General features: G+C 67.4%; 51 protein-coding genes and 2 pseudogenes (2 of these 53 cut by a window edge). 21 read left to right on the top strand and 32 right to left on the bottom strand.

All coding sequences use genetic code 11. From position 1 onward, the window contains the following. A pseudogene (locus ABIC66_RS17210) lies at window positions 1–294 on the bottom strand (methyl-accepting chemotaxis protein); it reaches 1,727 nt to the left of the window's first position. A 305-nt stretch (window positions 295–599) separates the two neighbouring features. Here ABIC66_RS17210 and ABIC66_RS17205 point away from each other — a divergent pair. After that, window positions 600–911: a hypothetical protein gene (locus tag ABIC66_RS17205; protein ID WP_354071523.1), complete on the top strand. Its 312-nt coding sequence runs from the start codon at window positions 600–602 to the stop codon at window positions 909–911. Window positions 912–1,029: 118 nt separating this feature from the next. Here ABIC66_RS17205 and ABIC66_RS17200 read toward each other — a convergent pair whose 3' ends face one another. The 4 genes from ABIC66_RS17200 to ABIC66_RS17185 all read right to left on the bottom strand — a co-directional run bounded on the left by ABIC66_RS17200 (window position 1,030) and on the right by ABIC66_RS17185 (window position 5,016). Then, window positions 1,030–2,178, bottom strand: a complete 1,149-nt coding sequence (locus ABIC66_RS17200; protein WP_354071521.1) for an acyl-CoA dehydrogenase family protein — start codon at window positions 2,176–2,178, stop codon at window positions 1,030–1,032. 75 nt (window positions 2,179–2,253) lie between these two features. Beyond that, window positions 2,254–3,678, bottom strand: coding sequence for an amino acid permease (locus ABIC66_RS17195; protein WP_354071519.1), 1,425 nt, complete (start codon window positions 3,676–3,678; stop codon window positions 2,254–2,256). Window positions 3,679–3,745: 67 nt separating this feature from the next. Next, window positions 3,746–4,750, bottom strand: a complete 1,005-nt coding sequence (locus tag ABIC66_RS17190; RefSeq protein WP_354071518.1) for a putative sulfate exporter family transporter — start codon at window positions 4,748–4,750, stop codon at window positions 3,746–3,748. Next, entirely contained in the window at window positions 4,747–5,016 is a 270-nt protein-coding gene (locus ABIC66_RS17185) for a DUF6356 family protein (protein WP_354071516.1), read from the bottom strand. Before ABIC66_RS17185 ends, ABIC66_RS17190 begins: the two co-directional genes overlap by 4 nt. Window positions 5,017–5,138: 122 nt before the next feature. On the opposite strand from ABIC66_RS17185, the gene ABIC66_RS17180 reads away from it, so the two are divergent. From ABIC66_RS17180 to ABIC66_RS17170, 3 genes are all read left to right on the top strand, one after another. Beyond that, complete coding sequence (locus tag ABIC66_RS17180; protein ID WP_502910365.1) at window positions 5,139–5,606, top strand: Lrp/AsnC family transcriptional regulator; 468 nt, start codon at window positions 5,139–5,141, stop codon at window positions 5,604–5,606. A 123-nt stretch (window positions 5,607–5,729) separates the two neighbouring features. Beyond that, complete coding sequence (locus ABIC66_RS17175) at window positions 5,730–6,386, top strand: exopolysaccharide biosynthesis polyprenyl glycosylphosphotransferase (RefSeq protein WP_502910364.1); 657 nt, start codon at window positions 5,730–5,732, stop codon at window positions 6,384–6,386. A gap of 70 nt (window positions 6,387–6,456) precedes the next feature. Then, on the top strand, window positions 6,457–7,455 hold the full coding sequence (locus ABIC66_RS17170; RefSeq protein WP_354071511.1) for a cupin-like domain-containing protein: 999 nt from the start codon (window positions 6,457–6,459) through the stop codon (window positions 7,453–7,455). Between the two features lie 2 nt (window positions 7,456–7,457). Here the strand turns inward: ABIC66_RS17170 and ABIC66_RS17165 are convergent, their stop codons facing one another. Next, the gene (locus ABIC66_RS17165) at window positions 7,458–8,087 is read right to left on the bottom strand and encodes a TetR/AcrR family transcriptional regulator (protein WP_354071510.1); all 630 of its coding nucleotides are present in this window, start codon (window positions 8,085–8,087) and stop codon (window positions 7,458–7,460) included. Between the two features lie 297 nt (window positions 8,088–8,384). Between ABIC66_RS17165 and ABIC66_RS17160 the strand changes: the two genes are divergently transcribed. Beyond that, window positions 8,385–9,215 (top strand): UDP-2,3-diacylglucosamine diphosphatase, encoded by an 831-nt coding sequence (locus tag ABIC66_RS17160; RefSeq protein WP_354071508.1) that lies wholly within the window; start codon window positions 8,385–8,387, stop codon window positions 9,213–9,215. After that, a complete protein-coding gene (locus tag ABIC66_RS17155; RefSeq protein WP_354071507.1) occupies window positions 9,215–10,306 on the top strand; it encodes a glycosyltransferase family 4 protein in 1,092 nt (363 codons plus the stop codon). Before ABIC66_RS17160 ends, ABIC66_RS17155 begins: the two co-directional genes overlap by 1 nt. 32 nt (window positions 10,307–10,338) lie before the next feature. On the opposite strand, the pseudogene ABIC66_RS24255 reads toward ABIC66_RS17155, so the two are convergent. The 8 genes and pseudogenes from ABIC66_RS24255 to phnC all read right to left on the bottom strand — a co-directional run. Beyond that, a pseudogene (locus ABIC66_RS24255) lies at window positions 10,339–10,452 on the bottom strand (hypothetical protein); the annotation flags it as partial. A gap of 809 nt (window positions 10,453–11,261) precedes the next feature. Further along, entirely contained in the window at window positions 11,262–12,569 is a 1,308-nt protein-coding gene (locus tag ABIC66_RS17150; protein ID WP_354071506.1) for a hemolysin family protein, read from the bottom strand. 153 nt (window positions 12,570–12,722) lie between these two features. Beyond that, window positions 12,723–13,766, bottom strand: a complete 1,044-nt coding sequence (locus ABIC66_RS17145) for a substrate-binding domain-containing protein (protein WP_354071504.1) — start codon at window positions 13,764–13,766, stop codon at window positions 12,723–12,725. 73 nt (window positions 13,767–13,839) lie between these two features. After that, entirely contained in the window at window positions 13,840–15,099 is a 1,260-nt protein-coding gene (locus ABIC66_RS17140) for an OprO/OprP family phosphate-selective porin (RefSeq protein WP_354071502.1), read from the bottom strand. Between the two features lie 293 nt (window positions 15,100–15,392). After that, the gene (locus ABIC66_RS17135) at window positions 15,393–17,807 is read right to left on the bottom strand and encodes a TonB-dependent receptor (RefSeq protein WP_354071500.1); all 2,415 of its coding nucleotides are present in this window, start codon (window positions 17,805–17,807) and stop codon (window positions 15,393–15,395) included. Between the two features lie 392 nt (window positions 17,808–18,199). Next, the gene (phnE, locus tag ABIC66_RS17130) at window positions 18,200–19,015 is read right to left on the bottom strand and encodes a phosphonate ABC transporter, permease protein PhnE (RefSeq protein WP_354071498.1); all 816 of its coding nucleotides are present in this window, start codon (window positions 19,013–19,015) and stop codon (window positions 18,200–18,202) included. Between the two features lie 8 nt (window positions 19,016–19,023). After that, complete coding sequence (phnD, locus tag ABIC66_RS17125; RefSeq protein WP_354071496.1) at window positions 19,024–20,055, bottom strand: phosphate/phosphite/phosphonate ABC transporter substrate-binding protein; 1,032 nt, start codon at window positions 20,053–20,055, stop codon at window positions 19,024–19,026. After that, window positions 20,052–20,861 carry a phosphonate ABC transporter ATP-binding protein gene (gene phnC / locus ABIC66_RS17120; protein ID WP_354071494.1) on the bottom strand — a complete coding sequence of 270 codons (810 nt, stop codon included), beginning with the start codon at window positions 20,859–20,861 and terminating at the stop codon, window positions 20,052–20,054. The genes phnD and phnC overlap by 4 nt, the downstream gene beginning before the upstream one ends. A gap of 352 nt (window positions 20,862–21,213) precedes the next feature. Between phnC and ABIC66_RS17115 the strand changes: the two genes are divergently transcribed. From ABIC66_RS17115 to ABIC66_RS17090, 6 genes are all read left to right on the top strand, one after another. Continuing rightward, window positions 21,214–22,473: a type III PLP-dependent enzyme gene (locus ABIC66_RS17115; protein WP_354071493.1), complete on the top strand. Its 1,260-nt coding sequence runs from the start codon at window positions 21,214–21,216 to the stop codon at window positions 22,471–22,473. Window positions 22,474–22,732: 259 nt separating this feature from the next. Beyond that, window positions 22,733–23,785 carry a 1,9-bis(guanidino)-5-aza-nonane synthase gene (locus ABIC66_RS17110; RefSeq protein ID WP_354071492.1) on the top strand — a complete coding sequence of 351 codons (1,053 nt, stop codon included), beginning with the start codon at window positions 22,733–22,735 and terminating at the stop codon, window positions 23,783–23,785. 60 nt (window positions 23,786–23,845) lie between these two features. Next, a complete protein-coding gene (locus ABIC66_RS17105) occupies window positions 23,846–24,622 on the top strand; it encodes an acid phosphatase (protein WP_354071490.1) in 777 nt (258 codons plus the stop codon). Window positions 24,623–24,675: 53 nt separating this feature from the next. Next, window positions 24,676–25,164, top strand: a complete 489-nt coding sequence (locus tag ABIC66_RS17100) for a transcriptional repressor (protein ID WP_354071996.1) — start codon at window positions 24,676–24,678, stop codon at window positions 25,162–25,164. A 45-nt stretch (window positions 25,165–25,209) separates the two neighbouring features. Then, complete coding sequence (locus ABIC66_RS17095; RefSeq protein WP_354071489.1) at window positions 25,210–25,395, top strand: hypothetical protein; 186 nt, start codon at window positions 25,210–25,212, stop codon at window positions 25,393–25,395. A 141-nt stretch (window positions 25,396–25,536) separates the two neighbouring features. Then, on the top strand, window positions 25,537–26,484 hold the full coding sequence (locus tag ABIC66_RS17090) for a thioesterase family protein (RefSeq protein WP_354071487.1): 948 nt from the start codon (window positions 25,537–25,539) through the stop codon (window positions 26,482–26,484). Here ABIC66_RS17090 and ABIC66_RS17085 read toward each other — a convergent pair. Beyond that, entirely contained in the window at window positions 26,481–27,371 is an 891-nt protein-coding gene (locus ABIC66_RS17085; RefSeq protein ID WP_354071485.1) for an alpha/beta fold hydrolase, read from the bottom strand. The genes ABIC66_RS17090 and ABIC66_RS17085 overlap by 4 nt on opposite strands. Window positions 27,372–27,456: 85 nt before the next feature. Here ABIC66_RS17085 and ABIC66_RS17080 point away from each other — a divergent pair, with 85 nt between their 5' ends. Further along, window positions 27,457–27,891, top strand: a complete 435-nt coding sequence (locus tag ABIC66_RS17080; protein WP_354071483.1) for a DUF488 domain-containing protein — start codon at window positions 27,457–27,459, stop codon at window positions 27,889–27,891. 104 nt (window positions 27,892–27,995) lie between these two features. Here ABIC66_RS17080 and ABIC66_RS17075 read toward each other — a convergent pair whose 3' ends face one another. Continuing rightward, window positions 27,996–28,310, bottom strand: coding sequence for an antibiotic biosynthesis monooxygenase (locus ABIC66_RS17075; protein ID WP_354071481.1), 315 nt, complete (start codon window positions 28,308–28,310; stop codon window positions 27,996–27,998). A 53-nt stretch (window positions 28,311–28,363) separates the two neighbouring features. Beyond that, window positions 28,364–29,170, bottom strand: coding sequence for a glycine zipper domain-containing protein (locus tag ABIC66_RS17070; RefSeq protein WP_354071480.1), 807 nt, complete (start codon window positions 29,168–29,170; stop codon window positions 28,364–28,366). A gap of 85 nt (window positions 29,171–29,255) precedes the next feature. On the opposite strand from ABIC66_RS17070, the gene ABIC66_RS17065 reads away from it, so the two are divergent. Next, entirely contained in the window at window positions 29,256–30,116 is an 861-nt protein-coding gene (locus ABIC66_RS17065; RefSeq protein WP_354071478.1) for a crotonase/enoyl-CoA hydratase family protein, read from the top strand. A gap of 33 nt (window positions 30,117–30,149) precedes the next feature. Here the strand turns inward: ABIC66_RS17065 and ABIC66_RS17060 are convergent, their stop codons facing one another. The 6 genes from ABIC66_RS17060 to ABIC66_RS17035 form a co-directional block, all read right to left on the bottom strand. Further along, window positions 30,150–30,758 (bottom strand): HEPN domain-containing protein, encoded by a 609-nt coding sequence (locus ABIC66_RS17060; RefSeq protein WP_354071477.1) that lies wholly within the window; start codon window positions 30,756–30,758, stop codon window positions 30,150–30,152. Between the two features lie 10 nt (window positions 30,759–30,768). Further along, window positions 30,769–32,196, bottom strand: coding sequence for an alpha/beta hydrolase (locus ABIC66_RS17055; protein WP_354071475.1), 1,428 nt, complete (start codon window positions 32,194–32,196; stop codon window positions 30,769–30,771). 77 nt (window positions 32,197–32,273) lie between these two features. Further along, window positions 32,274–33,509 (bottom strand): pentapeptide repeat-containing protein, encoded by a 1,236-nt coding sequence (locus ABIC66_RS17050; protein WP_354071474.1) that lies wholly within the window; start codon window positions 33,507–33,509, stop codon window positions 32,274–32,276. A gap of 101 nt (window positions 33,510–33,610) precedes the next feature. Continuing rightward, a complete protein-coding gene (locus ABIC66_RS17045) occupies window positions 33,611–34,570 on the bottom strand; it encodes a magnesium transporter CorA family protein (RefSeq protein WP_354071473.1) in 960 nt (319 codons plus the stop codon). Window positions 34,571–34,631: 61 nt separating this feature from the next. Next, window positions 34,632–35,330 carry a CHAP domain-containing protein gene (locus ABIC66_RS17040; RefSeq protein ID WP_354071472.1) on the bottom strand — a complete coding sequence of 233 codons (699 nt, stop codon included), beginning with the start codon at window positions 35,328–35,330 and terminating at the stop codon, window positions 34,632–34,634. Window positions 35,331–35,397: 67 nt separating this feature from the next. Continuing rightward, entirely contained in the window at window positions 35,398–36,495 is a 1,098-nt protein-coding gene (locus tag ABIC66_RS17035) for an acyltransferase family protein (protein ID WP_354071471.1), read from the bottom strand. 130 nt (window positions 36,496–36,625) lie between these two features. Between ABIC66_RS17035 and ABIC66_RS17030 the strand changes: the two genes are divergently transcribed. Both ABIC66_RS17030 and ABIC66_RS17025 read left to right on the top strand, forming a co-directional pair. Then, on the top strand, window positions 36,626–37,414 hold the full coding sequence (locus tag ABIC66_RS17030) for a TerC family protein (protein WP_354071470.1): 789 nt from the start codon (window positions 36,626–36,628) through the stop codon (window positions 37,412–37,414). A 173-nt stretch (window positions 37,415–37,587) separates the two neighbouring features. Continuing rightward, window positions 37,588–39,171 carry an MDR family MFS transporter gene (locus ABIC66_RS17025; RefSeq protein WP_354071469.1) on the top strand — a complete coding sequence of 528 codons (1,584 nt, stop codon included), beginning with the start codon at window positions 37,588–37,590 and terminating at the stop codon, window positions 39,169–39,171. 197 nt (window positions 39,172–39,368) lie between these two features. Here ABIC66_RS17025 and pstS read toward each other — a convergent pair whose 3' ends face one another. Further along, complete coding sequence (gene pstS, locus ABIC66_RS17020; protein ID WP_354071468.1) at window positions 39,369–40,409, bottom strand: phosphate ABC transporter substrate-binding protein PstS; 1,041 nt, start codon at window positions 40,407–40,409, stop codon at window positions 39,369–39,371. Window positions 40,410–40,543: 134 nt separating this feature from the next. Beyond that, complete coding sequence (locus ABIC66_RS17015) at window positions 40,544–42,706, bottom strand: primosomal protein N' (protein WP_502910363.1); 2,163 nt, start codon at window positions 42,704–42,706, stop codon at window positions 40,544–40,546. A gap of 127 nt (window positions 42,707–42,833) precedes the next feature. Between ABIC66_RS17015 and ABIC66_RS17010 the strand changes: the two genes are divergently transcribed. The 4 genes from ABIC66_RS17010 to ABIC66_RS16995 all read left to right on the top strand — a co-directional run bounded on the left by ABIC66_RS17010 (window position 42,834) and on the right by ABIC66_RS16995 (window position 47,310). Continuing rightward, on the top strand, window positions 42,834–43,511 hold the full coding sequence (locus ABIC66_RS17010; RefSeq protein ID WP_354071466.1) for a DUF484 family protein: 678 nt from the start codon (window positions 42,834–42,836) through the stop codon (window positions 43,509–43,511). Beyond that, window positions 43,508–44,449, top strand: a complete 942-nt coding sequence (locus ABIC66_RS17005; protein WP_354071465.1) for a tyrosine recombinase XerC — start codon at window positions 43,508–43,510, stop codon at window positions 44,447–44,449. The genes ABIC66_RS17010 and ABIC66_RS17005 overlap by 4 nt, the downstream gene beginning before the upstream one ends. A 132-nt stretch (window positions 44,450–44,581) precedes the next feature. Next, window positions 44,582–46,573 (top strand): methyl-accepting chemotaxis protein, encoded by a 1,992-nt coding sequence (locus tag ABIC66_RS17000; RefSeq protein WP_354071464.1) that lies wholly within the window; start codon window positions 44,582–44,584, stop codon window positions 46,571–46,573. Window positions 46,574–46,737: 164 nt separating this feature from the next. After that, entirely contained in the window at window positions 46,738–47,310 is a 573-nt protein-coding gene (locus ABIC66_RS16995; protein ID WP_354071463.1) for an alpha-ketoglutarate-dependent dioxygenase AlkB, read from the top strand. 10 nt (window positions 47,311–47,320) lie between these two features. On the opposite strand, the gene ABIC66_RS16990 is transcribed toward ABIC66_RS16995, so the two are convergent. The 3 genes from ABIC66_RS16990 to lpdA form a co-directional block, all read right to left on the bottom strand. Then, complete coding sequence (locus ABIC66_RS16990; protein WP_354071462.1) at window positions 47,321–47,686, bottom strand: hypothetical protein; 366 nt, start codon at window positions 47,684–47,686, stop codon at window positions 47,321–47,323. 104 nt (window positions 47,687–47,790) lie between these two features. After that, window positions 47,791–48,069: a hypothetical protein gene (locus ABIC66_RS16985; RefSeq protein WP_354071461.1), complete on the bottom strand. Its 279-nt coding sequence runs from the start codon at window positions 48,067–48,069 to the stop codon at window positions 47,791–47,793. A 92-nt stretch (window positions 48,070–48,161) separates the two neighbouring features. After that, entirely contained in the window at window positions 48,162–49,562 is a 1,401-nt protein-coding gene (lpdA, locus tag ABIC66_RS16980) for a dihydrolipoyl dehydrogenase (RefSeq protein ID WP_354071460.1), read from the bottom strand. A gap of 263 nt (window positions 49,563–49,825) precedes the next feature. On the opposite strand from lpdA, the gene ABIC66_RS16975 reads away from it, so the two are divergent. Beyond that, complete coding sequence (locus ABIC66_RS16975) at window positions 49,826–50,506, top strand: AcvB/VirJ family lysyl-phosphatidylglycerol hydrolase (protein ID WP_354071459.1); 681 nt, start codon at window positions 49,826–49,828, stop codon at window positions 50,504–50,506. A gap of 51 nt (window positions 50,507–50,557) precedes the next feature. Here the strand turns inward: ABIC66_RS16975 and ABIC66_RS16970 are convergent, their stop codons facing one another. The 4 genes from ABIC66_RS16970 to sucD all read right to left on the bottom strand — a co-directional run. Beyond that, window positions 50,558–50,902, bottom strand: coding sequence for a DUF3088 family protein (locus ABIC66_RS16970; RefSeq protein ID WP_354071458.1), 345 nt, complete (start codon window positions 50,900–50,902; stop codon window positions 50,558–50,560). A 70-nt stretch (window positions 50,903–50,972) separates the two neighbouring features. Next, complete coding sequence (odhB, locus tag ABIC66_RS16965) at window positions 50,973–52,199, bottom strand: 2-oxoglutarate dehydrogenase complex dihydrolipoyllysine-residue succinyltransferase (RefSeq protein ID WP_354071457.1); 1,227 nt, start codon at window positions 52,197–52,199, stop codon at window positions 50,973–50,975. Window positions 52,200–52,258: 59 nt separating this feature from the next. Then, the gene (locus tag ABIC66_RS16960) at window positions 52,259–55,222 is read right to left on the bottom strand and encodes a 2-oxoglutarate dehydrogenase E1 component (protein ID WP_354071456.1); all 2,964 of its coding nucleotides are present in this window, start codon (window positions 55,220–55,222) and stop codon (window positions 52,259–52,261) included. 171 nt (window positions 55,223–55,393) lie between these two features. Next, a protein-coding gene (sucD, locus tag ABIC66_RS16955; protein ID WP_354071455.1) for a succinate--CoA ligase subunit alpha crosses the window boundary here: on the bottom strand, window positions 55,394–56,201 show its 3' portion. It continues 77 nt past the right edge of the window; the window shows 808 of its 885 coding nt (coding positions 78–885); its start codon lies off the right edge, out of view; it ends in the stop codon at window positions 55,394–55,396.

Raw genomic sequence — 56,201 nt, 5'->3', positions numbered from 1 at the left:
TGTTGCCCGCCTTGTGGGTCAGCACCGTGTAAAGTTCGCCGTTGATGTTCGAGATGCGCTTGGAGACCTTCTGGATCTCCATGTTCTGGCGCATGTCGGTTTCCACCACCTGCTTCAGGGCGGCCGACTGGCTTTTCTGAACGACGATGGCTCCGCCGGCCATCAGGGCCAGCATGAGCAGCGCGAACGCCGGCGCGAAGCCGATTTTGATGATCAACGGTAAATCGACGAGACGAATTCGTTTCATCGCGAGGTCCCCTCCAACCAGCGCTCCGAGTCACGGATCGCCAACATGAAGTGGGATAATCGCGATAGAGTCCTAACAGACTCTGACTTGGTTAAAGGGAATTCGACATAATAGTCCCGGGCTGGGCCAGTGTGGTCGTTTGGTCGCAGGCGCCAGCCGCTGAATCCCAGCGGAGTCTATAAAGCGGGCCTCGAAGAACGAGAGTCTCCGAGAGAGCCGCCCATGGTTACCTGGAAGTAAACCCCGAATATTCTGGCCCGACTCAGAATATCTTAACTTACACCTGCGATTTTGCTCCTGTCCGGTTGGCGCGTCGTCCATTGGACGTGGATTCATTACTAGGAGCAGCGGGATGAAATATCCGATCGCTATTGCCGCGGGAATCGCTGGCAGCTTTTTCGTCGCTCAGGCCGCTTCGGCCGCCGGCGGTTTCGAAGACCAAATGGGCCGTTGCCTGCAGCAGTACGCGAACACCCGCGACGCTGCTCAGGTGATGCTGGAGTGCAGCGCCGCCGACGGCAAGCTCTCGGACTGCAAGGTCGTCGACAACAGCGCCGCTGGTAAGGGCTTCGACAAGGCCGCCATGTGCATCGCCGAAAAGCTCCCGATGGGCGCCAAGACCGGCACCGTGAAGGTTCCCTTCCGCTTCCCGGGCGGCGCGTAAGTCTTACGCGCTATACCGTCTAGGGGGAAACAAGACGCCCTCGCCGGGCTCACCGGCGAGGGCGTCTGCTTATCTGGAGCGCCGCAAGTCTTCGCGCTCCATACTTGAGGGCGCCCCGTCAGCCGCCGCGCTTGAGGGTCTCGCGGGCGATAACCAGTTGCTGGATCTGGCTGGTGCCCTCGTAGATGCGGAAGATCCGCACGTCGCGGTACAGGCGCTCGATCCCGTAGTCGGCGACATAGCCCGCCCCGCCGAAGATCTGCACGGCCCGATCGGCCACCCGGCCCACCATCTCCGACGCGAACAATTTCGAGGCCGCCGCCTCCAGGGTGACGTTGACGCCGGCGTCGCGCTTCCTGGCCGTGTCCAGCACCAGGGCCCTGGCGGCAAGGGCCTCGGTCTTGCTGTCGGCGATCATCGCCTGGATCAGCTGAAAGCTGGCGATCGGCTGACCGAACTGCTTGCGTTCGGACGCATAGGCCACGCAGTCGGCGATCAGGCGCTCGGCCACGCCCACGCAGACGGCGGCGATGTGCAGGCGGCCGCGGTCCAGCACCTGCATCGCCACCTTGAAGCCCTCGCCTTCCGCGCCCAGCCGGTTCTCGACCGGCACCCGGACGTTGTCGAAGGTGACGTCGTGGATGTGGGCGCCCTGCTGGCCCATCTTCTTCTCGGGCTTGCTGACCGAGAGGCCGGGCAGGTCACGCGGCACGAGGAAGGCCGAGACCCCGCCCCCGCCCTTCACGTCGGGATTGGTGCGAGCCATTACCGTGAACAGCGACGCCTTGCCGGCGTTGGTGATGAAGCGCTTGCCGCCGTTCAGAACGTAGTGGTCGCCGTCCAGCGTGGCGCGAGTCTGCACGGCGGCGCTGTCGGAGCCCGCCTCGGGCTCGGTCAGGGCGAACGAGGTGACGATCTCGCCGGACGCGATGCCTTCCAGCCACTTGGCCTTCTGGGCGTCGTCGCCGAACATCACCAGGCCCTGGCTGCCGATGCCGACATTGGTGCCGAACACCGAGCGGAAGGCCGGCGAGGCGCGGCCCAGCTCGATGGCCACCAGCGCCTCTTCCTCCATGTTCAGGCCAAGACCGCCGAACTCTTCCGGGATCGACAGGCCGAACAGTCCTAGCGCCTTCATCTCTTCGATGACGTCAGCCGGGACGGCGTCGTCCTCGGCCACCTTGGCCTCGATCGGACGCAGGCGCTCGGCCACGAAGCGGGCGACGGTGTCGATCAGCTGCTCGCGGGTTTCCAGATCGAGGGCCATGCGCTTTGCTTCTCCCGGCTTCAAACGCTTGTTTTGACGCCGACTGTAGCGATGACCCTCGAGAATGGAAGACCCCTAGCTGGCGGCCTTTTCAGCCTGGGCCAGCACGCTCTTGCGCATGCCGTAGGCGAGATAGATCGCCGCCCCGATGCAATGTGCGATCAGGAAGTACTTCTGGGTCTTCAGCGGCAGGCTGTAGAACAGATAGAGACAACCCAGGATGCCGGCGGGCGCGACCACCTGCCAGATCGGCGTCGAGAACACCCGCAGACGGTTCGGCTCGCGCCGACGCAGCACGATCACCGACAGGCCCACGGCGATGAAGGCCGCCAGGGTGCCGGCATTGGCCAGCTCGGCGATGTCCTTCAGCGACAGGAAGCCCGACAGCACCGCCGACAGGGCGCCGGTCAGCAGGGTCATGACCACCGGCGTGCCGGTCTTGGCGTTCACCCGCGACAGGGCGCGCGGCAGCAGGCCGTCGCGGGCCATGACGAAGAAGATCCGGCTCTGGCCGTACATGAAGGCCAGGATCACGGTCGGCAGGGCCACGACGGCGGCCAGGGCCACCAGCTGGGCGATCTTCGGATGGCTGAGGCTCTCGAGGATGAAGACCAGCGGCGCCTCGCTCTTGGAGAACACCTCAGCGCGCGAGGCGCCGATCGCGACGGCGGCGACGATCATGTAGATGGCCGTGCAGGCCGCCATCGAGCCGACGATGCCGATGGTCAGGTCGCGCTTGGGGTTCTTGGTCTCCTCGGCCGCGGTCGACACCGCGTCGAAGCCGTAGAAGGCGAAGAAGATCAGGCTGGCGGCAGCCATGACCCCGACTTTGACGCCGTCAGGACCCGGCGTGGCCGCGAAGCCGTTCGGCATGAACGGCGTGAAATGGCCAGCGTCGAACGACGGCAGGCACAGGATCACGAAGATGATCAGGGCGACGATCTTCACGAACACCAGGACCATGTTGACCGTGGCGCTCTCCTTGGTGCCCAGGGCCAGAAGGCCCGCCACCGCCATCGAGATGATCACCGCCGGCAGGTTGACGATGCCGCCGGCGTGCGGTCCGGCCAGCAGGGCGTCCGGGAAGCCCGCCATCTTGAACAGGCCGTGGGCGTGGGCCGACCAGCCGACGGCGACCGCCGCGCAGACCAGGGTGTATTCGAGGATCAAGCTCCACCCGACGAACCAGGCCACTGGCTCGCCCATGGCGGCGTAGCTGTAGGTATAGGCGCTGCCCGCCGCCGGGATCATGGTCGACAGCTCGGCGTAGCAGAGCGCCGCGCAGGCGCAGACCGCGCCGGCGATCAGAAACGACAGAATGACCCCGGGGCCCGCGAGACCCGCGCCCACGCCGGTCAGCGTATAGATGCCGGTGCCGACGATGGCCCCGACGCCCAGCGCCACCAGATGCGGCCAACTCAGGGTCTTCTTCAGCTGATGGCTGTCCGCGTGCCCCGCGGTGATGGTGTCAATGGCCTTGCGGCGCGTCCAGATACTCAAAACCGGGTCCCTCCCAACGCTTGGAGGGGAACATGGAGTGGGTTTCGCCCCCCGCCAAGCTTGTTCGTTAGAAGAAAATTCTCGTCAGGGCGTAGGCGAGGATGGCGACGGCCACTGTGACCGTTCCCAGCATGATCGCGAGGCGCGGCTTGACCTCCAGCAGGGCCTTGGGCCCCAGCTTGGCCGAGATGGCGCCGACCCCGGCCAGCAGCAGGAAGCTGGAGCAGGTCGCCAGGGTCGTGACCAGCATCGGCGGGATCAATCCCAGTCCGCGTGCTGCGGCGAGAGCCGCGAAGCCCAAGACAAAGAGCGGCGGGGCTTTCAGACCCGAGACGACGCCGCCGCCTTCCTTGCTGCGGGTCAGCATCAAGCCGATCAGGATCACCGCCGGGCCCAGCCAGACGATGCGCGCCAGCTTGGCCAGGGCCGCCGTGCTGGCGGTCTCCGGCGAGACCGACGCCCCCGCGCCGGCCACCTGGGCGACGTCGTGGATCGAGAGGCCGAAGAAGACGCCAGCCTGGTGGGAGGTCAGGCCCAGGGCGTGGGCCAGAGGCGGATAGGCCAGCATGGCCACGGTCGACAGCAGGTTCACCCCGACGATGACCAGGGCGGTCGTGCGTTGGTTGGCCGGACTGGCCGGCGCGGCCTGCGACGCCGCCAGCGCCGCGGAGGCCCCGCAGATCGAGCAGGCGGCGGCGGCGATCAGGGCCTCGGCGACCGGCAAGCCTAGAGCCGTGCCCGCGGCCGCGCCGATAGCCAGGCCGCCCAGCACGACGACGCCGCTGGCCAGGATGGCCGGACCGCCCAGGGCGGCGAACTCGGCCCAGCTGATCTGGGCGCCCATCATGGCCACGCCTAAGCGCAGGCCGGGCTTGGCGAATATGTCGAGGCCGGCGCCCAGCTGGGCCTGCAGGCCCAGCGCGCCCAGCATCATGCCCAGCACCACCGCGATCAGCGGCGCGGGCGCGTGCAGGCTCTGCGCCAGAAGTTTGGTCAGGACGACCAGCAGCACGCCGGCCGCCAGGCCCGGACCCAGGCGGCTCGCGCCAAGCCGAAGCGCGGCGGCGGTCATCCGTGGACCGTCTCGCCGGAGACCGGGGATTTCATAGTTCCTTGGGCGAAGTGCGCATCGGCCTTGGCGCAGCGGTTGGACAGCCGCTCGTTGAGGCGACGAACGGTCTGGCTGCCGGTGCGCTCGAAGGCGAAGGGCAGGATGCCGTGGACGATGCAGGCCAAGCCGGCGCCCAGCAGGGTGAAGCCGAAGCTCCAGGCCACGCCCATGTGCTCGCCATAGGTCTCGCCGACGGACTTCGGGTGACGGGTGAACGACGCGAACATTGGCAGGCCCCTGCATTGCCGAGGCTATCCATGATGGCGACGATTCGAAGAAAGACATTACTGGATTGCGCGCCGATCCGGGCGTAGGGAGAATCCCATTCTTCGATATGTGGGTCCTGGAGATGATTGATCTCGATCAAACCGATCGGCGCATCCTGGCCATTCTCCAGGACGACGCCACGGTCGCCATCGCCGACATGGCCGAGCGGGTCGGCCTGACCCAGACGCCCTGCTGGAAACGGGTGAAGCGCCTGCAAGACGCTGGCGTGATCACCGCCCGCGTCGCCCTGCTGGACCGCGAGGCCCTGGACCTGGGCCTGACCGTGTTCGTGGCCGTGAAGACCGGCCGCCATGACGAGGACTGGCTGACCACCTTCGCGGCGGGGGCCAAGGCCCTACCCGAGGTGGTCGAGTTCTATCGGATGAGCGGCGAGGTCGACTACTTGCTGAAAGTCGTGGTCCGCGACATCGCCGCCTATGACCGGTTCTACAAGCGCTTGATCGCCACCGCGCCGCTCACCGACGTGTCGTCCAGCTTCGCGATGGAGCAGATCAAGTTCACGACGGCGCTGCCGATCTGCCCGACCTGACGGATCGACGCCGCTGTGACGATCCGCACATCCCCGCCCCCGCGATCGGGGCTCTAACCGTGACGCGGCGGAGGCTAGGTCACAACTGGCCAGTCTCCACGCGGACAGAGGACGGTGGGGACCATGACTGGTGTCGTTTCTAGTCCGCGGGCGGATTTCGCTCGGCCGGAGCATGGCTTGCTTCCGGTCGCGCGAGATCCGGCCAAGCGCCTTTTCGACGTCGTGACCGCGTTCGGCCTGCTGGTCTTCTTCGGCCCGCTGCTGTTGCTGGTCGCGGCGCTGATCCGCCTGGAATCGCCCGGCCCCGCGCTGTTCCGTCAGACGCGGGGCGGGCTGAACGGGCGTCCGTTCACGATCTACAAGTTCCGCTCGATGCATTGCCAGGAGAACGGAACGCGGGTCGTCCAGGCCCTGCGTGACGACGATCGCGTCACCCTGGTCGGCCGCTGCATTCGCAAGACCAGCATCGACGAGCTGCCGCAGCTGCTGAACGTGCTGAAGGGCGACATGTCGCTGGTCGGGCCGCGGCCGCACGCCCAGGCTCATGACGCGCAGTACGGCGCGGCGATTCCCGGCTACGCCCTGCGCTTCCGGGCCCGTCCCGGCCTGACGGGCCTGGCTCAGATCCAGGGCCTGCGCGGCGCCACCGCCGACCTCGAGGCCATGGCCCGGCGGGTCAGGGCCGATGTCGCCTATATCGAGACCTGGTCGTTCCTGCGCGACATTCGGATCCTGCTGCTGACCGCGCCGCACCTGCTGGTCGCCGAAAACGCCTACTGAAGCCGCCGGAACCCATGATAACGACGAGTGGGCCTGACCTCCGTCAGAGCTTTTTCGGTTCAGTGACCTCATGGCCCTTGTCGAGATGAACGCGGTCGACGCGGGCGGCTTCCACGGCGTGATCGTCCCGGCCGCCCGGCCGGTGGTGTTCCGGGGCCTGGTGTCGCACTGGCCGGCGGTCGAGGCCGCGCGTCGGGGCGACGAGGCTCTGTTCGACTATCTGGCGCGCTTCGATCGGCAAGAGCCGGTCGGAACCTTGATCGCCCCGCCCGAGGCCGGCGGACGCTTCTTCTATAACGACGCGCTGGACGGCTTCAATTTCCAGAGCGGCCGCGCGCGGCTGGCCAAGAGCTTCGCGTTCCTGCTGGCCAATCGCGATGTCGAGCGGCCCGCGACCCTGGCCGCCCAGTCGATCTCGACCAGCGCCCACCTGCCGGGTTTCAGCGCCGAGAACGTCTCGCCGCTGCTGGAGCCCGAGGTCGAGCCCCTGCTCTGGCTGGGCAATCGGGTGATCGTCGCCGCGCACCAGGATCCGTACGAGAACCTGGCCTGCGTGGTCGCCGGCCGCCGCCGCTTCACCCTGTTTCCGCCCGAGGCGGTGGCCGACCTCTATATCGGCCCGTTCGAGAAAACGCCCGGCGGCCCGCCGATCAGCATGGTCTCGTTCGACGAGCCGGACCTGGAGCGCCATCCGCGCTTCGCCCGGGCCTTGGAGGTCGCCGAGACGGTCGAGCTGGCGCCGGGCGACGCACTCTATATTCCATATCTCTGGTGGCACCACGTGCGCTCGCTGGAGCCCGTGAACCTGCTGACCAACTATTGGTGGGCCCACGCGCCGGCCGGACGCGGCCAGGCCATGGACGCCTTCCTGCATGCGGTACTGGCCTTGCGCGCCCTGCCCGCCCACCAGCGGGCGGCCTGGAAGACGGCCTTCGATCACTATGTGTTCGGCGATTCCGAGGCGGCCACCGCGCACCTGCCCGAAAGCGTCCACGGCATGCTGGGCGATCTGAGCGAGGAAGACGCTCTGCGCATCCGGCGGGTGCTGGGCCAGAAACTGACGGGCTAGGCCTATTCCGGCCAGAGGTCCTGGATGTCGCCCTTGCGGTTCAGCATGTGGGTGGCGCGCTTGATCAGCATCAGCAGGCGCTCCTTCCGGCCTTCCCGGTCGTAGGTCAGGGTCGTGCGGGCCAGGCCTTCCAGCATGAAGCGGGCAAGGTCGCGGCTGGCCTGGAAGCGCGGACCGGCCCCGGCGTGCAGGATCTTCAGGAAGTGGTCGCCGGCCTGGGCGCGGTCGAACTCGGCCTGGGCCGGGGCCAGCAGGGCGTGGATCGCCGGATCGGTGCGGCCGGCCGCCTCCATCTCGGCGAAGGCGGTGAAGGGAACGCTGTGCAGCAGGTCCCAATAGCTGTCGATCGCGTGCTCGGTGACGTCGGCGCCGGGCGGCAGGCTGTCGGCGGCGGCGCGGAATAGCGTCGAGCGCTCGGCCTGGATATGGGCCACGGCGGCCTCGACCAGGGCCTCGCGGGTCGGGAAGTGATAGAGCATCGCCCCGCGCGTCAGGCCGGCCGCGTCGGCGATCGCCGGGTTGGTGGCCGCGTGATAGCCGATCTCGGCGATCAGGCGCATCGCGCAATCCAGAATCCGCGCGCGGGTCTTCTGCGACTTCGGGGTGTCCTTGGCGAGGCGGGCGGCGTCCATCGGGGTGACTTAGTGCGATGCATGTTGCACTGCAACAGGCTTGCCGCTTCCTGGCCAAGGCCAAGCGTCAAAAGGGGTTGCTTGCGGTCCAGATTTTTGACGATCTCGCCGAAACTGCGCAATCCCTAGGCTGACGCCAGGGAAGCCTCGCCCGAAGCCTCGCCTTAATCATCGGTAGATTCGCCGCACCGGCATTTCATTAAAGCGACATGCAATCAGCTTAATCGCCAGCCGTTGGCCGCCATCGCTCCGATCCGGGGACGGAACGATCTCGGCGCTGCAAACGGGGGTTCGACCATGAGCGCCGACGTCGCCGTCCGCCGCTACCGTTCCGTCTTCATCAGCGATCTGCACCTTGGCACGCGGGGATGCCAGGCTGAGCTGCTGCTGGACTTCATCCGCCATATCGAGTGCGACAAGCTCTATCTGGTCGGCGACATCATCGACGGCTGGAAGCTGCGCAGCGGCTGGTACTGGCCGCAGGCTCACAACGACGTGGTGCAGAAGATCCTGCGCATGGCCCGCAAGGGCACCGAGGTGATCTACGTCCCCGGCAATCACGACGACCGGATCCGCGACTTCTGCGGCGTCCACTTCGGCGGCGTGATCGTGGCCCGCGACGTGATCCACGAGGCCGCCGACGGCAAGCGCTACCTGGTCGTCCACGGCGACGAGTTCGACGGCGTCGTCCAGCACGCCAAGTGGCTCGCCTTCCTCGGGGATTGGTCCTATAGAACCATCCTCATGCTGAACACTCTGGTGAATCGCCTCCGGCGTCGCCTTGGGTTCGGTTACTGGAGTCTGTCGGCCTATCTGAAGGTCAAGGTGAAGAACGCGTTGCAGTTCATCGAGAACTTCGAGGCCGCGGTGGCCGACGAGGCTCGACGTCGGGGGGTGGACGGCGTGATCTGTGGTCACATCCACAAGGCCGAGATGCGGGACATCGACGGCGTCAAGTACATCAACGACGGCGACTGGGTGGAAAGCTGCACGGCGCTGGCCGAGCACGCCGACGGCCACCTGGAAATCCTCGAATGGGCCAAGCTGCGCTCGTGGTCGGTGATCGACCGCGCCAGCACGGTCGCGACCTCGATCGACGAGCCCTTGCCGGAGCCGGCCGCCGCCTGATGCGAATTCTGCTTGCGACCGACGCCTGGGAACCTCAAGTCAACGGGGTGGTCCGCACCCTGAGCCGGGTGACCGAGGAACTGCGCGCCCTGGGCCATGAGGTCGACGTCGTCAGTCCGGAACAGTTTCCGACCTTCCCACTGCCGACCTATCCCGAGATCAAGCTGGCCATCGGCGCCTATGAGCCGGTGCAGGAGCGCTTCAAGTCGTTCGAGCCCGAGGCGATCCACATCGCCACCGAGGGGCCGATCGGCCTGGCCGCCCGCCGCATCTGCCTGGAATGGAAGCTGCCGTTCACGACCAGCTACCACACCAAGTTCCCCGAATATGTCTCGGCCCGCCTGCCGCTGCCGCTGGCGGCCGGCTACACCTACATGCGCTGGTTCCACAAGCCGTCGGGCCGTCTGATGGTGGCCACGCCGACCATGCGCGACGAGCTGGCCAAGCACGGCTTCCGCAACCTCTCGCCGTGGTCGCGGGGCGTGGACACCGATATCTTCAAGCCGCGCGCCGAGGGCGACCCCGACCCGTTCGAGGGTCTGGCGCGACCGATCTTCCTCAATGTCGGCCGGGTGGCCGTCGAGAAGAACATCGAAGCCTTCGCCAGCCTCGACCTGCCGGGCACCAAGGTCGTGATCGGCGACGGTCCCCAGCGCGAGGAGCTGGCCGAGAAATATCCCGAGGTGAAGTTCCTGGGCGCCAAGTTCGGCGACGAACTGGCCCGCTACTTCGGGGGAGCGGACGTCTTCTGCTTCCCGTCCCTGACCGACACCTTCGGCCTGGTGATCCTGGAGGCCATGGCCGCCGGCGTGCCGGTGGCGGCCTTCTCGGCTCCCGGCCCGGTCGACATCATTCCCGGCTCCAACGCCGGCGTGCTGGCCCCCGGCCAGACGGACGGCCTGAAGGAAGCCTGCCTGGCCTGCCTGGACCTCGACCGCGCCGTGGTCCGCAAGTTCGCCGAGAAGTTCTCGTGGCGCGCCTGCGCCGAGGAGTTCTTCCGCAACCTGCAGCCCTATCCCGAACCGGAAAAGACCCGGTTCTGGCGCCGCCTGCGCCGCCTGGCCCGCCTGCGCAAGAAAACGGCGGCCTGAGGGCGATTCACGGTTTCAAGGCGGGCTACTTGCCCCCTCCGCGCTGCGCGCTCCTCCCCCGGAGGGGGAAGACGGTTTCCTTCCGCCCCCTCCGGGGGCGAACGGCCGCGAAGCGGCCCGGTGGGGGCAAGGGACATCGGCTTCACGCGGTTCACCGCTGAAGTTGGTGGGGAGGCGACGGAGCGGCCGGGCGAACCCGGAGACCGTGAGTTTGATTTTGCGTTTCGGCTCGCTTGTCCGCTCCGCCAGGTTGTTCTTGCCCGTGAGGATGGGGGGCGTGAGCGTATTTCAGCTCGGGACCCCACGAGCCCCCGGACGGGCGCGGACCAACTGGATCGGCTATTCCGTCTCCAGCTCGGCGATCCACGATAGGCGGCTTTAGATCGATCACCGCCCTGTCGCTCCGCGCTCGGCTAACCCCTCGGCCTTCGTGTGGTCCCGGATCTATCCACGAACAGACCACCACCCGAACCGAGGCGGCGCCCACGCGGCCCCGCTCAACCTATCCCCGCCGCCGCTTTGGGCCGGATCCAAGCGCCCTCCCCTTGCGACGGGGACAGCTATGATTGTGCAGCGGTTCTGAACGCGGATCATTCAGACGCGCGTAAAAGTGAGAAGTGGTTGAATTCGTGGACTTCTATCTCGCGAACGCCGGGGATACAGCCCGCTCAATCCCCGTGATCGCCCCCGAAAATCCCTCTCTCTGAGAGAGAGGGAGGGGCCCATGCGCAGCATGGGAGGGTGAGTGGTTACACCCTCTCAGAACGAAGCTCCCCCTTCACCCGCTCTCCCCGGCGAAAGCCGGGGCCCCGATTCATCCGGAGCGTTTGGGGCTGACGCGCCAACGACCTGATACGAGTCGTCAAACTTGTGGGGTTCGATCTGGGCCCCGGCTTTCGCCGGGGAGAGCGGAAATTGAAAGCCTCCACTTCCGACCTTAACCGACCTGTCGCCCCTACTCCGCCCCGTCCTTCTTCCGCTTGCAGGGCTTCAGGATCACCTTGTCGATCCGCGAACTGTCCATGTCGACGATCTCCAGGTCGAACGCGCCGATCTCGACGTGTTCGCCCTCGACCGGGATACGGCCCAGGCGATCCAGGATCAGACCCGCGACCGTGTGGTAGCCGCCGTTGGCCTCGAAGTTCTCGCCCAGGTGATCGTTCAGTTCCTGGATGTCGAGGCGGGCGTCGATCAGCCAGCTGCCGTCCTCGCGGCGCAGGATGCGCTTTTCGTCGTCCTCGTGGTTTTCCGGGAAGTCGCCGGCGATCATTTCCAGCAGGTCCAGCGGCGTGATCGCGCCCTGCAGCGAGCCGAACTCGTCGACGACCAGGGCCATGTGCAGGCTGGTCTGCTTGAAGACCTGCAGGGCCTTCAGCAGCGACATGGTCTCGGGAATGGCGACCGGCTGCTGGACGTGGGCCTTCAGGTCCAGCGGCTCGCTGCCGAGGCAGGCGTCCAGCAGATCCTTCTTCAGGACGACGCCGACGCCGCCGTCGAGATCGTCGTCGGTGGCCACCAGGATGCGCGAGTGGGCGCTGGCCCGGATCTCGCTGAGCACGGTCTCGGGGCTGTCGGCCAGCGAGACCCAGAACAGGTCGCGGCGCGGGGTCATGGCCACCCGGACCGGGCGATCGCCCAGGCGCAGCACCTCGTTGATCATGGCCCGCTCCTCGGGCTCGATCAGGCCGGCGTCGGCGCCTTCGGCGAGCACCGCTTCCATCTCCTCGGTGGTGACGCCGTTGTTGCGCTCGTCGCGCACGCCCATCAGCTTCAGCACCGCGGCGGTGGAGACGGTCAGCAGCGTCACGAACGGGCGCAGCACCGTGGCCACCACGGCCAGGAACGGCGCCATGCGGCGGGCGATGGCGTCGGGGAACATCAGGGCCAGGCGCTTGGGCACCAGCTCGCCCAGGATCACCGAGACGTAGGTCAGGCCGATGACCACGATCGTCGTGGCGATGCCTTCCGAATATTTGGCGATCGGCGGGAAGCCTTCCAGCCACTTGTCCAGCGCGCCGGCGATGGTCGCCTGGCCGTAGGCGCCGGCGAAGATGCCGATCAGGGTGATGCCGACCTGGACCGCCGACAGGAAGCGCGTCGGATGCTCGGCCATGGCCAGGGCCAGCTTGGCCCCCTTGTCGCCCCGCTCGGCGAAGCCTTGCAGCCGGGCCTTCCGAGCCGAGACGACCGCCAGTTCGGACATGGAGAAGACCCCGTTCAGCAGAACGAGGAGAAAGACGACGACGAGCGCGACGAGGATCATGGCCCTTGGGGGTCGGGGACGCGGGGGGTCGGGGACGCGTCGCCGGACGGCGACCACGGCGGGGCTTGGGGAGCGGCCCGGCGTGTTCACTATACAAAGAAAAACGCCGCAGCCCATAGAGCCGCGGCGCTGATCTTGGGACTTGATCGCCGATTAGGCGGCCGGACGGCCCATGACGGTCTTGCTGTTCACGACGCCCTTTTGGGCTTCGTGCTGGCCGGGGGGCAGCGGGATCAGGCCGCGGCCTTGCAGATAGCCGCCACGACCGGTGGCGGCGTCCGAGGTGAATTCCTTCAGGAATTCTTCCAGGCCCGGCGTAACGCCGATATTGGCCTTCTTCACGTAGATGAAGAGGGTGCGCGACAGCGGGTACGAACCGTCCGAGATGGTCTGGGCCGAGGGACGCACGCCGTTGACCGAGGCGCCCTTGATCTTGTCCATGTTCTCTTCGAGGTACGACCAGCCGAAGACGCCCAGCGAGCCCGGGGTCTTGGTCAGGGTGCCGACGATGGCGTTGTCGTTTTCACCGGCGTCGATCCAGCCATCGTTGCGCAGCGGGTCGACCAGGCCCTTGAACTTCTTCTCGTTGTCCGAGCGGATGGCGTCCAGGGTCGGATACTTGCGGGCGCCGGCCTCGATGGCCAGTTCGACGAAGGCGTCGCGGGTGCCGGAGGTCGGCGGCGGGCCGTAGACCTGGATACGGTTGCCGGGCAGACCGCCGGCCACGTCGTCCCAGTTCTTGTTCGGGTTGGCGATGAATTGACCGCCCTTCAGGACCGTCTTCGAGAGACCCATGTAGAGGTTCTCGGTCTTGAAGTTGTAGTCGGCGCCGTCCTTGTCGGTGGCGATGACGATGCCGTCGAAGCCGATCTTGATCTGGATGATGTCCTTGACGCCCTTGGCGGCGCAGGCGTCGAACTCGGCCTTCTTCATCGGACGCGAGGCGTTGGCGATGTCCGGGAAACCCTCACCGGCGCCCGAGCAGAACAGCTTGATGCCGCCGCCGGTGCCGAGGCTTTCGACCTTCGGGGCTTTCTTGCCCGACTTCTTGGCGAAGTTTTCGGCGGTGCGGGTGGCGAACGGGAACACGGTCGAGGAGCCGGCGGCCCAGACATAGTCGCGGGCGGCGTGGGCGGGGGCGGCGGCCAGGCCCGACAGGGCGACGGCGGCGGCCGCGCAGGACAGGAGCTTCTTCATGATCAATTCCTAGGGAATGAAGCGTCAGGTGAGCGGGCGGGCCATGCGAGCCCGCCCGTAAGCGCGGCGTCTCTTAGAAGTCCAACTGCGCGCGCAGCTGGAACTGCTTGACGTCGTAATCTTGGTTCAGGCCGATGTTGTCGGACTTGCCGTCCGTGTAGTTGGCCTGGAAGCGGACGTACGACGTCGGGTAGTAGTTCACGCCCAGGGTCCAGCCCGTGTACTTGCCGGCTTGCGACGTCGCCGGCTTGACCTTCAGGGTGTCGTAGGCGTCGCCCAGGTCGGCGTAGTCGTAGCGCACGGCCAGTTCCAGACCGCCCATGCCGCCGGCCGTGACCGGGTTCAGGATCTTCGGACGCTTCACTTCGCCGGCGACCGGATCGTAGTTGCGCATTTCGCCGGTCGGCCAGAAGCTGACGAAGGCGTAGCCGACCTTGATCTTCGGGTCGCCGCCGACCGCCGCGCCGCCCGTGCGGGTGACGTCGATGTTCGAGTACTCGCCCTGGACCGAGAACGGGCCGTGGATGAACATGCCTTCGGCGGCCAGCGTCTTGTCGCGGTTGCCGATGCCGCCGGTGGTGTAGAAGGTGGTGCCGTTGGTGTAGGCGGTGTTCGTACGGCCGGTATAGGCGAAGGCGCTTTCGTCCCCGCGGTTGCGGTAGCGGTACGACAGGGCGACGTGCAGCTTGTTGATGTCGCTGTTGATCGGGGCCCAGTGGCCGCGAGCGGTGACGCCGAAGCGCTCCTTGGAGTCGGCGCCGGCGTTGGCGACGTCGGCGCTGTTGATGCTGTTGCCCTGCACGGCCAGCGTCGCCGAGTAGTTGAAGCCCTGGTACTTGGCCACGGCGCTGACCAGATAGCTGTCGACGCCGAAGTCACCGTACGGACCGCGGTCCATGAAGGTGATGAAGCGGGTCGAGGTCAGGTTTTCCAGACCGGCGGCCTTGATGTTCCCGAACAGCAGCGAGACCTGTTCGTTCGGCTTGTACTCGATGACCACGTCGTCCCACGAGGCCGCGCCGCCGTTCACCCAGCCGCCTTCGGCCTTGTAGGCGAAGTAGTTGTTCAGCTTGCCTTCGACGCCCAGGAACACCTGGCGACCGCGCCAGTTGCTGGTCTTGAAGTCGCCACCGGGACCGTCACGGCTGACGTCCTGGTTGACGTAGTCCACCAGGATCCGCCCCCGGAACTTGAACATCACGTCGTCGTTGCTGAACTGCGGAGCGCCGCTCCACTTGTAGCTCATGTCCTGGGCCTGGGCCGCGACGCCCAGACCGAGCGCGAGCGCGACGCCCAGCGCCGTACCGGCGACCAGCGAGGTCTTGGTGCTCATGTGAGATATCCCCTTGAAGGTGCCCCTGCCTCTCTCACCCGGCTGGGCGGGATCAGGATGTTTTGGGGCTTAACGGGGGCGTGTGACGCTTCGGACACCGACTTGTGACAAGCCGATGACAAGTGTTTTCAACCGGTTACCCTGTGTCGTTCCGGCAACAAGTCACTGGCTAGAAAGTCCGTCCACCGACGGAGTCTGGAAGGGCAGCCGGGTTCCCAGTCCAGACCCCGTGGGCTTCACCGAAGTTCGGAAGGAGCGGCCTGTCGCGAGACCGCCCCTTCCTCATTTCAGGTCTAGTACTTCACCCGCAGTTCGATCCCGTAGGTGCGGGGCGGGTTGAAGTTGGCGTAGTCGCCGATCGTGCCGCGGTTGGCCGCGGAGATGCGGTAGATGTGCGACTCGTCCAGCAGATTGCGGGCCCAGAGCGACAGGCTGGCCGAAGCCGCCCCCGCGCCCATGTTGATGTCGGCCAGCGCCAGGTTGCCGTTGACGATGAAGCTGCTGTCGGTCTTCACCGCGACGTGCTGGGTCAGCGCGGCGGTCGGCGAGACGTCGGCGAACTCGGTCTGGAACGCGTACTGGGCGTCGGCGTAGTTGGCGTCCAGGTGGGCGCGGAACGTCATCGAACCGACCGGCTGCTTGAAGTCGACATAGGCCGAGGCGGCATTCGGCGGCGTGTAGACCACGTTCACGGGGAACGGCGTGCCGAGCGGAACGACCGAATTGCCGGCGAACGGGAACGGCGCGGCCGGGATCTTCACGTCGGTGTAGGCGTACGACAGGCCGACGACGACGCTTTCCGAAACCTGAGCGGTGATCTCGGCTTCGAAGCCCTTGATCTTCGATGTGCCCGGCGCGTTGCGGGTTTCCTCGGTGTGGGCGCCCTGGGTCGGGCTGCCCGGGGTGGTGTCGACGTTGTCGAAGTCGATCTGGGTGCCGGTGCGGTCCATGGCGTAGGCGGCCAGGTTCACGCGGAGACGGTTCTGCAGCAGATCCATCTTGGCGCCCAGTTCGTACGACTTGACCTTTTCGGCGTCGAACGGCTGGAAGGTCTGCGAGCGGTCATTGGCGCCGCCGGCGCGGTAGCCGGTCGAGTACTTGGCGTACAGGTTGACGCCTTCGGCCGCGTCGTACGAGACGTTCATCAGCGGGTCGAAGCGGCCCTTGTCGTAGGTGAAGGCGAAGTTCGTGGGCTTGCCGTTGACGACGTAGAGCAGGCCGTCGCGCTTGTCCTTGGTGTAGCGGCCACCGAGCGTCAGGTGCAGCGCTTCCATCGAGGCCGGGGTGTAGGTGCCCTGGCCGTAGACGGCGTAGCTCTCGGCGTCGGCTTCCGAGGCGCGGGTGATGAAGCGCGTGCCGCGCTCCCAGCCGGCGGTCGCGGCCGCGGCCTTCGACGTCCCGGCCGAGGTGCGGATCGTGTAGGCCGTGCCGTCGGCGTTCCAGGCGTTGGTGAACGGCGTGGCGGCCGATTCCTTGGCGTGTTCCTTGAAGTAGTACAGGCCGCCGACATAGGTGAAGTTGTCGCCGAAGTCGCCGACCAGCTGGAATTCCTGGCTGTACTGGTTCTGGTACAGGTCCGATAGGCTGTAGCGGCCGAAGTTGGCGTTCGGCGCGAACACGTTACGGGCCTCGATGCCCGAATTGTCCCACTGATTGGTGGCGACGGCGCGCGCCGCGGTGATCGAGCGCAGCTCCAGGTTCGGCGCGAGGCGGAACTTCAGGGTGGCCGTGGCGCCGCCGGTCTTGTCGACGCTGGGCTGCTGAACCGTGCCGATGTCCGAGACCATCTGACGGTCGGTGTGGACCTTCACCAGCGAGGCCAGCGGGTTGATCGTGCCGGCGGGAGCGCTGGCCGGGCCGGCCTGCACCTCGGCCAGCGTGCGGACGCGCTTGCCATAAGGGTTGTAGTTGACCAGCTGGCTGAAGAACGGGGTGTTCTCGTCCTTCGCATAGTCGACCGCGATCAGGGCGCTGAAGCTGTCGTTCGGCTTGTACAGGCCCGAGATGCGGCCGCCCTTGCGATCGTACTGGTTCCAGCCGGCCTGACCCGCCATCGGGTTCTTCACGGTCGGATCCTGGTGTTGCAGCAGCGCGTCGATCTTGAGCGACAAGCCGTTGAATTCCTGGAAGTCCTGGTGCAGCTCGCCGGTATAGGCGCCGAAGTTGCCGGCGCCGGCCACGATGCGGCCGCCGAACACGCCGGTCGGAGCCTTGCTGACGATGCTCAGGGCGCCGCCTTCGGTGTTACGACCGAACAGCGTGCCTTGCGGGCCGCGCAGCACCTCGATGCGCTCGATGTCCAGCAGGGCGGTGTTCAAGCCCTGCTGGCGGCCCAGATAGACGCCGTCGATATAGACGCCGACGCCTTGGTCGCGGGCGGTCTGGTTGGCGTCGAACGGCACGATGCCGCGGATGCCGACCGTCAGGGCCGACTGGCGGGCCTCGAAGGTCGCGACGCGCAACGAGGGGATCGCGCCGTCCTGCAGGCTGATCAGGCTCTCGGCGTGGCGGTCGGCCATGGAGGTCGCGCTCAGCACGGACACCGCGATCGGCGTCGTCTGCAGGTTCGTCTCACGCTTGGTGGCGGTGATGACGACCTGGTCCAGAGCCGTGGCGTCGCCCGCCGGCGCGGCGTCGGCGGCGTAGGCGGCCGAGCCCATGGCGAAGGTCAGAGCGACGATCGCCGCTCCCCCGAAATAGTTCCGCATTAGGAGTACCCCTGTTTTGGTTGGCCGGGGCAATAGGCCTGAGCGATGATGCTTCAGTGACGCCGCTATGTAGGTTTTGAGACGTGATAAATTTGCGCCACGCCGCGACAGTTCAAATATCGCTGTTCATTCGCGCGACGCGAGAATCTTATGTCGAAGTGTTTCCAAACTGAAACTCGACATCCGCTATGGGATTAAGTCTCGAAAACGCGGCAACGATGTTATCTGCTTGAGCCATTTACACAAATTGCGAGGATCTCGCCCACCACATGACCGCCTATGCTTGCGGTCGCGACGAGCTCAGCCTCCGCGATCAACGGCGGCGGCGCGCTGAAACACGGCGGGCGCGCCAGCGTTCGACGGGCGCGCCCGGGCTCTTCGAGAGGCGGGTTCTAGAGGAGGCGCGTGCGGATGATCTGCGACAGCAGGTCGATCAGCGACACCGCGACCACGATGACCAGCACGATGCAGCCGGTCTGGTCGTACTGGAACGCATTGACGGAATCGAGCAGCACCTGGCCGACGCCGCCGGCCCCGATCAGGCCCAGCACCGTGGCCGAGCGGCTCGACGATTCGAAGCGGTAGAGGGCGTAGCTGGTCCACAGCGGGGCCACCTGCGGGATCACGCCCCAGACGACCTCCTGCAGCTTGCCCGCGCCGGTGGCGCGCACGCCCTCGACGGGACCCTTGTCGATCGACTCGACCGCCTCGGCGAACAGCTTGGCCAGCACGCCGCCGGTGTTGAAGGTCAGGGCCATGACGCCGGCGAACGGGCCCAGGCCCACGGCGGTGATGAAGATCAGCGCCACGACCAGGTCCGGAATCGAGCGGATCAGGTCCAGCACCCGGCGCACCGGTTGCTGGATCCAGACCGGCGTGATGTTGCGCGCGCCCAGCAGGCCCAGCGGGATGGCGACGATGATGGCCAGGAAGGTGCCCCACAGCGCCATCTGGATCGTCTGCCACATCTTGCCGACATAGAGACCCCAGTCGGCGGCCATGAACGCCTTGGGATCGGTGAACGGCGAGAAGAATCCTCGCGCGAACTCCTGCATCCGCCCCGCCTCGGTGAACAGCTGCGGGAACTTGTCGATCTCGGCCGGCTTGAAGCTGACGATCAGCAGCATGGCCACGCCGCCCCAGATCAGGGCGTCGAAGGCCAGCGCCGTGGTCGAACGTTTGGGGGCGGCCGGAAGGGTCTCGCTCATGAAGCGGCTCAGTTGGCGGCGGGCGTGGCGGGCGCGACGAGACCGGCCTTGCCCTCGGCGGCGAGGCGCTCGGCCTTGATGCCGTCGAGGGTCTTCTGAGCGGCGGCGATCTTCGCCTGGTCGCCGGTCTCCTTGGCCAGACCCAGGCCTTCCAGCGCTTCCATCTCGCGGACCACCAGCAGGTGGCTGTCGTCGGCGGGCTTGAAGCCGCCCATCGACAGCTTGGCCAGGTTGGCCCGCTGCCGGGCCGCTTCGGGCGTGTCGCCCTGGCCATAGGTCAGGAAGAACTGGCGCAGCTTTTCCTTGATGACCGGGTCGAGGTCCTTGCGCCAGACGATCGGGTCTTCCGGCAGGGTCGGCGATTCCCAGATCACCTTGACCTTGGCGGTCTTGTTGTCGGCGCGCGCGGCGTTCAGGCGCAGGGCCGTGGTGTTGTTGGTCGAGGCGTCCAGCTTGTGGTTGGCCACGGCCGCCAGGTTGGCGTCATGGCTGGCGCTGAGCACGGTCTTGAAGCAGGTCTCGGGCTTCTTGCCGGCCGGGATGAAGACGTAGGTCATCGGGGCCAGGGTGCCCGAGGTCGACTTCTTGTCGCCGATCCCGAAGTTCAGGGTCTTGTCGCACTTCAGCAGGCCCTCGAGGGTCAGCTTGCTGTCGGCCGGGACGATGATCACCGACTTGTAGCCGTCGGTGCCGGACGGATCGAAGGTGCGGGCGAACACCTCGCCGCCCGAACGGCGCACGGCCTCCAGGCCCGACTGGTTCGAGAACCAGCCCAGGTCGGTCTGCTTGGCGCCCATGGCGACGATCAGCGACGAGTAGTTGGACGAGAAGAACGGCTTCACCTTGAGGCCGGTCTGCTTCTCCATGTCGGCCAGGATGGGCTTCCAGTAGCCCTCCATGTTCTGGGCCGACTCGGTCGACAGGATCGAGAACACCACCGTGTCCTTGGACGCCGGCGTCGAGGGCGCCTTGCCGCACGAGGCCAGGGCCAGGGCGGAGAAGCCGGCGGCGATGGCGAGGGCCGAACGACGGCTGATCATTGGGGAGCTCCTTCCCAGAATACGTCCTCGAATTCCGGGCCGTAGATATCGATGAGTTTTTCACGCTTCAGGCCGGAGGCCGGGCCGTCATAGACCTTCTGGCCGGCCTTCAGGGCCACGACCCGGTCGCAGTAGCGCAGGGCGTAGTCCACCTGGTGCAAGGTGACGACGACCGTCAGGCCGTCGCTTTGATTCAGATCACGCAGGATCTCCATGACCTTGCGCGCCGAGACGGGATCGAGCGAAGCGACCGGCTCGTCGGCGAGAATGATCTTGGCCTTCTGGACCAGGGCCCGGGCGATGGCGCCGCGCTGCTGCTGGCCGCCCGACAGGGTGTTGGCGCGCTGGGCGGCGTAGTCGGCCACCCCGACGCGGGCCAGGGCCGCCATGGCCGCCTCGCGCGTCTCCTTCGGCCAGGCGCCGAACAAGCCGCGGACGAACGGAATGCGGCCCAGCGATCCCAGGGCCACATTGCTGAACAGCGAAAGCCGGCCGACCAGATTGAACTGCTGGGCGATGAAGCCGATGCGGACCCGCGCCTTGCGAACCTGGTCGGAGACCTTGCCCTTGGCCTGCACGGGGCCGCCGAAGGCCGTGATCACGCCCCCCTCTTCCCCTTTGGAACCTTCGTCGATGGTCTGCAGACCGTCGATCGAGCGCAGAAGCGTGGATTTCCCAGAACCCGAAGGCCCAATGAGCGCGATCATCTCGCCCCGAGCGACCTCGAGGGAGACGGTGTCCAGCGCGCGGCGCGACCCGAAGGTCTTCGAGGCGGCGCGGATCGAGAGAACGGGGTCCGACGTCATGGTCGGGGCGAATCCTTAACGTGGTTTCTTGGCTTGGGAAATGCGTTCTCCGGTTTGGTGGAGGTTCGCAATGGATTTGTGACAGCCCGAGCCTCTTATCGGGTTTGTACGGGGCTGTCCGAGCTCGACAAGAGGCTCCGAATTCCACACTTGGCGCGCGTCCAGGCGGCGAAATCGCGTACGCTTTCGCCTGACGCGCTCGCCTGGATCAATTGGTCTCAAAACAGGGCCGCAAAAGAGACTTTACATCCCCGCTCAATGCCCCTATTTCGCACGGCTCCGGCGGACCCGAAGTCCTCTAAACGCTGCTAACGCCGGCCTGGGTTTAACTTCCAACAGGGGGTTACGTGAATTGCGCACGTACCACATGCCCCTGGACCTGGTCCGTGAGCGGTCACCGGAACGTCCCGTCGCACTCGTGCGGCCTGACGCGGTTTCCGTAGCTGCGCGCTGGTTCCAGTCCGAATTTAAAGGCGACGTCTTCTATGCGGTGAAGGCCAATCCTTCGCCGTGGGTGATCCGTGAGCTGGCTGAGGCCGGCGTGCGATCCTTCGACGTCGCGTCGCTGAACGAGATCGAGACGGTGGCCGAACACGCCCCGGGCTCGCGCATGGCCTTCATGCACCCGGTCAAGAGCCGCAAGGCGATCTCGGCCGCGTACTTCGACCACGGCGTGAAGACCTTCTCGTTCGACACCCACGAAGAGCTGGCCAAGATCCTGGACGCCACCGACCAGGCCAAGGACCTCAACCTGATCGTCCGCATGGGCGTGCAGGCCGAGGGCGCGGCCTACAGCCTGTCGGGCAAGTTCGGCGTCGAGAGCCACAACGCTCCCGCCCTGCTGCTGGCCGCCCGTCGCGCCACCCAGGACCTGATGGGCGTCAGCTTCCACGTCGGCAGCCAGTGCATGCGTCCGACGGCCTACCAGGCCGCGATGGCCCAGGCCAGCCGCGCCCTGGTCCGCGCCGGGGTGCTGGCCGATGTCGTCGACGTCGGCGGCGGTTTCCCGTCGATCTATCCGGGCATGGTTCCGCCGGACCTCTCCGAGTACCTGGCGGCCATCGACCGCGGCTTCGCCGAGATGATGGTTCACGAGACCACCGAGCTCTGGTGCGAGCCGGGCCGCGCCCTGGTGGCCGAGGCCTCGTCGCTGCTGGTCAAGGTCGAGCTGAAGAAGGGCGACGCGCTCTATCTGAACGACGGGTCGTACGGCTCGCTGTTCGACGCCGCGCACATGAAGTGGCCCTTCCCGGTCAAGCTGTACCGCAAGAACGGCGAAGTGGTCGAAGAGGGCCTGAAGCCCTTCCGTTTCTACGGCCCGACCTGCGACAGCGTCGACCACATGCCCGGCCCGTTCTACCTGCCGGAAAGCGTCGACGAGGGCGACTACATCGAGATCGGCATGCTGGGCGCCTATGGCGTGGCGATGTCGACCCGCTTCAACGGCTTTGGCGAGACCGACACCGTCGAGGTGCAGGATGCGCCGATGGCCTCGATGTACGGCCTGGCCAAGCGCTCGATCCCGGCGGTCCGCCAGGAGAACGAAGAGCGCAAGATCGTCCGCTTCTCGCGTCCCAAGGGCGCGGCCGGCAAGCGCAAGCGCCGTCGCTGATCTGTCTTCTTTGTTGAGTATGCCCGACCAATAGATCCGCTCTTCCCGGCGAAAGCCGGGACCCAGATGAAACCCAGAGACGCTCCGGCTGAATCTGGGCCCCGGCTTTCGCCGGGGAGAGCGGAAATTGGGGGAGGCGCCTTTACCCCCGCTCAGCGTTATCGCTGGGCGCGAAACCTGTTCTCCACCTGTCGGTCGCTCCGTCCCGGCAGATGGCTCCATCCAACGACGGGCGTCCAAAGTCAGGGAAACCGAAGCGATGAACGCTCCCGTTCCGAACAATACCAAGGCCGAACTGCTCCAGACCGTCGTCGAGCACATCGACATCACGGCGTTCGACGCCCGTCCGATCATCGACTCGATGCGCAAGATGTCGTTCTCGAGCCGCGACACCGCCCGCGCCGCCGACATCTTCAACATGGCCCTGGCCGACAAGGGCTGCTCGCCCTGGCTGATCCTGGCGGGTTCGACCTCGGCCGGCGGCTGCATGCACGTCTACCGCGACATGGTGAAGAACGGCATGATCGACGCGGTGGTCGCCACCGGCGCCTCGATCGTCGACATGGATTTCTTCGAGGCCCTGGGCTTCAAGCACTATCAGGCCGCCGGCCCGGTCGACGACAACGTGCTGCGCGACAACTACATCGACCGCATCTACGACACCTATATCGACGAGGAAGAGCTCCAGAACTGCGATCACACGATCCTGGAGATCTGCAATCGCCTGGAGCCGCGCGCCTACAGCTCGCGCGAGTTCATCTGGGAGATGGGCAAGTGGCTGTCGGAAGGCAACGCCAAGAAGCCCGGCTCGCTGATCCAGACCGCCTATGAAGAAGGCGTGCCGATCTTCTGTCCGGCCTTCGTCGACAGCTCGGCCGGCTTCGGCCTGGTCAAGCACCAGAAGGAGCGCATCGCCGCCAAGCAGCCCTATCTGATGATCGACGCGGTCGCGGACTTCCGCGAACTGACCGACATCAAGATCGCGGCCGGCACCACGGGCCTGTTCATGGTCGGCGGCGGCGTGCCGAAGAACTTCGCCCAGGACACCGTCGTCTGCGCGGAAATCCTCGGCGTCGAGGCCGACATGCACAAGTACGCCGTCCAGATCACGGTCGCCGACGTCCGCGACGGCGCCTGCTCGTCGTCGACGCTGAAGGAAGCCGCTTCGTGGGGCAAGGTCTCGACCACCTACGAACAGATGGTCTTCGCCGAAGCCACCACCGTGGTGCCGCTGATCGCCTCGGACGCCTATCACCGCGAAGCCTGGAAGGGCCGCGAGAAGCCGCGTTGGAACAAGCTGTTCGGCAAGTAAGCTTGATCCGTCCACGCTGAAAATGCAGGGTCCCTGAAGTTGCTTCGGGGACCCTTTTTCATGCGCGCTTCGTGGTTCGCCGGCCTGGCCGTCCTCGCCCTGACCGGCTGCGCCACCCTGAGCGGCGACGCGCCGGCCGACCGCTACCTGGCCAAGGGCGCCTATGACGCGCGCGACCACCTGGGGCCGCCGCCCGCCAAGGACTCGCCCGAGGCGGAGAAGGACCGCCAGATCTTCCTGGCCACCCGCGGGCTGAAGGACACCCCGCGCTGGTCGCTGGCCCAGGCCGACAATGTCGAGGAGAACGTCCTCGGGGCCTATGCCTGCGCCCTCGGCTACACCCCGACTCGCCAGAGCAATCCGAAGCTGGCCGCCATGCTGCTGCGGATGAGCCGCGACGTACGCTCGGCGGTGACCGGTCCGAAGCTGAAATACCGCCGTCCCCGCCCCTATCTCTCGGCGCCCGGTCCGATCTGCGTGAAGCGCAGCCCGGGCCTGACCCTGTCGCCCGACTACCCGTCCGGCCACGCGACCTGGGGCTGGTCCGTCGGCCTGTTGCTGGCCGAGGCCGCCCCCGACCGCGCCGAGGCGATCCTGGCCCGCGCCCGCGGCTTCGGCGAAAGCCGGGTCGTCTGCGGCGTCCACAACGCCAGTTCCGTGGAGGCCGGCCGCAAGAATGCCGAGAACCTGTTCGCCGCCCTGTGGAGCTCCGAGGCGTTCAAGGCCGACCTGGCCGGCGTGCGGGCCGAACTCGATACGGCCCGGGCCGCCGCGACGCCGCCGGACCCGGCGCGCTGCACGGCCGAGGCCAATCTGATCGGCGCGCCGCTTCTCTAGCGCGACATCGGCGCATGGTTGCGCGAGGACGCGCGGCCCTCTACCTCTTGGCCATGGCCCATACCGGTTCCGCCTGCGAACACGATCACCACCATCACGGCGTCGCCGGCGCCGCGCTCGCGGCCGAGCTGGACGCCGCCGAGGTCCGCTGCACGGCCGCCGACCAGCGCCTGACCGCGCCGCGCCGCCGGGTGCTGGAGCTGCTGCTGCAAGCCGGCCAGCCGGTGAAGGCCTACGACCTGATCTCCACCTTCGGGGGCGACGGTCCGCCGGCCAAGCCGCCGACCGTCTATCGCGCCCTCGATTTCCTGGAAAAGCAGGGCTTCGCCCACCGGATCGAGAGCCTCAACGCCTATGTCGCCTGCCGCAAGGAGGCCGACGGCCACGCCGCCGCCTTCCTGATCTGCGACTGCTGCGGCGCCACCCGCGAGATCGAGCCCAAGGCCAGCGCCGAGATCATCGCCGCCGGCGCCGCGGCCGGCTACGCCCTGACCGCCGTGACCATCGAGGCGCACGGCCTCTGCGCCGACTGCCGGAACTAGGCCGGGCGCTGCCTGGTTGTCTTCTCGCGCATCGAGGAGACCGACATGGCCGACCAACCGAACACCGACGGCCGCGAGGCCAACGAAGCCGAACCGCTGGGCGACTTCACGGCGCTCGGCGGCAAGAAGGCGGTCGAAAAGACCGGCGAGGAATCCCGCAAGCGCGCGGGCCCCGACGGCGGCGACGCCAAGGCCGTCGGCGACACCTTCAAGCGCTCCAGCACGCCCTAGCGCCGCGATTGCGAAGCGCGACGGAACACCGCTAGACTCGAACGACCGTTCCACCTCGTTCGAGAGACGCCATGACGACCGCTGAGCCGCTCCCTGGCGTCGAAATCTGGCGCGCCATTCTTGCCTTAGGAAAGCCGCGCCATGACGACCGCTGAGGTTTTCCCTGGCGTCGAGATCTGGCGCGGCGGCGTCAATACCTGGGACTGCGACGAGATGGGGCACATGAACGTGCGCCACTACGTCGTCCGCGCCCAGGAGGGCCTGGTCGGCCTCGCCGCCGAGCTCGGCCTGCCCCACGCCTTCTCGCCCTACGCCAACGCCACCCTGTTGGTGAAGGAGCACCACATCCGCTTCCTGCGCGAAGCCCAGGCCGGCGCGCCGCTCTCCATGCTGGGCGGCGTGATCGCGATGGGCGAGTGCGACGCCACGCTGCTGCAGCTGCTGGTCCATCCGGCCACAGGCGAGCTGGCCGCCACCTTCCAGACCACCGTGGTCCACGCCACCCCGCGCGAGGGCGAGCCGTTCCCCTGGCCCAGGATCGCCCGCGAGCGCGCCGAGGCCCTGAAGGTCGCGGTTCCAGAAAAGGCCCAGGCCCGCAGCCTCGACCTGTCGCCGTTCGAGCCCACCGCCAGCCTGGCGCGCGCCGACGACCTGAACCTGACCCGCATCGGCCTGGGCGGCCTGCTGCCGTCCGACTGCGACGTGTTCGGCCGGATGCGGGCCGAGCAGTTCATCGGCCGCGTCTCCGACGGGATCGGCGCGTTCATCCACCCGTTCCGCGACGTGGTGGTCGAGCACGCCGAGCCCAGACCCGCCCGCACGGGCGGCGCGGTTCTCGAATACCGCATCGCCTATCTGGCCTGGCCCGGGGCCGGCGACCGGCTCGAGATCCGCTCGGGCCTGATCGGGACCGACGCCCGCACCATGCGCGTGGCCCACTGGATGCTCGACCCCGCCACCGGCCGGCCGTGGGCGACCTCGGAGGCCATAGCCATCACCTTCGATCTCGACGCCCGCAAGGTCGTGCCGATCAGCGACACGGCGCGAAAGGCCTTGGCGGCGAATGAAGTGAAGGGGCTGGCGCTCTAGGCCGTCGCCAGGTCGAACAAGGCGTCGCGCACCACGTCCGGCCGTTCCATCGGCAGGAAGTGGCTGGTTCCGGGCACGGTCTCGATCCGCACATCGCGCCCACGTCGCGCGAAGCCGTCGCCCGCGTGGCAGGTCGAGTGCTTCTCGGCCTTCAGGATCCGCACGGGCGCCTGGACCTGGCGCACCGCCCGCCAGGGATCATGGGCCTGGGCCGCGTAGTTGGAGGCCTCCCAGGCCGGGGCGCAGGCCAGCTCGACCTTGCCGTCGTCGCGCTCGTGAAAGCCGCCGGCGACATAGTCGGCCAGCATGGTTTCGGGCCAGGTCTTGAAGGCCCCGCGCCCCTTGTAGCCGGCGAACACCGCCTCGCGGCTGTCGAACACCGCCCGCCGGCGCAGGGCCGACCGGACTATGGGCATGTGCTTCCATAGTCGTCCCGAGGTCCAGGGCGCCCGGGCGTAGAGCGTGGCCAGCCACGGCATGATCACCGGGTCCAGCAGTAGCAAGCCCTTGACCCGGCCCGGCTGCTCGGCGGCGGCCAGCAGGCTGACGGTGCCGCCCATCGAGTGTCCGGCCAGCACGACCGGCGGGCCGTCCAAAGCGTCCAGCAGGCCGACCAGATCGTCGCGCAGATCGCGCCACGAGCGGCGACCGTCGGGATCGGCGGGCAGGGTCGTCTCGCCATGGCCGCGCTGGTCGATGGCCAGGATCCGCAGGCCCGCCGCCAGCGGCGAGAGCAACACGCGGTAGGTCTGGGCGTTGAAGCCGTTGGCGTGGACGAAGACCACGTCGAGCGGCCGGTCCCGCGGGCCGAACTCCAGCGCCGCGATCTGGCCGCCGGCCACCGCCACGGCGCGCTTGCGGGGTTCGCGAAAGACGGCCGCGTCCATCGGCGTGGCTCCTTGGGACTGATGGGCGTTAAGGTAGGCGCGCAACGACCGCCCGTCCATGGAGCCCTTATATGAAAGAGATGGGATGAATAAGCTCGCCACCATCGGGTACGAGACCGACACCCAAGGCGGCATGATCGGCCGCCTGAAGGCCGCCGAGGTCGAGCTGGTCGTCGACGTCCGCGCCGTGGCCAGCTCGCGCAAGGCCGGCTTCTCCAAGACCCTGCTGGGAAACAGCCTAAAGGCCGAGGGCATCGACTATCTGCATCTGCGGCCGCTGGGCACGCCCAAGGCCGGGCGCGACGCCGCGCGGGCCGGGCGCACCGACGAGATGCGCCGGATCTTCAACGCCCATCTGGAAGAGCCCGAGGCCCAGCTGGCTCTGGCCCAGGCGACCGCCCTGGCCAAGGACAAGCGCATCGCCCTGCTCTGCTACGAGGACGATCCCAACTGCTGCCACCGCCAGATCGTCGCCGACCGCATTCGCCAGACACTGAAGTGCGAAGTGGTGGATCTGTAGGGGACGGCTCCAACTTCCCGCCCAGGGGCAGCCTCACTGCCGGTGCCCCTGGGTCCCGGACGCCCTCTTCGAGGCTTCCGGGACGACACGGTTTTGGGCGGACTTCAGCCCCGCGGCGCCTCGCCAATCGCGTCGTAGTGCCGGACGGTCGGCTCCATCTCCAGCAGGTAATCGGCGTCGAAGTCGTAGTACTTGGCCTTCTGGACCTCGTCGCCGGCGAACGCGCGGATGACGTCGAGACTGGTCCAGAAGGTCAGCATCTCGACGTGGACGATATCGCCATCAGGACGACTTAGGGCCCAGGCGCCGAGATTGCCGGGCGTCTTCCGATAGTCGGGGATGGCCACGTCGCGCATCAGGTCCAGATAGGCGGCGGCCTTGGCGGCCGGCACGCGGCCATGCCAGTTGCGGATGATCATCGAAACCTCCCGAAAGCGCGCCGAACCGTCCCGGCGCGCTTCCGAGAGATGGGTCAGGCCTGGGTCAGTTGCCACTCGCCGCGATTGTCCTTGCAGGCGCTGTAGCGTTGGTTGGACGCGCCCTGACCGCCGCCGGCGACCGAAGCGTCGATCACCCGGCAGCTGGCGACCGTCTGGCCGTAGGGGCGGACCAGCGAGGCGGCGGCATAGCCGACGCCGACGCCGTTGCGGCCCACCAGCACCCAGCCGCCGGTCGGGACGACGCCCAGGGCGTCGAAGCTCTCGCCCGCCGCGAGCTTGCCGACCACCTTGGCCTTGGTCGAGGGACCGCCGCGCAGGTTGGTCGTGGAATTGGCGACATAGGCGCCGCCGGCGGCCTCGTAGCTGGACAGGCTCTGCACGCCCGCGCCATAGCGCAGGTTGCGGCCGTCGATCGGCGGGCCGTAGCTGGACGAGACCACGTTGATGCGGCCCGAATTGCCGGTGCGGCTGTTGCTCCAGGTCTGGGCCACGCCGGTTTCCAGGGCCTTCTTGGTGGCCTGTTCGGCCAGGGCCGCGTCGGTCGACTGCATGCGGCAGCCGATATAGCCGCCCGCCGCCGCGCCGGCGGCCGCGCCGACCAATGTGCCGAGGGTCTTGTTCTTCTTCGAGACCTTATTGCCCAGCAGCGCGCCGGCGGCCGCGCCGATCAGGGCGCCGCCCTCCTGCTTGCCGCCCGAGCCTTCGCAGGCGAACAGGCCGCTCAGACCCTTCGACTGCGCCAACGCCGGAACGGGGACGGCGACCAGGCTCGAGCCCATCACGGCGGCGAGCGCCAGGGCGGCGCCGGTCTTGTTCAAGGAAGCCTTGCTGGTGGTCATGTCTTTACCCTCTTCCGTCAGGTCAATGTTGTCGTCGCCCCCCGTCCGACCGATAGTCGGTGATCAACGATAAGGGAGGCTGGGCATGAGCGGCCACGATCAGGCGGACTATAGCTGTTTCAAGGTCGAGATCGAGGCTGGTGTCGCGCATATCCAGTTGAAGCGGCCCGAAGCCATGAACACCATGACACGGCCGTTCTGGAACGAGCTTCCCTCAATTGTAAAACATATTGACGACAATGCGCTGGCCCGCTGCATCGTCATCACCTCGACCGGCAAGCACTTCAGCGCCGGCATGGATCTATCGGTATTCACCGACGGCGAGGGCGTCACCGCGCCCCGCGACGGCGACCGTTGGGTGGCGGCCGAGAGCTTTCGCCGCTTCGTGCATCACCTGCAGGAGACGTTCAGCTGCCTGGACAGGGCCCGCATGCCGGTGATCGTCGCCATCCAGGGCGGCTGCATCGGCGGGGCGGTCGATTTCGTCAGCGCCTGCGACATCCGCTACGCCAGCGCCGACGCCTTCTTCCAGATCCAGGAGATCAACATCGGCATGACCGCCGACGTCGGCACCTTCCCGCGCCTGTGCAAGCTGATCCCCGAGGGCTGGGTGCGCGAGCTGGCCTATACCGGCCGCCGCCTGCCGGCCCAGCGCGCCAAGGAGATCGGCCTGGTCAACGAGATCTTCGACACCCCCGAGGCCCTGGTCGAGCACGCCCTGGCCACCGCCCGCGAGATCGCCGAGAAGTCACCCCTGGCCGTGGCCGGCAGCAAGGTGATGATCAACTACGCCCGCGACCATTCGATCGCCGACGCCCTCGATTACATCGCCACCTGGCAGACCGGCATGTTCTCGGGCCCGCACATGGCCGAGGCCTTCACGGCGAAGGCGCAGAAGCGGGCCGCGGCGTATCCGGATTTGTTGCCGCTGAAGAAGAAGATGTGAGGGCGTGAAAACTTGAGATCTTTGCGCGAGTGCTCAGGCCTTTCGAAATGTCGCACCGTCGACCACATGGCGTACCATGGCCCCGCCTCCGCCAGAGACGACAGTGGTTATTATCTGCTTCGGCACAGCGAGAAGTCGACCTTCCAGGTATTCAGTTACCGTCCAATCGGGCCTCCGCTCTCGAATTTCGGCGAATAGGGCTTGCGCAAAGAAGACTAGGCTAGCCACTGGGATGTTGCGACCACCCTTATCCTCAAAGATATATCGCCACTCGACAAAGGCAGCGCTTATTTGGGGAAGAATACGCTGCAACTCGCCCGCACCTTCGCCAGAGAATTTCACGAAGCGATTTTCGACGGATTTTATAGTCGCCTGCTTTAGCTTAGCGAACAACACGTTTAGCCTGTGCCCCTGAATAGCACTTCCCGTATCTAGAACCATCAAGGCCTTGAGATAGAGCTCAGCCGCCATGGCATAGCAGGCAATCATGGGTGAGTTCGGCGATACCGTGATGCCCTGTGGGTCAATGACCGGCTCGGCACATCGGATCGCGCCCTCGTGGAAGCTGAATCCGGTTTGAAACATTTGCCGCTCAGCCGGCTGATTGCCGTTGGCAACGTTGATTTTCAAATTTTGCGGCATCCGCTTTCACCTACTTGTAAGTGAACCCCATCGGCGCATCCGCCGCCGGCAGGCAGCTGCGATCCACCGGCTGGGTCGGGTCCTGGAAGAAGCTCCGGATTATCTTGCGAGCGCACGGGCTGTTGCGCGACACGCCGTGGGTGGCGTTGGTGACGATGACCACCTGCGAGCCCTGGTAGCCCTTGGCCGCGGCGCGGGTCAGGTCCGGCGGGCAGCCGGGGTCGATCTCGGCGGCCAGGAACAGGGTCGGAATGGCGGTCTTCACCGGCGCCTGCTCGACCTTGGAGATCGGGCCGACGTCGATGGCGGCGCAGACGTCGTGGATGCGCTGCATCGACACGACCATTAGCCGGGCGACCGGATCGGTCTCCGTGCCCGTGGCGACGGCGGACCTATCCTCGAACGGGATCTCCTCCTTGCACAGGTGGGTCATGAACTGGCCCTCGCTGTAGTAGTCGCGGCTCTCGACGAAGGCGGCGACCGGCGCGACCTCGCCCTGGATGATCTTCCACAGATCGCGCGGCAGGACTCCAGCGGTGAAGTAGCTGGCGTCCATCAGGTAGCCGCCCAGGTCGTCGGCCGTGTAGGTCTTGCCGCCGATGGTCTGGGGCCCAGCCAACCAGCGCGCGGCGACCCCGGCCAGCTTGGCCTTCAGGTCCGGATAGCGCTTGGCGCACTCGGCGACGACCGCGCACTTGGCCATGACGATGTCGATCGAGTTGGAGACCATGGCCGGGCCGCCGACCGTCCAGTCGGCCTCGGGCGGCCAGGGCGAGTCCTGGACCACTGCGCGGACGCCCTGGGGCGCATGGGTCTGGATGGCCGCCTCGATCCGCGTGCCGTAAGAGCCGCCGAACAGGTCGATCAGCGGCAGCTTCAGCACCTTGCGCAGGTCCTGGACGTCCTGGGCCACCTCGACGGCGTTGTAGCGCGACAGGTTCACGCCCTTGGCCTGGAAGGCCTTCAGACAGGCGACGATCGCCCGCGCGTCCTTTTCGGACGGCGGACCGGCGTCGGTCAGGTTGGCGCCGGGGCAGTCCAGGTTCGGCTCCGACTGGCCGCCGCCGCGCTGGTCCAGATAGATCCAGTCCTGGTCGGCGGCGACGAACTCGCGCAGGGCCTTGCTCTTCAACGTGCGCGGCAGGCCGGCCAGGGCCGAGCCGCCAGGGCCGCCGTGCAGAAAGACCACCGGCGGCAGGCCGGCCTTGGGCTGGGCCGCGTGGACGATGGCCACCGCCACCTTGATCCGCCGGCTCTTCGGATCGCCCCGCGTCTCGTCGACGACCAGATTCCCGCACTCGACCTTCAGGTCGACGCCCTTGTAGTCGCCGGCGCAGGCCGTCCGCTTGAACTGGGGCGCGGCCGCGTGCGCCGCCCCGCCGAGGGACGACAGGGTCAGCGCGCCTAAGGCGGCGGCGATCCAGGACAGGCGCGACATCGAAAGCTCCAGCGGTTTTTCGTGCATCAACACCAAGGTTAATGCTCACCGCAAGGCTTCCGTCCGGGAAGACGTGTTCAGGTCGCCAGGGACGCCGGCATTTCCGCGCCCGTGAGGTCGGCGCCGTCCAGCTTGGCGCGGACCAGGTCGGCTTCGATGAACCGGGCGCGGGGAGCGCTGGCGCCCTTCAGATTGGCCCCGCGCAGCACCGCGCGCGTCAGGTCGGTACGGATGATCCGATCCTCGGCGATCTTCAGCGGCCCCAGCTTGGCGCCCGAGAGATCGGCGCGGGCCAGCTGGGCGTCGACCAGCCGGGCGCCGCGCAGGTCCGCGCCCTTCAGCTTGGCCCCACGCAGGTCCGCGCCCGCGAGGTTGGCGCCCTGCAGTTGCACGCCTTCCAGGTCCATGCCGAAGAACACCCCCTTGGGGGCGGACAATCCGCTGAGGCGGCGGTTCTTCAGGCGTTTGAGCGGGCGGAAGTCGACGTCGGTCAGGTTGCCGACCTTGCCGTCGCGGCCGTCGGTCTTGCAGAACAGCTCGTGCGCCTCCAGCACCTCGTTCAGGGGCTGGTCGTCGACATAGATGATCGGCGGCGGCGCGCGCAGCACCTCGGTCAGGTCGGCGTCGGACAGGTCGGCGCCGCTGATGTCGACGCCCACCATCACCGCCCGCCGCAGCGAGACGTGGGACATCTCGGCGTTGTGCAGATTGGCGCCCGACAGATTGGCCCCGTCCATCAGGGCGTTGGTCAGCTTGGCCCCCTGCAGGGTGACGTTCGAGAGGTCGGCGTCGGTGAAGTCGGCCTGGCGCGCGAACGCGCCGGACATCTGGGCGCCGTTGAGATTGGCCCCGTTCAGCATGGCGTAGTCCAACTCGCCCGGCCGCTTGGAATGTTCGAGGATCCGCAGACCCTTCTCGTCGTCCTGCACGGCGGTGACGCCCTCGCGCAGGTCGCAGTTGGCCAGGTTCGCCCCGCCCAGGTTCGCGCCGCGCAGGCAGGCTCCGCGCATGTCGCAGCGGGAAAGATCGGCGTCGCGCAGGTCGGAGTCGCGCAGGTCCGTCCCGTACAGGGTGGCGCGGGTCAGCTTGGCGCCGCGCAGCGAGGCCCCGCCCAGCAGGCTCCCGGTCAGGTCGGCCTCGGAGAGATCGACGCCGTCCAGCTCGTAGTTGTTCAGATTCAGATATTGCAGCACCGCCCGCCGGCCCTTCGGAAGGCCCTTCAGATAACGCGCATGCGCCTCGACCGCCTCGCGCACCACGGAGGCGTGCAGCGTTCGGATCAGGCTCGGGCGTGAAGACGCGGCGGCGGGCATGGGCGGCGGAAGACGCTCTGGCGGTAAGCGGAATGGGAACGGCCTCCACCGTGCCAGATCAGCTTTAAGCAATCGTTCAGACCGCGACCGAAAGTCGCGGGCTACAGCCAGCCCTTCTTGCGGAACCACAGCAGCGGCGCGACCGCGGCCAGGATCATCATGCCGATGGCCATCGGATAGCCTTCCATCCAGCGCAGCTCGGGCATGTGCTCGAAGTTCATGCCGTAGATCCCGGCCACCAGGGTCGGCGGCAGGAACATCACCGAGAACACCGAGAACACCTTGAAGATCGAGTTCTGCTCGATGTTGATCAGGCCCAGGGCCGCGTCGAGCAGGAAGGTGATGTTGCCGGCCAGGTAGCTGGAATGGTCGGTGATCGACTGGACGTCGCGCTGCAGCGATTTCAGGTGGTCACGCAGCTCCTTCTCGCCGTCGAACTGGTCGGCCAGGGCCGCGAAGCTGAGCAGCCGGGCTAGGCTGACCAGGCTGTCGCGGGCCTTGGAATTGACGTTCTGGGCCCGGCCCAGCCGGTTCAGGATCTGCTCGAACGCCGCGCCGCGCGGCCGGCCGAAGATGGCGCGCGACTGCACCTCGACCTCGGCGGCGGTGCGCTCGAGGATGTCGGCGGTGCGGTCGACGATGGCGTCCAGCAGGCCCAGGAAGGTCTGCAGGCCGTTGGGGCACAGGCTGGGCTGGCGCTCGGCCTGGGCGGCGAACACCGAGAAGGCGCGCGGCTCGACATAGCGGATCGTGACCAGCCGCGCCCCGGCCAGGACGAAGGTGACGGGGGCGGCGGTCGGCAGGTCGCCGTCGGCGTTGACCAGCACCGTGGCGGTCATGAACGTGCCGCCGTCCTCCTGGTAGAGACGCGAGGAGGCCTCGATCTCGGCCATTTCCTCGCGGGTGGGCAGCAGCAGGCCGATCGACTGCTCGACCGCGACTTCCTCGGCGCGGGTGGGGTCGACCAGCTCGATCCAGACAGCGTCGGCCGGCACGCGCCAGTCGGGCGACAAGCCGCCAGCTTCAAAGCCCGGAGCGCCGTGGCGGAGAATTCGCAGCATCGATGACCCTCGCTAGAGGCGGGTGTGCCCCGCTCCCAGCTTCAGGTCAACGCGCTCCAAATCAGCGGGGAGCGTTCTGCTTGTTGTTGGCGTCGTTCGAGGAGCCGTTGGCGGCGGCCTCGATCAGGGCGGCGATACGATCGGTCGAATCGGCGGCCTGGCTGATGATGTCCAGCGGCGACGAACGCACCGACGAGGCCACCTGGTTGGCGGCCTGCTTGGCGGCCGAGACCACGGCGTTCTGGGCCATGGCGATCTTGCTGGTGGCCATGGCGATCTTCATCGCCTGGGCGTCTTGATAGATGAAGCCGTTGGTCGGATAGACGCTGGAGCCCAGATCGCGGATCGGGTCGTACCAGACCTTGACCTGCGTCCAGTCGCCTTCGGGCGAGACGTCGACAACGGTGACGTCCTTTTCGATCTGGCCGCGATCGCCTTCGATGATCGACCAGTTGGCGTGGGTGACCTGGATGACCCGGTCGGTGAGCACCTGGCTGACGAAGGCCACGTGGCCGAGGTTCATGCGGGCGGTGGGCTTGAAGGAGAGAACCGAGCCGATCTTCGGGACCGAGCCCGTGTCGTACTTGCCGGCGGCTTGCGACCACCACGTGCGGGCGTCGCCGAAAATCTGAATGCCCGACATCAGACGGGCGAACGGCACACACTGCCAGTAGCCGTCAGCACTGGCCGTCACCGGCGCAAAGCTGATCATGGCGGCAGCGGCCAGGGAACCCAGAAGGGCCCTTGTCCGTTTCGTCATGCTGTGGGTACTCCCCCGCGTCACTGGGCTAAGGGATAACCCTGCCAGAGACGTGTGAAAAGAGTCTTTATGTCGCGGCCGTAATGGCCAAGCGGCGCCGCTCCCACGATTTCGCCCAAGATTTCATGCGTTCCCGACATGGGCTTTCTATGACGTGGAAGGATATCGCAGACAACGGGATCAGCGCCACGACAATCACGACCCAGATCAGCAGCGGCAACTTGTCCCCCTGGATATTGAACAGCTTGGCCGCGGCATTTATGGCCAGGATCTTCCATGGAATGCAGATCATATAGGTCGAATAACTGATCTCGCCGAGATAGACGAAAACCTTCTGTCCAGCAAACTCGAAACCAGCCGAGGCGAGGCTCGCGAGCATGAAAATCAGCCCCCCAAAAAGCATCACGATGACCGGATCCGGGGCCCCGAACTGCACGGCGGCAAGCGTGGCCATGCCCAAAAAAGCGGCGCCGTAGCCGCTGAGTCGGCTAGGGAATCGCCCCGAGCGCCACATCGCATGCAGGGCGCAACCGAACGCGAAGCACGGCACGATGCGCAAGGCGCCCCACTCGATGGTGGCGTCGGTCAGCGAAAAGCCGGCCAGGGCCTCGAACGCGGGATAGAGCGCGGCGATGAACGCCAGCGCGCCCAGCACCGCCGCGACGGGTCGCTCGCGCAGCTTCCAGGCGGCGAAGGCGAAGGCCGGGAAGGTCAGGTAGGCGAACCACTCGGCCGAGATCGACCACGAGGCGTGGTTCCAGCCCGACACCGGCGCGAAGCCCCAGGCATGGACCAGCAGCAGGTTCGCCGGCAGCGCCTTCCAGGCCAGGATGTTGGGATCGACCGTCAGCCCCGCCAGCGTGCCGGCGATGGCCATCGCCCCGACCCCGACCAGGGTCGCCAGATGCAGCGGATAGACCCGCGCCAGCCGGTTCCACAGGAAGTCGCCATAGCGGAACCGTCCCTCCCCGAAACCGCTCAGATAGACGTGGCACAGGATGAAGCCCGATAGCGTGAAGAACACCTCGACGCCCAGATAGCCCTTGGCCGCGATCGCCGGCGTGAAACCGACGTCCAGCTTGGGCCAGTAATGGAACAGCACCACCCAGAAGGCGGCGAAGAATCGAAGGGCGGTCAGGGGCTTGATATGCGCGCCGTCGGTCATGACGTCGTTCCTTAAGGGCCCGCCCTTCCATCCCCACGGTGGAAAGATCGGCGTTAACCGCCTATCTCGCATGTGATACATGTACGCATACGCGAAACGACGACTTGTCCGACAATCTTAGCGAGGACCGATGAACGAACTCCTTAGCCTCGTCGCCGACCCGGCCGCCTGGGCCGCCTTGGTGACTCTGGTGGTGATGGAAGTGGTTCTGGGGATCGACAACCTGGTCTTCATTTCGATCCTGTCGAACAAGCTGCCGCCCGAGAGCCGTCAGAAGGTGCGCCGCATCGGCATCTCGCTGGCGCTGATCATGCGCCTGGTCCTGCTGTCGACCATCGCCCTCATCGTCGGCCTGACCGCGCCAGTCTTCGACCTCGGCATAGTCGGCCCCGTCGGCGCGCACGGCGAGCCCGGCTTCGAGACCGCCTTCTCGTGGCGCGACCTGATCCTGATCGCCGGCGGCGTCTTCCTGATCTGGAAGGCGACCAAGGAAATCCACCACACGGTCGACCCCGGCAAGAGCGACGACGTGCTGGAGAAGGACAAGGCCACCGTCGTGATCTCCAACGTCGGCGCGGCGATCTTCCAGATCATCCTGCTGGACCTGGTGTTCTCGATCGACTCGATCCTGACCGCGGTCGGCATGACCGATCACCTGCCGATCATGGTCGCCGCCGTGATCATCGCCGTGGCCGCCATGCTGCTGGCCGCCGACCCGCTGGCCAACTTCATCAACGACAACCCGACCGTGGTCATGCTGGCCCTGGGCTTCCTGCTGATGATCGGCACGGTGCTGATCGCCGAGGGCTTCGGCGCCCACGTGCCGAAGGGCTACATCTATACCGCCATGGCCTTCTCGGCCGGGGTCGAGGGCCTGAACATGCTGGCCCGCAAACGGGGTCCGAAGAAGGACCACTAGGGCTACGTCCCGCGCCTCCCCCTCCCCGTGTCATCCCGGGAGCCTCGCGGAGGGCTATCCGGGATGACACGATGAGGAGGTTTCGAGGCGCCGCAAACGGCGACGAACCCCTACTTCCGGCGCCGGGAGCATGATAGGTCGACGATCCCGGCTATCACGCTCCCAAGGCCCTGATGACCCCCCAGACCTTTACCGACGCCGAGCGCCGCACGACCCTGGCGGCGCTGATGATCGTCTTTCTGCTCAGCGCGCTGGACCAGACGATCGTCTCCACCGCCATGCCGCGGATCATTTCCGAGCTGAACGGCCTGAACCTCTATGCGTGGGTGACGACGGCCTATCTGCTGACCTCGACGGTGATGGTGCCGATCTGGGGCAAGCTGGGCGACATCTTCGGCCGCAAGCCGGTGCTGATCGCCGGCATCACCATCTTCCTGGCCGGCTCGTGGCTGTCGGGCGTCGCCGGCGAGTTCGGGACCATCGTGGGCGTACCGGGCATGGTGCAGCTGATCGTGTTCCGCGCCCTGCAAGGCATTGGCGGCGGCGCGCTGTTCACCACCGCCTTCGCGATCATCGCCGACCTCTATCCGCCGCGCGAACGGGGCAAGTTCGCCGGCATGTTCGGCTCGGTGTTCGGCCTGGCCAGCGTGCTGGGCCCGATCATCGGCGGCTATTTCACCGACCACGGCACGGTGCAGATCGGGACCCACACGGTCGCCGGCTGGCGCTGGGTGTTCTACGTCAACCTGCCGCTCTCGCTGCTCTCGCTGTTCATGGTCGTCGTGAAGATGCCCAAGCTGGAGCACCGCCGCTCGGGCAAGATCGACTTCCTGGGCGCGGCCTTGCTGATCGCCGCCTTCGTGCCCTTGCTGCTGGCGCTAAGCCTGGGCGGGCACAATTTCGCTTGGCGCTCGCCGCAGAGCCTCTCGCTGTTCGCCCTGGCCGCCGTTTCGCTGGCCGCCTTCGTCTGGGTCGAGACCCAGGTCTCCAATCCGATCCTGCCGATGCACCTGTTCCGCAACCGGGTGTTCACCACCGCCAACCTGGCCGGCTTCCTGATCTCCATGGCCTTCATGGGCGTGGTGATGTTCCTGCCGCTGTTCCTGCAGCTGGGCCGGAGCGTGCCGGCCACGATCAGCGGCATGACCATGCTGCCGCTGATGGCCGGCCTGATCGTCGGCAGCACCGTCGCTGGCCAGCTGGTCAGCAAGACCGGCAAGTACAAGCCGTTCATGATCGCCGGCGCCGTGACGCTGCTGGTCGCCGTGTTCCTGCTGCATGACCTGTCGAAGATCCACGGGCTGGGCGTATTGTGCCTGCTGCTGGCCTTCGTGGGCCTGGGACTCGGCCCCGGCCAGAGCCTGTTCAATATCGCCACCCAGAACGCCGTCGACCCGCGCGATATCGGCGTGGCCACCAGCTCCAACCAGTTCTTCCGTCAGATCGGCTCGACGGTCGGCGCGGCCCTGGCCGGGACCCTGCTGACCGCGCGCCTGGCCAACCTGCCGGGCGGCGGGCTGGACCTGGGCAAGCTGGAAGGCATGGCCGTCAAGGCCGCCGCCACCGGCCAGACCGCGCACGCCGATCCGGTGCTGCAGGCCGCCCTGGTCGATGCGGTCAGCGGCGTGATGATGGCGGCGCTGTTCGTGATCGCCGCCGGCCTTCTGATGATCCTGCTGATCCCCGTCCTGCCGCTGCGCTCGCACCAGCCGGCGGCGGGCGCGCCGGTTTTGGACAAGGCCGAGCCGACGAACTGAGGTCCACAAACTCGGCAAAAATCTTCGCCTTCCTCGCCCTTGTGGCGAGGACCCATGGTTCAGCCAGGTTCAGTCTTTGATCTGCGCTCGCGGCCACGCCGACGTGCTCCGGCCCTCTTTCTGCCGGCGGAACGATGGGCCCCAGGCACAAGGCCTGGGGAGGCAAAGTTATTTGAGCGCGTGTACTCGGAAGTCCCCTACCGCCCTGCCTTCCACTTGGCCTGCACCGCCGCCTTCACCGAGGCCGGCACGGGCGCGTAGCCTAGCTTGACGATATCGGCGTCGCCGTTGGCGTAGCCCCAGCTGAAGAAGTCCCGCACCCGCTTGGCCCGATCGGGCGCGGCGTCGTCGCGCAGCAGGCCGTAGCTCACCAAGACCAGCGGCCAGGTGGCCTTGCCTGGGCGGTCCAGGGTCTGGACGCCGAAGCCCTTGGTCGCCGTCCACGGCGCGCTGTTGGCGAAGGCCGAGAAGGCCGCCGGGGACGGCGTCACGAACGCTCCGTCCCGGTTCTTCAGCGCCACCAGGTCCAGCTTGTGGTCCAGGGCGTAGGCGTATTCGACATAGCTGATCGTGCCCATGGTGCCAGACATGATCTCGCTGATCCCGGCATTGCCCTTGCCGCCCAGGCCGATCGGCCAGGCGACGGTCTCGCCCGCCCCCGGACCGGCCTTCCATTCGGGACTGACGGCCGAAAGGTAGCTGGTCAGCAGCAGGCTCATGCTGGCCGGATCGGTGCGGTGGGCCACGGTGATCGGCCAGTCCGGCAGGTCGAGGCCCGGATTGAGCGCCTTCAGGGTCGGGTCGTTCCACTTGGTGACCTTGCCCAGGAAGATCGCCGCCAGGGTCGCGGCGTCCAGCTTCAGCTTGCCGCTCTCCAGGCCCGGGACATTGGTGACCAGCACCGTGCCGCTGATCACGAACGGGAATTGCGTCAGGCCCTGGGTCTTAAGCTCGGCGTCCGACAGCGGCATGGCGGTGACGCCGAAGTCGGCGGCCTTGCTCTCGATCTGGCTGATGCCGAAGGCCGAGTTCTGGCCCTGATAAGCGATCGGCTCGCCGCCAGCCTTCTGGTAGTCGGCGATCCAGGCCTTGAACAGCGGCGACTGGATCGAGCCGCCGGAACCGGACAAGGGCGCGGACGCCGGAGCGGGGCCGGGAGTCGGAGCGGTTTGGGCGGCGACCGACCCCGCCACGGCCAAACTGAACGCGAACGCCACCGATGCAACGAGCGATTTCATAGCGCTTCCTCCGACTTGCCTGGGCGCGAGCCCGGCCATCCGCGATGCGTTGATCGCATCGTCGGGGAGCGGACAGTGGGCGCGCCCCTGACGTCGGGGAATGTGGCGTGGGGCCGCAGCGACGCTTGGTCGGCCTAAAGGAAGCTGTAGGGGTCCACATCGATCACCACCCGCACCGAGTTGGGGACCTTGGCCCGCGCCCGCCAGGCGGCCATGAAGCCCTGCAGGTCGACCGTGCGATCGGCCCGGACCAGGAACCGTTTGCGGCGGCGGCCGCGCACCAGCGACAGCGGCGCATCGGCGGGACCGAACACCTCGACCCCTTCGGCATTGGGGATCACCGCGGCCAGGGCCTCGACATAGCTCTCCAGCGCCGCCGCGTCGGGACCCGAGGCGATCACCGCCGCCAGCCGGCCGAACGGCGGCAGGCCCGCGTCCTGGCGCATGCCCATCTCGGCCTCGATGAAGGCGTCGCGGTCTTGAGCCTTCAAGGCCTGCATCACCGCGTGGTCGGGCGAATAGGTCTGCAGCAGGGCGCGGCCCGGCTTCTCGTGACGCCCCGCTCGGCCGGCGGCCTGGGCGAGCAGCTGGAAGGTCCGCTCGCCAGCCCGCAGGTCGCCGCCCCTCAAGGACAGGTCGGCGTCGACCACGCCCACCAGGGTCAGGTTCGGGAAGTTGTGGCCCTTGGCCGCCGCCTGGGTGGCCACCAGAATGTCGATCTCGCCGGCCGCCATGCTGGCGACCAGAGTGCGGGCGGCTTCGGCGTCCATCACCGTGTCGGACGAGAACACCGCCACCCGGGCATCGGGGAAGATGTGCCGCGCCTCCTCCTCGACCCGTTCCACGCCGGGACCGATAGAGACCAGGCTGTCCTTGGCCCCGCAGTGCGGACAGGCCTCGGGCTTCTTCATCGAAAAACCGGTCAGGTGACAGACCAGGCGCCCGGTATAGCGGTGCTCGACCAGCCAGCTGTCGGTGTCGGGCGACTTCATCTTCTCGCCGCAGGCGCGGCAAAGGACCAGCGGCGCATAGCCCCGGCGGTTCAGGAACAGCATGGCCTGCTCGCCGCGCTGTAGGGTGACGGCCATGGCCTTGATCAACGGCGGCGACAACCAGCGGCCGGGCTCCGGCGGTGTCTGGCGCATGTCGATCAGACCGATCTCGGGCAGCTGCGCCGCGCCGTGGCGGGCCGACAGCCGTAGCCAGCGGTAGCGGCCGGCCTGGGCGTTGAACAGGCTCTCCAGGGACGGGGTCGCCGAGGCCAGCAGCACGGACGCGCCCTCGATCTTGGCGCGGGCCACGGCCAGGTCGCGGGCCTGGTAGATGAAGCCCTCTTCTTGCTTGAACGAGCTGTCGTGCTCCTCGTCGACCACGATCAGGCGCAAGCCCTTGAACGGCAGGAACAGCGCCGAGCGGGCGCCGACCACGATGCGGGCGTTCCCGCTGGCCACCGCCTCCCAGACCTGCCGGCGGCGCGGCGGCGAGACGCCGGAGTGCCACTCGGCCGGGATCGCGCCGAACCGCTGCTCGAAGCGGGCCAGCACGGCCTGGGTCAGGGCGATCTCGGGCAGCAGCACCAGCACCTGGGCGTCCGGGCTCTCGGCCAGGGCGGCGGCCACGGCCTCCAGATAGACCTCGGTCTTGCCCGAGCCGGTCACCCCGTCCAGCAGCGCCGCCTGGAAACCGCCGGCGTCCAGCATCTCTTTCATCACCTCGACGCAGGCCGCCTGACCGGGATTGAGGTCGCGCGGAGGCAGGGAGAGGTCGGGTTGCGGCAGGCCGCGGTCGGGCTCGACGAAATCGACCGCCAGCGCGCGCTCGTCGACCAGGCCCTTCACGACCCCTGCCGAGACGCCGGCGGCCGAGGCCAGGGCGGCGCCCGAAAGCTTCCGCCCCTCGGCGGCGGCCAGCACCTTCAAGCGCGCCGGAGTCATGCGGGCGGGCTGGACGCCGGTCAGGACCAGCACCTTGTCGGGCTTGGGCGGCGGATGGCGCAAGCCGCGCAGGGCCATGGCCAGCGGCCAGCCGGGCACGTCGACGGAATAGCGCGCCGCCCAGTCGACGAAGGTCAGGACGCCCGGCGGCAGCGGCGGATCGTCCACCCGCTCCAGCACCGGCTTCAGCGGCCGATTGCCGCCGGTTCCGTCGCGCAGGGCGGTGACCACCCCGCGAATCACGCGCGGCCCCAGGGGCACCGTCACGTGGTCGCCCAGCTGCAGCGCCAGGCCCTCGGGCTCGGCGTAGTCGAAGGCCTCCGGCAACGGCATCGGCAGCAGGACGGAAGCGATACGGGGCATGACGGCATGCTTCTGCCGCGAAACCGTCCCCAGGTCGAGAGGACGCGATGCGCGCCTCATCAAGCGGGTGTTAACCGTCTTGCCGCTTCATCTGGACCCAGAGTTTAGTATCCGGTGGGGACGACGTATGAGCGACGCGACGCGAGCGACCAAGAAGGCCGTCGATCCGGAGAGCGTCCGCGCCTTCCTGCGCACCGAGCCGGAATTCCTGCGTCACGACGAGGACTTGCTGGGCGAGCTGGGCCTGAAGGTCGCCGCCGGCAACATCATCGACTTCGGTCCCGCCGCCCTGGCCAAGGCCGCCGCCGCCCACAAGCGCGAGGCCAGCGTCCGCCAGGCGATCGAGGCCAACGCCCGCGCCAACTTCTCGGCCCAGGCCCAGACCCACGCGGCGGTGATCGACATGCTCGACGCCCGCAATCACTCGGACCTGGCCCGCCGCGTCGACGAGATGTCGATCAAGCGCTTCGGCCTCGCCGCCGGAGTCATGGCCCTGGAAGGCCCGACCCGCGTCCCGGCCGGCTGGCGCGCCCTGGCCGAGGGGCAGGTCGACATGATCCTGGGCGAGGCGCCGATCGCGCGGATGGGCTTCTTCGCCCCCGCCCTGCCGCTGTTCGGCGACCGCGCCGAGACCATCCGCAGCATGGCCCTGGTCCGCATGGCCATCTGGGAGCCGCGCCGCGAAGCCCTGATCGCCTTTGGCGCGACCGACCCGGAAGGCTTCACGCCCGACATGGGCGTCGAGCTGGTCAATTTCCTGGCCCGCGTGGTCGAGCGCACCGCCGAACGCTGGCCCGTCCTGTGACAGAAGGCGTTGGGAGCGCCCGCCAGGCCTACGCCGCCTGGCTGGACTACCTGACGCTGGAGCGCCGGGCTTCGCCGCGCACGGTGCGGGCCTATGGCGACAACGTCCTGGCCTATCTGAACTTCCTGGAGCGTCATACCGGCGAAGCCTTGACCCTCGCCGCCATGGGCCAGGTCTCGGCCGCCGATCTGCGCGGCTATTTGGCCTTTCGGCGCCAGGGGGGAGACTCGGGCGAGGACGCCCTAGCCCCGCGCTCTATTTCCCAGGCTCTGTCCTCGATCCGGGCCTTCCACCGCTATCTCGATCAGCGCCACGGCGTGGCCAACGCCGCCGTCGAGCTGGTGCGCGGCCCGCGCCTGAAGGTCGGACTGCCTCGCCCCGTCTCCGAAGAGCAGGCCCGCGATCTGATCGCCGAGGCCGCCGACGACACCGAGCGCGAGCCCTGGGAGACCGCCCGCGATGAGGCGGTGCTGACCTTGCTGTGGGGTTGCGGCCTGCGGATCTCGGAAGCTCTTTCTCTGACGCGCGCCGACGCGCCGCTCGGCGTGTCGCTGCGCATCACCGGCAAGGGCGGCAAGACCCGGATCGCGCCGGTGCTGGACGCCGTGCGCGAGGCGATCGACGCCTATGTCGCCGAGCTGCCCTTCGCCCTGGCGCCCGACGAGCCGCTGTTTCGCGCCAAGCGTGGCGGCCCCTTGTCGCCGCGCCACGTCCAAGCCCTGGTCCAGATCCTGCGCGGACGCCTCGGCCTCTCCGACCGGGTGACGCCGCACGCCTTCCGCCACGCGTTCGCCACCCACCTGCTGGGCGCGGGCGCGGACCTGCGGTCGATACAGGACCTGCTGGGTCACGCGTCCCTGTCGACGACCCAGCGCTACACCCAGGTCGACGCGAGTGGTCTGCTGGCCGCCTACCAGGCCGCGCATCCAAAGGGATAAGTCTGCGGCGGAACGTCGCGAAACAATGTTCCGAGCGTCGCATTAACCGCGATTTTACAGCGCCGGACCCCTCCTGAGCCCGAAACCGCACGCCTTTCGGCAAACGAGACGCGCCGCTCAACGAGGCTTCCGATGAAGTTCGACGACCTGAAGATCTCCACCAAGGTGGCCCTGCCGGCTATCATCCTGACCGCTATCGCCTTGGTGATCGTCGGTCTGGGCGTCATGCAGTCGCGCAAGGTCGAAGCCAACACCACGGTCCTCGTCGAACATCGCGCACCCGCTGAACTGGAGGCCTCGCGCTTCAACCGCCGGGTCTCGTCGATCGGCTACGCCGCTTATCGGACGATCGCCTATGACGGCGCGTCCGCCGAAGGAAAGGGCGCCAGCGCGGATCTGGACACCGCCTACAAGGAAGCCAAGCAGTTCCTGGCCCACACCAAGGCCCTGGATCCGACGACGGCCAAGGCCGTGGACGGCTTCGCGGCGCGCCTCGAGAAGATCTACGCCAGCGCCCGCAGCGGCGCCGATCTCGGCATGCAGAACATGAACGACGCGGCCAAGATGGTGATGGTCGAGATCGATCCCCAGATCGCCAAGCTGACCGCCGACGTCGCCGCCTTCAATGACGAGCACGACGCCGAGACGAAGAAGATGGTGGCCAAGGCCTCCAAGGAGGCCGCCGCCGGCACCGTGTTCTCGATCCTGTTCGGCCTGATCGCCGCCGGTGGCGCCATGGTGCTGGCCCTGTGGATCGGGGCCAAGAAGATCGCCGCGCCGCTGATCACCACCGCCAAGACCATGGAAGTCCTGGCCCAAGGCTCGGTCGACGTCGAGGTCAAGGGCGCCGAGCGCAAGGACGAGGTCGGGGCCATGGCCCGCTCGGTCCAGGTGTTCAAGGACAACGCCGTGGCCCTGCGCACCGCCGAGGCCGCCCAGCAGCGCGCCACCGCCGAGACCGAGGCCGAACGCCGCCGCAACCAGGAGATCGCCGAAGCCTCGGCCAAGGAACAGGCCTTCGTCATGGAAGCCATCGCCGACGGCCTGACCCGCCTGTCGGACGGCGACCTGACCTACCGCCTCGAGCAGGAATTCCCGGAAGCCTACAAGCGCCTGCGCATGGACTTCAACGGCGCTATCGGCCAGCTGGAAGAGGCGATGAGCACGATCGTCAACGCCGCCAACGGCATCGGCGCCGGTTCGGACGAGATCGCCTCGGCCGCCGACGACCTGTCGCGCCGCAGCGAGCAGCAGGCCGCCAGCCTGGAAGAGACCGCCGCCGCCCTCGACGAGATCACCGCCACGGTCAAGCGCTCCTCGGCTGGCGCGCTGGAAGCCGCCAAGGTGGTCGGGTCGACCCGCAACGACGCCGAACGCTCCAGCGTCGTGGTCCGCAACGCCGTCGAGGCCATGAACCAGATCGAGAAGTCGTCGCAGTCGATCAGCCAGATCATCGGCGTGATCGATGAGATCGCCTTCCAGACCAACCTCCTGGCTCTGAACGCCGGGGTCGAAGCCGCCCGCGCGGGTGAAGCCGGTCGCGGCTTCGCGGTCGTCGCCCAGGAAGTGCGGGCCCTGGCCCAGCGTTCCGCCGACGCGGCCAAGGAGATCAAGACTTTGATCTCGACCTCCAGCCAGCAGGTCAACCAAGGCGTCAGCATGGTCGGCCAGACCGGCGAGGCCCTGCAGGCCATCGTCGGCAAGGTCGGCGAGATCGACGCCCTGGTCGGTGAGATCGCGGCCTCGGGCCAGGAGCAGGCCACCGGCCTCAACCAGGTCAACGCCGCCGTCAATCAGATGGACCAGACCGTCCAGCAGAATGCCGCCATGGTCGAGCAGTCGACCGCCGCCTCTCACGCCCTGAAGGGCGAGGCCGGCAATCTGCTGCGGATGATCTCGAAGTTCCGCGTCAACGGCGCGGCCAGCGCCAGCGTCTCGACGCGCTCGTCCTCGCGTCCGGCCGCCCCGGCTCCGTCGCGCGCGCCGGCCCCCAGCCGGGGCCCGTCCCTGGCCGGCTCGACCAGCCGTCCCGGCGCCAATCCGGTCGCCGTCGCCCAGGCCAAGCTGGCCCGGGCCGTGGGCGCGTCGCCCCAGCCGTCCAGCGAGGATTGGGAAGAGTTCTGAGTTCTGGTCCGCGCGACCGGCGAGTTCAGTAAGCGTAAGCCCCGTCCAGCCGACGGGGTCCTCCCCTCGAAAGCGAACTGGCCCCGCCCTCCTCAGGCGGGGCCATTTTTCTGGGTCGATGGCCACGCTGGCGCGGCGGTGACGCGCGCCTATCTTCGTCCTCCATGTCCTCGCAAGCCGACCTCTTCGCGCCGCAACCGCCGCCTGACCTCCCCGAAGGCCTGCGCTACCAGCCTGACCTGATCACGCGGGACGAGGAACGTGACCTCGCGGCCCGCTTCGAGGCCCTGCCGTTCAAGCCGTTCGAGTTCCACGGCTACACCGGCCATCGCCAGGTGGTGTCGTTCGGCTGGCGCTACGACTTTGGGCGGCGCAGCCTGGATCCGACGACGCCGATCCCCGATTTCCTGCTGCCGCTGCGGACCAAGGTCGCCACGTTCGCCGGCCAAGCGCCCGAGGCCTTCGAGCAGGCCCTGGTCTCGCTTTACGAGCCCGGCGCGGCGATCGGCTGGCATCGCGATCGGCCGGAGTTTGGCCAGGTGGCTGGCGTATCACTGCTGACGCCCTGCCGCTTCCGCCTTCGGCGCAAGGTGGGCGACGGCTGGGAGCGTCGCGCGTTCGAGGCCGCGCCCCGCTCGGCCTATCTGCTCGCCGGACCTTCGCGGACGGCGTGGGAGCACAGCATCCCGGCGCTGGAAACGCGGCGCTATTCGGTGACGTTTCGGACGCTGGCTTAAGAAGCCAGGCCTAGAAGGTCGGACGGACCTGCACGATCGGCGTGGCGACAGGACAGCCATCAACCACGCGCAAGACCGCGCGTTCGCCGTGCGCGGCGGGCATCTCACCCAGCTTCTTGGCCTTTTCGGAGGATCGGCGCGCCAGCGCGTCGACCGAGCCCGGCGCTTCGGCCGGCGCGCCCTGAGCGTGCTGCATGCCGAACCGGTTGCAGCTCATCATCCGCAGCGTCCGCGCCTGCCAGGCCGCGAGCTGCTTGGAGCCTCGCGTTTCCTTGGCGGCCGCCGGCGGCGGCAGCTGGACGAGCGGCGCGGGCGGAACCTCCACCAATGACGCGGCCTGCAGCAGGGCGGCAAAAGTCAGAGCAGATAGCAACATGTCGGACTCCGTTCGCCAGGCGCCGCCACTCTACGTTCGATTGTCGAGTCCGGGCATCAACTATGGTTAGGACCTGTTACGGCCGGCGCGCGTGGGGCGCTGGCCTAACGAGCCGGCCCGCTCTGCCGGACTTGGGTGCTGACGGGACAGCCGTCGACCATGCGGATTACCGTGTGATGCAGCAGGCCGGGCGGCATACGGTTGAGCGGCTGCCCCTTGGCGGTCGCGTCGTCACGCGCCTTCATCGCCCGCTGTCGGCATTCCGGCGACGCGCGGGCGGCGGCGACATTGAACGAACGCCTAGATTGAGCTTGGGGCGGCGGCGCGGGCGCGGCCGGGGCGGCTTGCAGCGCGGCGGCGAACACGAAGGCATACAGAAACATGGCGGGGCTCCGTTGCCGAAACCCCGCCACTCTACGTCCGATTGTTGGACGCGATCATTAACGATTGGACAGAAACTAGGCCCGCCTCAGTCCTAGGCCTGCATCGTCCAGCCCTCGACGCCCATCGCCGCCTGGCGGAAGGCCTCCGAGCGGGTCGGGTGCGGGTGGCAGGTGCGGGCCACGTCTTCCGAGGCGCCGCCGAACTCCATGGCCACGCAGATCTCGGCGATCATGTCGCCGACGTTCGGGCCCACGGCGTGAGCGCCCAGGATGCGGTCGGTCTTGGCGTCGGCCAGCACCTTCACGAAGCCGTCGGTCTCGTGGTTGATCTTGGCGCGGCTGTTGGCCAGGAACGGGAACTTGCCGACCTTGTAGGCGACACCCGCGGCCTTCAGATCCTCCTCGGTCTTACCGACCGTGGCGACTTCCGGCTTGGTGTAGATGACGCCCGGGATGATGTCGTAGTTCACGTGGCCGGCCTTGCCCGCGATCATCTCGATACAGGCCACGCCCTCGTCCTCGGCCTTGTGGGCCAGCATCGGACCCGAGGTGACGTCGCCGATCACCCAGACCCCGGCGACGCCGGTCTTGAAGTGGTCGTTGGCGATCATGCCGCGCTTGTCCGGGGTGATGCCGACCGTCTCCAGGCCCAGGCCTTGGGTGAACGGACGGCGGCCGATGGCGACCAGCACATAGTCGGCCTCGATCGTCGCGGCCGCGCCACCGGCGACCGGCTCGTGGGTCAGCTTCACGCCCTTGGCCGAGGCCTCGGCGCCAGTGACCTTGGCGCCCAGCTGGAACTTGAAGCCCTGCTTGGTCAGGATCTTCTGGAAGGCGGTGGCGACCTCGGCGTCCGTGCCCGGCAGGATGCGGTCCAGGAACTCGACGACGGTGACTTCGGCGCCCAGGCGGCGCCACACCGAACCCAGCTCCAAGCCGATGACGCCGGCGCCGACCACGACCAGCGACTTGGGCACTTCCGGCAGCGACAGGGCGCCGGTCGAGTCGATGATGCGCTTGTTGTCGATCGTCACGCCCGGCAGCGGGGTCGGCTCCGAGCCGGTGGCGATGACGATGTTCTTGGTCTCGAGCACGGTTTCCGAACCGTCCTCGGCCTTCACGACCACCTTGCCCGGCCCGTCGATGCGGCCCCAGCCCTTCACATAGTCGACCTTGTTCTTCTTCATCAGGAACTCGACGCCCTTGGTCAGGGCTTCGACGCTCTCGGCCTTCTGGGCCATCATCTGGACCAGGTTCAGCTTCGGTTTGACCTCGATGCCCAGCTTGGCGAACTCGCCGCCGGCCGCGGCTTCGTAATATTCCGAGGCGTGCAGCAGGGCCTTCGAGGGCATGCAGCCGACGTTCAGGCAGGTGCCGCCCAGCTTGCCGCGGCCTTCGACGATGGCGGTCTTCAGGCCCAGCTGGCCGGCGCGGATCGCCGCGTTGTAGCCGCCGGGACCGCCACCGATGATGACGACGTCGTACTGAGCCATGGGTCTTCGCCTTCAGGACGCGCCGTTAGCGGCGCCGGACAAAATATGGGGCCTCGCCGGCCCTATTGTCAGACCTCTGGAGGCCGGTGTTCCTTAGAGGCAACGGTGTCAAAACGGAACCCGCTTTCGACGGTCGCGCCCTTGAAAACCAAGGAGAATGGCGGACTTGTCCAAATGGCCCGCGACGCCCTGTCGCAGGCTTGGCCACAAGCTTGACATGAGGCCGCCTGGAGAGCGCCACGGGTCGGCGGCGTCTTACCGGCATGACCTTGCGCGCCCGCCTCCTCGCCGCCTTCGCCGCCGCCGCCCTGAGCGCCGGCCTCGCGCTGCCCGCTTCGGCCAACGACCAGATCCCGGTCGCCAGCAGCAAGGCCGGCGACACCTTGGCGGTCTTCTACTCCGGCGACGGTGGCTGGGCGGCCCTGGACCAGAGCGTGACCCAGTACCTGGCCGACAACGGCGTGCCGACGGTGGGGGTCAACTCCCTGACCTATTTCCACACCAAACGCTCGCCCGCCGGCGCCGCCGAGGACTTGGCCAGCGCCTTGCGGACGTATGAGCGCCAGTGGGGCCGCTCGAAGGTGACGCTGATCGGCTATTCGTTCGGGGCCGACGCCTTGCCGGCGATCATCCCGCGGCTGCCGGCGGACCTGCGCGGCCAGATCGGCCGCCTGGTGCTGATCGGAACCGGCCCGAACGGTGACCTACAGTTCCATCCGGCCAGCTGGCTGAACCTGGCGACCCCGGACAGCTTCCCGGTCCGTCCGGCCATCGCGGCGCTCAGCGGGATGAAGATCACCTGCGTCTATGGCGACAAGGAGAAGGCCGACATCTGCCCCACCCTGCCCGACAGCGAAGTGTCCAAAGTGCGCCTGCCCGGCGACCACCACTTCAACCGGGACTACGGCCTGCTGGGCGCGGCGGTGCTCAAGGCCAGCCGCTAGAGCCTGTCCATTTCCGATGGAACCATCAGAAACGGATAAACAGGCAAACATCTAGAGCGGCGCGGCCAGTCCGTACTTCGCCGCCAACCATCGCGTGATCGGTCGCGCGTCGGAGAGGAAGCTCAGGCCGTTCGCCGATTGAATCTCACTGTGCGGGCCGGCGTCGGGCGCGGCCTCCGCCAGGATCAGGGTCGGGGCGTTCTGGTGGTCTTCGCCCAGGCGCTCGACGAGGGCGGCGCGGGGACGGGCGTAGTCGACGCGGACGATGTCCAGCAGGTCCCGCAGCTGCGGATAGGCGGCCAGATAGCCTTCCATCATCGCGCAGTCGGGGCAGAAGCGCTGCTGGCCTTCCTTGTCGAAGCCCATCGGCAGCAGATAGAGCGTGTCCTTGGCCAAGCTGGTCTCCTGAAGCGAAGAAGCCCGCCGGTGAGGGCGGGCTTCTCGTTGGTTCTTAGAAAGGCGGTCCTTAGAGGTCCAGCAGCAGGCGCTGCGGGTCTTCCAGGGCTTCCTTGACCTTGACCAGGAAGGTCACGGCGCCGGCGCCGTCGACCACGCGGTGGTCGTAGGACAGGGCCAGGTACATCATCGGGCGGATCTCGATCTTGCCGCCGACGACCATCGGACGTTCCTTGATGGCGTGCATGCCCAGGATGCCCGACTGCGGCGCGTTCAGGATCGGCGTCGACATCAGCGAGCCGTAGATGCCGCCGTTGGTGATCGTGAAGGTGCCGCCCTGCATGTCCTCGATGGCCAGCTGGCCGTCGCGAGCCTTCTTGCCCAGGGCGCCGATGGCCTTTTCGATCTCGGCCAGGTTCAGGGCGTCGGCGTCACGGACGACCGGAACCACCAGACCCTTGTCGGTGCCGACGGCGACGCCGATGTCGTAGTGGTTCTTGTAGACGATGTCCTGGCCGTCGATCTCGGCGTTGACGTCCGGCACGGCCTTCAGGGCGGCCACGACGGCCTTGGTGAAGAAGGACATGAAGCCCAGCTTCACGCCGTGGCGCTTTTCGAAGACGTCCTTGTACTGGCCGCGCAGCGCCATCACCGCGGTCATGTCGACCTCGTTGAAGGTCGTCAGCATGGCGGCCGTGTTCTGGGCTTCCTTCAGGCGACGGGCGATCGTCTGACGCAGGCGCGTCATCTTCACGCGCTCTTCGCGCTCGTGCAGGGCGCGCGGCGCCGACGGCGTGGCGGCCGGAGGCGGGGCCGAGGCGCGGGCTTCCAGCGCGGCCAGGGCGTCGCCCTTGGTCACGCGACCGTCCTTGCCCGTGCCCGCGATCTTCGACAGGTCGAGGTTGTTCTCGGCGGCGACGCGAGCCGGGGCCGGGCTGACCGGGGCGGCGGCGGCCGGAGCCGGCGCGGCGGCGGGCGCCGGAGCCGGGGTCGGCGCGGGGGCCGGAGCCGGGGCGGCCGCCTTCGGGGCGGGAGCGGCGGCCGGAGCGGCCGACGCGCTCGCGCCTTCCGACACGACGCCCAGGACCGCGCCCGGAACGACCGTCGCGCCTTCGGCGGCGGCGATGGCCGACAGGACGCCGTCGGCCGGCGAGGCGACCTCCAGGCTGACCTTGTCGGTTTCCAGCTCGACGAGGATCTCGTCCTTCTTCACGGCCTCCCCGGCCTTTTTGGTCCAGCGAGCGACCGTCGCTTCCGTGACGGATTCGCCGAGGGCGGGGGTCATGATGTCGGCCATGGGGCTTTCCGAGTCTTTCTTGCTTGGTCCGGCGGGTTTCTAGTTCGAGGGCGCGACGCTTACGCGAAGGCCTCGTTGAGGAAGGTCTCGAGTTCTTTCAGGTGGCGGCTCATCAGGCCAGCGGCCGTGGAGGCCGAGGCGGGACGACCCACATAGCGGGCGCGCTTGGCCTTGATGTCCAGCTTGTCGAGCGTCAGCTCGATCCACGGATCGACGAAGGTCCAGCCGCCCATGTTCTTGGGCTCTTCCTGACACCAGACGAGGTCGGCGTTCTTGAAGCGGCTCAGCACCTGCATCAGTGACTTCATCGGCCACGGATAGAACTGTTCCAGGCGCAGCAGATAGACGTCGTCGCGGCCGGTCTTGGCGCGCTGGTCGACCAGGTCGAAGTAGACCTTGCCCGAGCAGACGATGACGCGCTTGATCTGGTCGTCGCTCTTCAGCGTGATCCCGCCGACGTCGCAACCGGCCTCGGCCCCGTCCACCATCACGCGGTGGAAGGTCGAGCCCTCGGTGAAGTCGGCCAGGTTCGAGACGGCGCGCTTGTGGCGCAGCAGGCTCTTGGGCGTCATCACGATCAGCGGCTTGCGGAACTCGCGGTTCATCTGGCGGCGCAGGGCGTGGAAGTAGTTCGCCGGCGTCGTGCAGTTGACGACCTGCATGTTGTCCTCGGCGCACGACTGCAGGAAGCGCTCGAGACGGGCCGAGCTGTGCTCGGGGCCCTGGCCTTCGTAGCCGTGCGGCAGCAGCATGACGAGGCCGCTCATCCGCAGCCACTTGCGCTCGCCCGAGCTGATGAACTGGTCGATCACCACCTGGGCGCCGTTCACGAAGTCACCGAACTGGCCTTCCCACAGGGTCAGGGTGTTCGGGTCGGCCAGCGAGAAGCCGTATTCGAAGCCCAGCACCGCCTCTTCCGACAGGGCCGAGTCGATCACTTCATAGTGGGCCTGGCCGGGGCGGATGTTGTTCAGCGGCGTGTAGTGCTCTTCCGTCGTCTGGTCGATGACGTCCGAGTGACGCTGGGTGAAGGTGCCGCGCACCGAGTCCTGGCCCGACAGGCGGACCGGGAAGCCCTCGTCCAGCAGGGTGGCGAAGGCCAGGTGCTCGCCGGTGCCCCAGTCGATGCCCTCGCCCTTCTCGATCGCTTCGCGGCGGTTCTCGATCGCGCGCTTGACGGTCTTGTGGGCGTTGATGCGGTCCGGGATCGTGGTGATCTGGCGGCCCAGCTCCAGCAGGCGGGTCTTGGGGAAGGCGGTCTTGCCGCGACGGTCCTCGTCGCCCGGCAGGGCCAGGCCGGCCCACTTGCCGTCCAGCCAGTCGGCCTTGTTGGCCTTGTAGGTCTTGCCCGCCTCGAACTCGCTGTCGAGGAACGCCTCGAACTCGCTGACCCAGCCGTCGGACTCGGCCTGGGTGATCACGCCCTGGCCGATCAGGCGGTTGGCGTAGAGTTCGCGGGTGGGCGGATGGCCCTTGATCTTCGCGTACATCAGCGGCGACGTCATGGTCGGGTCGTCGCCTTCGTTGTGACCGAAGCGACGGTAGCAGACCATGTCGATGACCACGTCCTTGCCGAACATCTGGCGATATTCGGTCGCGACCTTGGCCGCGAAGACCACCGCTTCGGGGTCGTCGCCGTTCACGTGGAAGATCGGGGCCTCGACCATCAGGGCCATGTCGCTGGGATAGGGCGACGAGCGCGAATAGCGCGGGCTGGTGGTGAAGCCGATCTGGTTGTTGACGATGAAGTGGATCGTGCCGCCCGTGCGATAGCCCTTCAGGCCCGACAGGGTGAAGCACTCGGCCACCACGCCCTGGCCGGCGAAGGCCGCGTCGCCGTGCAGCAGCAGCGGCAGCACGTGTCCGCGGCCGGCGTCCGGCGTCTCGCGCAGCAGGAAGGCCTGCTTGGCGCGCGCCTTGCCGATCACGACCGGGTTGACGATTTCCAGGTGCGACGGGTTGGCGGTCAGCGACAGGTGGACCTTGTTGTCGTCGAACTCACGGTCCGACGAGGCGCCCATGTGGTACTTCACGTCGCCCGAACCCTCGACGTCCGAGGGGACCGACGAGCCGCCTTGGAACTCGTGGAAGATCACGTGGTAGGGCTTGCCCATCACGGCGGCCAGCACGTTCAGGCGGCCGCGGTGCGGCATGCCCAGGACGATGTCCTTCACGCCCAGCGCGCCGCCGCGCTTGATGATCTGCTCCATGGCCGGGACCATCGCTTCGCCGCCATCCAGGCCGAAGCGCTTGGTGCCGGGGAAGCGCTTGTGCAGGAAGCGTTCGAAGCCCTCGGCCTCGATCAGCTTCTTCAGGATGGCGACCTTGCCTTCCTTGGAGAACACGATCTCCTTGTCACGGCCCTCGATGCGCTCCTGCAGCCAGGCCTTCTCGGCCGGGTCGGAGATGTGCATGTACTGGATGCCGACGTTGTCGCAGTAGGTGCGGCGGACGATCGACAGGATCTCGCGGATCGAGGCGGTCTCCAGACCCAGCACGAAATCCAGGAAGATCGGACGGTCGTAGTCGGCTTCCGAGAAGCCGTAGGTGGCCGGATCCAGTTCCGGGGCCGGCTTCGGCGGCTCCAGGCCCAGCGGGTCGAGATTGGCGGCGAGGTGGCCGCGCATCCGGTAGGCCCGGATCATCATGATGGCGCGCAGGCTGTCCAGCGTGGCGGCGCGGACGGCTTCGGCGGAAGAGCCGGGGGCCTTGCCCTCGATGGCCTTGGCGACCTTGGCCTCGACGGCGGGGGCGACGCTGGCCCACTGGCCGTCCAGGGCCGACAGCCAGTCCGGACGGACGCTGGGGACCTTCTTGGGCGTCCAGGCGGGGTCCTGGGCGGCGCGCTTCACCTGGTCGGCCTGCTCCGCCAAGCTGGCGAAGAACGCGTTCCACGAGGGTTCGACCGAGCCGGGGTTCTCCGCCCACTGGGCGTAGAGGTCTTCGACGAACGCCGCGTTGGCGCCGTAGAGGAACGAGGTCTCGGTCAAGACCTGATTGATGATGCCTGCGTCGTCCGCCATCGTTGTTCGCCTTAGATCCGTTTACAGGGACCGGTAACCCAGGCCCGTAAATATAGTCTCTCAATCACCCGAGCGCCCGTCGCTTGGCGGGGCCCAGGTGATTTTTTCGGATCGTCGACTGGCGGTCGCAAAAAACCTGGGCCCCGCGCGGGGCGGGGTTTCGGTGTCGTTTTAGCCCTTCAGGACCTCGAGCAGGGTTTCGCCCAGCTTGGCCGGCGACGGCGAGACGCGGATGCCCGCCTCTTCCATCGCCGCGATCTTGTCCTCGGCGCCGCCCTTGCCGCCCGACACGATCGCGCCGGCGTGGCCCATGTGACGACCGGGAGGAGCCGTGCGGCCGGCGATGAAGCCGACCATGGGCTTCTTGCGGCCGCGCTTGGCTTCGTCCTTCAGGAACTGAGCCGCTTCTTCTTCGGCCGAGCCGCCGATCTCGCCGATCATGACGATCGACTTGGTGGCTTCGTCGGCCAGGAACAGTTCCAGGACGTCGATGAACTCGGTGCCCTTGACCGGGTCGCCGCCGATGCCGACGGCCGTGGTCTGGCCGAGGCCCGCGTTGGTGGTCTGGAACACGGCTTCGTAGGTCAGGGTGCCCGAACGCGACACGACGCCGACCGAGCCTTCCGAGAAGATCGAGCCCGGCATGATGCCGATCTTGCACTGGTTGGGCGTCAGGACGCCCGGGCAGTTCGGGCCGATCAGGCGCGAACGCGAACCGGCCAGGGCCTTCTTGACCTTGACCATGTCCAGCACCGGGATGCCTTCGGTGATGCAGATGATCAGCGGGATCTCGGCTTCGATGGCTTCCAGGATCGAGTCGGCCGCGAAGGGCGGCGGGACGTAGATCACCGAGGCGTCGGCGCCGGTGCGGTCCTTGGCTTCGGCGACGGTGTCGAACACCGGCAGGCCGATATGGGTCTGGCCGCCCTTACCCGGGGTGACGCCGCCGACCATCTTGGTGCCGTAGGCGATGGCCTGC

Origin of the sequence: Caulobacter sp. 1776 (genome assembly GCF_040545685.1) — a bacterium.
GTDB lineage: Bacteria > Pseudomonadota > Alphaproteobacteria > Caulobacterales > Caulobacteraceae > Caulobacter.
Note: the sequence above shows the minus strand (reverse complement) of the source record. Positions and strands in the feature narration are given on the sequence as shown.

Coding starts and splice junctions, on each gene's coding strand:
- lpdA (WP_354071460.1), bottom strand. CDS start 49,562: ATGGCTCAGTACGACGTCGTCATCATCGGTGGCGGTCCCGGCGGCTAC.
- ABIC66_RS17150 (WP_354071506.1), bottom strand. CDS start 12,569: ATGATCCTCGTCGCGCTCGTCGTCGTCTTTCTCCTCGTTCTGCTGAAC.
- ABIC66_RS17000 (WP_354071464.1), top strand. CDS start 44,582: ATGAAGTTCGACGACCTGAAGATCTCCACCAAGGTGGCCCTGCCGGCT.
- ABIC66_RS17010 (WP_354071466.1), top strand. CDS start 42,834: ATGAGCGACGCGACGCGAGCGACCAAGAAGGCCGTCGATCCGGAGAGC.
- ABIC66_RS17160 (WP_354071508.1), top strand. CDS start 8,385: ATGAGCGCCGACGTCGCCGTCCGCCGCTACCGTTCCGTCTTCATCAGC.
- ABIC66_RS16990 (WP_354071462.1), bottom strand. CDS start 47,686: ATGTTGCTATCTGCTCTGACTTTTGCCGCCCTGCTGCAGGCCGCGTCA.
- ABIC66_RS17015 (WP_502910363.1), bottom strand. CDS start 42,706: ATGCCCCGTATCGCTTCCGTCCTGCTGCCGATGCCGTTGCCGGAGGCC.
- ABIC66_RS17075 (WP_354071481.1), bottom strand. CDS start 28,310: ATGATCATCCGCAACTGGCATGGCCGCGTGCCGGCCGCCAAGGCCGCC.
- ABIC66_RS17035 (WP_354071471.1), bottom strand. CDS start 36,495: ATGACCGACGGCGCGCATATCAAGCCCCTGACCGCCCTTCGATTCTTC.
- ABIC66_RS17155 (WP_354071507.1), top strand. CDS start 9,215: ATGCGAATTCTGCTTGCGACCGACGCCTGGGAACCTCAAGTCAACGGG.
- ABIC66_RS17185 (WP_354071516.1), bottom strand. CDS start 5,016: ATGTTCGCGTCGTTCACCCGTCACCCGAAGTCCGTCGGCGAGACCTAT.
- ABIC66_RS17205 (WP_354071523.1), top strand. CDS start 600: ATGAAATATCCGATCGCTATTGCCGCGGGAATCGCTGGCAGCTTTTTC.
- ABIC66_RS17145 (WP_354071504.1), bottom strand. CDS start 13,766: ATGAAGAAGCTCCTGTCCTGCGCGGCCGCCGCCGTCGCCCTGTCGGGC.
- phnD (WP_354071496.1), bottom strand. CDS start 20,055: ATGATCAGCCGTCGTTCGGCCCTCGCCATCGCCGCCGGCTTCTCCGCC.
- ABIC66_RS17180 (WP_502910365.1), top strand. CDS start 5,139: ATGATTGATCTCGATCAAACCGATCGGCGCATCCTGGCCATTCTCCAG.
- ABIC66_RS16995 (WP_354071463.1), top strand. CDS start 46,738: ATGTCCTCGCAAGCCGACCTCTTCGCGCCGCAACCGCCGCCTGACCTC.
- ABIC66_RS17110 (WP_354071492.1), top strand. CDS start 22,733: ATGAACGCTCCCGTTCCGAACAATACCAAGGCCGAACTGCTCCAGACC.
- ABIC66_RS17200 (WP_354071521.1), bottom strand. CDS start 2,178: ATGGCCCTCGATCTGGAAACCCGCGAGCAGCTGATCGACACCGTCGCC.
- ABIC66_RS17040 (WP_354071472.1), bottom strand. CDS start 35,330: ATGACGAAACGGACAAGGGCCCTTCTGGGTTCCCTGGCCGCTGCCGCC.
- ABIC66_RS17135 (WP_354071500.1), bottom strand. CDS start 17,807: ATGCGGAACTATTTCGGGGGAGCGGCGATCGTCGCTCTGACCTTCGCC.
- ABIC66_RS17070 (WP_354071480.1), bottom strand. CDS start 29,170: ATGACCACCAGCAAGGCTTCCTTGAACAAGACCGGCGCCGCCCTGGCG.
- ABIC66_RS17025 (WP_354071469.1), top strand. CDS start 37,588: ATGACCCCCCAGACCTTTACCGACGCCGAGCGCCGCACGACCCTGGCG.
- ABIC66_RS17060 (WP_354071477.1), bottom strand. CDS start 30,758: ATGCCGCAAAATTTGAAAATCAACGTTGCCAACGGCAATCAGCCGGCT.
- ABIC66_RS16975 (WP_354071459.1), top strand. CDS start 49,826: ATGACCTTGCGCGCCCGCCTCCTCGCCGCCTTCGCCGCCGCCGCCCTG.
- ABIC66_RS17170 (WP_354071511.1), top strand. CDS start 6,457: ATGGCCCTTGTCGAGATGAACGCGGTCGACGCGGGCGGCTTCCACGGC.
- ABIC66_RS17050 (WP_354071474.1), bottom strand. CDS start 33,509: ATGCCCGCCGCCGCGTCTTCACGCCCGAGCCTGATCCGAACGCTGCAC.
- ABIC66_RS17175 (WP_502910364.1), top strand. CDS start 5,730: ATGACTGGTGTCGTTTCTAGTCCGCGGGCGGATTTCGCTCGGCCGGAG.
- ABIC66_RS17165 (WP_354071510.1), bottom strand. CDS start 8,087: ATGGACGCCGCCCGCCTCGCCAAGGACACCCCGAAGTCGCAGAAGACC.
- ABIC66_RS17190 (WP_354071518.1), bottom strand. CDS start 4,750: ATGACCGCCGCCGCGCTTCGGCTTGGCGCGAGCCGCCTGGGTCCGGGC.
- ABIC66_RS17090 (WP_354071487.1), top strand. CDS start 25,537: ATGACGACCGCTGAGGTTTTCCCTGGCGTCGAGATCTGGCGCGGCGGC.
- ABIC66_RS17100 (WP_354071996.1), top strand. CDS start 24,676: ATGGCCCATACCGGTTCCGCCTGCGAACACGATCACCACCATCACGGC.
- ABIC66_RS17085 (WP_354071485.1), bottom strand. CDS start 27,371: ATGGACGCGGCCGTCTTTCGCGAACCCCGCAAGCGCGCCGTGGCGGTG.
- ABIC66_RS16985 (WP_354071461.1), bottom strand. CDS start 48,069: ATGTTTCTGTATGCCTTCGTGTTCGCCGCCGCGCTGCAAGCCGCCCCG.
- ABIC66_RS17140 (WP_354071502.1), bottom strand. CDS start 15,099: ATGAGCACCAAGACCTCGCTGGTCGCCGGTACGGCGCTGGGCGTCGCG.
- ABIC66_RS17045 (WP_354071473.1), bottom strand. CDS start 34,570: ATGCTGCGAATTCTCCGCCACGGCGCTCCGGGCTTTGAAGCTGGCGGC.
- ABIC66_RS17080 (WP_354071483.1), top strand. CDS start 27,457: ATGAATAAGCTCGCCACCATCGGGTACGAGACCGACACCCAAGGCGGC.
- pstS (WP_354071468.1), bottom strand. CDS start 40,409: ATGAAATCGCTCGTTGCATCGGTGGCGTTCGCGTTCAGTTTGGCCGTG.
- ABIC66_RS17065 (WP_354071478.1), top strand. CDS start 29,256: ATGAGCGGCCACGATCAGGCGGACTATAGCTGTTTCAAGGTCGAGATC.
- phnC (WP_354071494.1), bottom strand. CDS start 20,861: ATGACGTCGGACCCCGTTCTCTCGATCCGCGCCGCCTCGAAGACCTTC.
- ABIC66_RS17030 (WP_354071470.1), top strand. CDS start 36,626: ATGAACGAACTCCTTAGCCTCGTCGCCGACCCGGCCGCCTGGGCCGCC.
- ABIC66_RS17105 (WP_354071490.1), top strand. CDS start 23,846: ATGCGCGCTTCGTGGTTCGCCGGCCTGGCCGTCCTCGCCCTGACCGGC.
- odhB (WP_354071457.1), bottom strand. CDS start 52,199: ATGGCCGACATCATGACCCCCGCCCTCGGCGAATCCGTCACGGAAGCG.
- ABIC66_RS17095 (WP_354071489.1), top strand. CDS start 25,210: ATGGCCGACCAACCGAACACCGACGGCCGCGAGGCCAACGAAGCCGAA.
- ABIC66_RS16960 (WP_354071456.1), bottom strand. CDS start 55,222: ATGGCGGACGACGCAGGCATCATCAATCAGGTCTTGACCGAGACCTCG.
- phnE (WP_354071498.1), bottom strand. CDS start 19,015: ATGAGCGAGACCCTTCCGGCCGCCCCCAAACGTTCGACCACGGCGCTG.
- ABIC66_RS17055 (WP_354071475.1), bottom strand. CDS start 32,196: ATGTCGCGCCTGTCCTGGATCGCCGCCGCCTTAGGCGCGCTGACCCTG.